Origin of the sequence: Candidatus Methanoperedens sp. BLZ2 (assembly GCF_002487355.1) — an archaeon.
Taxonomy (GTDB): Archaea; Halobacteriota; Methanosarcinia; order Methanosarcinales; family Methanoperedenaceae; genus Methanoperedens.
This window is the reverse complement of sequence record NZ_NTMG01000031.1, coordinates 1-57,671: the sequence shown is the minus strand read 5'-3', so window position 1 is coordinate 57,671 and position 57,671 is coordinate 1. Positions and strand designations below refer to the sequence as shown.

Genomic DNA, 57,671 nt, shown 5'->3' with positions numbered 1-57,671 from the left:
ACAGAAGATAAATATTATGCAAAATGGATGTAATGTCGACCTGTCCTATCTTCTCAGGCAGTTGCAACGAAAGTATGGCTAAATAGAAACCCTGCAGCAATATCAGGTAACTGAGCGGGTTTTTTATTGCATTTAAAACCAGGTCGTCAAATTCGGTTTTAGTTTTTTTCACAAGGATAGTAATTTTTTGGTCGAGAATATATAAAAAAATAGACCTAAATATAAAAGTAATTAATATTATAATGAAAAACATTATAATTTTTCCGAGAGGAACTCCAAATATATTTTGATTGAAGATCTCCAGAATCGCTATCGCCATATTTTAAGCAATAGGGATAACCATATATATATTTATCGCAAAAAGCATATGACATTTATAAAATTTAAAAATTATTCCTAAAAAAAAATTCTAATTTTATCATACAGCATCTCGATTCACGATTCAGCAAATTTTCCCTTTTCTGTATCATTATTTTCCAGGTCGGTTCAGTCTAAACAAGCCCAAAAAATTAAAACGTGGCCTGGGCGAGGGAAAAATACCTTGGTTTTTAACTATAAATTGGTGGAAAAACTCGGCGGTCTTTACATGAAATTAAAGTATAATGAGTTTTATTAGTATCTCGAGGTTGACAAATTAAACTTGAAAATTAATGAAATTTTAAAGGAATTTAATCTGAGACAGGTTCAAAGATGGGCGATATTCAGTATTGTGATAGGTATAGTTTCAGGTTTTGGAGCCATCCTGTTCTATCTGGGATTAAGGACAGTTTCATATTACGTTCTTGGGGGAATAGGCGGATACTACCCTCCCTCACCTGGCGGAGAACTTCCTATATTCAGTCAGCCTGCAACCAACATGAAATGGCTTCTTTACTTATTACCAGCCGCCGGAGGTTTAATTGCAGGAATTATGATCTATACTTATGCCCCGGAAGCTGAAGGGCACGGCACTGACGCCGTTATTGACTCTTATAACAATAAAAGGGGTTTAATCAGGAAAAGGGTTCCGCTCATTAAAGCTATTTCATCAATAATAACCATAGGTTCAGGCGGGAGTGCAGGCAGGGAAGGACCTATAGCTCAAATAGGTGCAGGCTTCGGTTCAACATTTGCCTCTTTCCTGAAATTGAGTGACAGAGACAGGAGGATCATGGTAATCTGCGGTACTGCGGCAGGCATAGGCAGCATATTTAAAGCTCCCCTCGGCGGTGCCATCTTTGCAATCGAAGTGCTCTATAAAAGCGACATGGAGACCGAAGGACTTGTGCCTGCATTTATTTCATCCACTGTAGCTTATTCCATTTTCTCGTCCTTTTTTGGGTGGGGACATATCTTTACAACGCCAGGTTTGAATTTCACAAACCCGGTGGAACTTGTATTTTACGGTATTCTCGGGATATTATGCGCCATAACCGCAATACTTTTTGTAATTATCTTCTACGGCTTACGTGATAAAGTATTCAGACCCCTGAAAATCAAGCCTCATTTTAAACCTGCAATAGGTGGGCTTTTAGTGGGGATTGTAGCGATAATTTTCCCCCAAGTTTTAGGAACCGGTTATGGCTGGACTCAAATAGCTATTAACGGCGATATTGTTAAGATGTCGATAATTCTTATGATGGTTCTTGTCCTGACAAAAATCCTGGCAACGTCGTTTACCATCAGTTCAGGTGGCAGCGGGGGTGTTTTCGCCCCATCCCTTGGTATCGGGGGTATGGTTGGGGGCGCTTTCGGGCAGATAATGGCCCTTACATTTCCGAATATCATATTCCAGCCAGGATCATATGCACTCGTAGGGATGGGCGCGTTACTTGCAGGCGTCGCAAAGGTTCCGATAGCAGCTATCGTAATGGTTTCCGAGATGGCAGGTAACTATAATTTACTTGCTCCCATGATGGTCGCTTCGACTATCTCTTATATGCTCGCTGGCAAATGGACGATATACGAAAAACAGGTGGAAAACCGCTCATCATCGCCTGCCCACAGGCGTGAGATGACCGTGGATATACTTGAGAGCGCACAGGTGAAGGATGCAATGACGACGAATATTGTTACAGTCAGTCCTTCTTTGACTGTTCAGGTTGTACTTGATTTAATTCATAAATATGGGTATACAGGGTTTCCCGTTGTAGATAATGAAAAACTGGTCGGGATAATAACTTTCGAGGATGCAGAGAAAGTTCCTTCCGATAAAAGAGAAACAACTGAGGCAAAAGATGCGATGACTAAGGAACTGATGGTGGCAGAACCTGAAGATTCACTCGAAGATGCTCTTATGGAACTTCTCGATAAGAAAATTGGGAGACTTCCGGTTGTGAAGAGCAGTGACCCGACAAAACTCGTTGGGATTTTAACTAAATTAGACATTATAAGAACCCATGCTAAATTGAGTTCCAGCAGATGAGCATTATTTGGCTTCAATGCAGATTTTGGGCAGTGCCTTATTCCAGGATCTAAGTTAATTTCACAGGCTTTTTAGTAACCATTACATGTTTTCGACTTTTCTCATATATCATCTCAATCCATGATTCTGCGCGCTGTTCCGGTTGTTTTACGATTAATACACTGCAGTTTGCCCCCTTAATGATTTTATCAGGCAGCGACCCGAACAGTACATCGTGCAGTATCCACTCTGTAGACGGTCCGATTATAATCAGGTCGTAATCTTTTGATCTCTTTACAATTGCATCTTCAACCGAATTTGCAACTTCTACCTCGCGATCGACCGCTTTATTTAATACTTTAACAGCTTCCTCCTGCTTTTTTTCTGCCAGCGGAACCGAATCCTTGTCCTCAACAACAGTAAAAATCGTTATTTCTGCATTGAAAAACGCCATGAGTTTTTCAGCGATTTTAACCCGGTATGCATGTTCCCCGAGTCCCAGCGGAACGAGTATCTTTTTGATATTCTTAAAATTTTTAGGGAAAAGTATGCCAACATCGCAGTCGGAGGATTCCATCACTATCTGGGGAATGCTTTGCTTTATTTTTCCACGGAGTGACCTCTCTGTTCCTCCTAAAAGTATGATCTCGCTTTTTCCGGACCTTGCAACATCGAGTATAGCTTCAGGGATATTATGCGAAGCCACTATTTTCTTCCCGACCCCGGCTCCAAGCTTCTTACCTGTTGAAATTGCCTTCTCAAAAATAGGTTGAGAATCCTGTATAAATTGATTTCCAGTCTCAAGAAACGTTTGATACGGGATCCCTATCACGTGCAAAGCGACAACTTCGCTCTCGTTGGATTTAGCCATTGCAGCACCTATAGTAATCAAAGGTTCAACACTTTCCAGTTTGGAAAGCGAGACTATAACATGGTAATCCCCGGGCGCAATCGAGCGGGCAATCTTGCCCTTCTCTATTTTTTCTTTTCCAAGAGAATAGCCAAAGTATATTAAAAATCCGATCCCAATCCAGATAATAGTAGCATACCAGGCTTTAGGGCTGTAATTGAACATATAAATGGCAAGGAAAAGCTGCGAGATAATTCCCAGAATTGGAATAACCGGGAAAAACGGCATCATATAGCCGTATTCAAGTTCTTTTCCGAATTTTTTCCGGATCATGATCACTGCTATATTGACCTGTAAGAACAGGAGCAGGAACATTATATCAGCAGCACTGGCAACATCTTCTATCGGAAGGCTTACAGCCATGAAAATTATCAGTGCACCTGAAATAAATAATGCAGAGTAAGGGGTTCTTCTTGACGGATGAACTTTTTTAAAGATTCCCGGAAGATTAAAATCCCTTCCCATGGCAAAAGAAACCCGCGTTGAGGAAAAGGTTGTGGCATTCAAAGCGGACATGGTTGAGACAAGCCCTCCGACCAGCAGCAAAAAGGTTCCAAACGGCATGAACTGTCGCGCAGCCTCAAGCAGCCCGAGCTCTTTGTGCATCCCCAGGAACTGCCATGCAGGAACATCGGTATCCAGGGCGCCGATGGAAACGAAAGCTACCAGCAGGTAGATCGGGATGACAATCAGCAGGGATAAAAAAATCGCCCTGGGTATGTTCTTCTTAGGATTTTTGACTTCTTCCGCTGTCTGGGCTATGACCTCGTAACCTTCAAAGGCTATGAACGTCAGACCCATTGCCATGAAAACGCCTCCGAACCCATTGGGCAGGAACGGGTTGAAATTTGAGAACCATTCAGGGCTGTTATATACCGCATAAAGACCCGATATGATAAAAATACCCAGAATTGCGATTTTCGTAAAACCCACGATGTTCGCTATTTTACCGGTCTCAGAGGCGCCCATGAAATTGATGATGATGAAGATAAGGGCAATACATACTGCTAAGAATTTACTGAGTTCATCTCCCGATAGACCGAGCAGAGATATTTGATAACTCTCCAGCAGGAGACCAAAATACGCGCCAAAACCCAGAGCGTAAAGACTTCCCGCTACTGCGTGTGCAAACCAGCTCATCCAGCCGCTTAAGAAGCCGTTAATGCTCGGAAGAGAATATTTAACCCAGAGGTACCCGCCGCCTGCTTCGGGGATCGCCGAGCCGAGCTCTGCGTACGTCAGGGCGGTGAACAGGGTAACTATACCGTTCAGGAAAAAAACCAGCAGAAGACCGGGTCCAGCCGTTCCAGCTGCTATTCCTGTGAGGACAAATATGCCGGCGCCTATCATTGCCCCTACTCCTATCATCGTGGCGCTGAGAAGACTCATCTCCCGGCTAAGTTCTATCTCTTTGTTCATTGAGAGATATCCTTTATTTCCTTGAGCTTTTCTTCTTTTCTTTCTTTTTCCGATCTTTCTTCGAACTCGGTTATTAACTTATTGATAATCTCGTTTAGCTCAGCGGTCACAACGCTTTTCTTCTCAGGGTCTTTCAAACTCAAAATCAAGGACAGCTCGTTTATTTTTTCATCGGTTTTTGAAGTAACAATGTTTGGCTCTTTTTTGAAATACTTCTTCAGTTCCTTAGTTGAATTTAATAATTCTTTTTCGAAATTAACAATATCTATTTCTTTATTGACTGCAACTGGTATCGTCATCTCATATCCAGCCGACAAAGAGCCGTGTTTTACCCATATTTCTTTCAAAAACTGCACATTGGGCACAGCTATCAATTTTCCCTCTTTGTCGAGTAAAACGGTGTTAAGATCGGTTATTTCTATAACTTTTCCGGTAAAATTCTTGATATAAATTATGTCGCCCACTCTATACTGCATGTGGATATCCAAAAATGAACGGGAAACAAGGTTCTGGAGAACGTAAAGCGCGGATGCAATAAAACCGATGCCTGCAAGCCCCATCAACAGCATCAGGATATCTGTTGAAATACCCATTTGCTTTATTCCAAGGATGATACCTATAGCCCAGATGAGTATGAATACATAATGCTTAATGTGCGCCGCAAGATAGGGATTAATCGAGTGCAGTGCCCTGTCTATCAATGTTCTTGAGATATTTGCAGCTAAGGCTGTTAATATAATAATCAGAATAAATATAAAAACATCGTAAGCAAAAAGATACAATTGTTCTTGACTAAGAAATTCCATATTTCTCCTTGTATTAAAAGATCAATTATTATGCTCTTCCATATTATTAAACATATAAAAACTTTCAGGAAAATCCGATTAACAACCTTAATCTATCATGCTACGCATTATCAAATCCTTTATGGAGGTTTATTAACATGGCAGATCTGCTGACATCACTTGCGGTTGTAACCTTTATAGGGATTTTAGCACATATGCTCGGAAAAATCCTGAAAATACCGAGCATAGTTTTTTTACTATCCGCCGGAGTCATTTTAGGTCCTGAGGTAACAGGGATAATCGAACCTGAGAGTTTTGGGAGCGGTATAGAGCTGCTGGTGGGTCTATCGGTAGCCATAATAGTTTTTGACGGAGGTCTGGATATCGATCTCAGGCGGCTTCGCAAAATTCAGCACAGCATATTAAATCTGATCACTATCGGGATGTTGATCACCGCAATACTCTCCTCTTTAGCTGCTTATTTTATCCTGAATATCCCGTATAACATCGCTTTGTTGTTGGGAGCGCTCATCTCAGCTACAGGTCCGACGGTGATCACGCCTATAATCAGGCAGGTGCAAGTCAATAATAAAGTTGCCAGCGTTTTACAGGCTGAGGCGGTATTGAACGATGGTATAAGCGTGATACTCGCTGCACTTGTCTTTGAGTGGATTGTGGCATCGCTGAGCGGTATTAAGGCAGTTGAATTTCTCTTAATGAGGCTATCAACCGGGGTTCTTTTTGGTGTGTTGAGCGGGATTATTATTATCCTGGTTTTACGCAATATTCCCCTGCTTACCGATCAGCTCGCCCGGCTGCTTACAGTATCTATTCTTCTGGCATCGTTTGTGAGTGCAGAAAATATCGGAAACCAGTCAGGCATAATGGCAATGGCGGTATTCGGGATATTCGTGGGGTCCTCTGATATCCCACATAAAGAGACCATAAAGAATTTTAAAGAAGATATATCGATAATAATGCTGTCTGTTATTTTTATTCTATTGTCTGCTCTCTTAGATTTTGATTATATTGCAGCCATTGGTTTTGAAGGATTTATCTTCGTGGGCATGTTGATGTTGATCATAAGACCGCTGGCAGTATTCATTTCCACCCGGACGTCCGATCTGAGAACAGGCGAGAAAATTTTTATTTCAGCAATGGGACCCAGAGGCGTTGTACCAGCCTCAATGGCTGTTTACTTTTCTTTCAGGCTGAAGGATTTAGGTTTCGTCACGGAATCGGAAAACCTTCTTGGATTGATGTTTATCACGGTAATAACAACTGTAATATTAACAGGGATTTCAGCAAGGTTTATAGCAAAAAGAACCGGAGTAGTACCTATGGAAATATTGATTGTCGGCGGCGGTGGAGTAGGACTTGCTCTTGCAGAACGGTTCATGAAGCGCGGAGAGAATGTTGTAATAATCGATAATAAAGAAGAGAACTGTAGAAGGGCAATATCAATGGGTATAAAAGCAGTTTATGGTGATGCGGAAAATATAGAGATACTGAAAAAAGCCGGGATCAAGAACAGCAAATATCTTGTTGCAACAACAGACCAGGATAACACAAATCTCTTAGTTTGCCAGATCGCCAAAACGAAATTCGGGTTCACCGAAGATGGCCTGGTAGCGAGAGTCAGTAAACCTGAGAACCTTCAGGCTTTCAGAGACCTCGGCATAAGGTCTATCAGCCCCACGATAGCCACGGCTGTTATGCTCGATGGCATGGTCGGGCATCCCGTCTTATTCGGCATGTGTGAGGTCAGCGATGAGGGGGATATAATTGAGATCAGAGTCTCCAATAAGAGGGTTATAGGAAAAGCCATTAAAGACATACGCCTGCCGGAGGATAGTCTGATCGTCATGGTCCGCAGAGGTAACAGGTCACTTATTGCACATCCTGAGACAGGGTTACTGGACGGGGATTATGTGACGATAATAGGGAAACTGGGGGCTGTGCAGGAAGCGGCTAATATGATAAGATGATACTTTAGAACAAATAATATACAGTAAAAATTATATCACAGATTGTATTACTTTCCGGGTCGATCCAGCCTAAATATACTTAAAAAACCAAAACGGGGCTTGGGCCAGGGAAAAATAACCGATTTAATCACTGATGTGATAAAAAGTATTCTATCGTGCTGACTATATTTATGGTCGGATGGTGGTTCAACTGGTTGTGGTTCTTCAGTTGGATAACTTTCAGTCCCTTCAAAACATGTTCCTATGAGTTCCATTTGTGTTTCGCAATATGGGCATATTAGAGGATCATATTTGAAAGTTTTCTTAATCTCCTCCCTCCAGCTTCTTTTAATGAATATTATCCCTCCTTCATGGAATTCAGTTTGCCTATGCTTGTATCCTCTTCTTGAATAGACACCGACATATCTTACAATTTTAAAATTATTTTGTGGTATATGACTGAGGAGTAATCGAATGAACTCAAATTTTTCCATAGTTACCGTTTTTCTCTGTTTTGTTTCTGAATCTTTGTACCAGAATGTTACCTGCTCTCCATCGAAGGCAATGATTCTTGATTCAGCAATGGGCGGATGCTTGACATATCTTCCAATGTATCTGGCCATATTCCAACCTTCTCCTTTTTCGAAACGATGTTCTCCATTTATTACGAATCCTTCTGGATTGTTCTTGAAAAGCAGGTTAATAAAAACATCGGTCTCCCTACATCTTGGCATTTCTTTCTTTAGCATTGTCAATAATTTATACTGCCATTTTCTTCTCCAAAATTTATATGGCATGTAATAGGTATGGATCCAATTCCATTTCCGGTCAAAACCACCTTCAGTGACAATACAATGTACATGAGGATTGTATTTCATGTCAGCCCCAAAGGTTTGCAATACTTGGATCATCCCAATCTTAAGCTTGGTTTTCTTTTCACTTTTCTTATTTGATGAGGCTACCATCTCTTCCATCGTGATTTTTGAAGCTACAAAAAGGACTTTCTGATATTTTGGATTCTTTAATAATTCTCTCATCTTATCTGAAACAGTAAAAACCACATGCCTGTGAGGGACTTTCAGTCGACATTTTCGATTTCAACTGAGCGTATTGAGTCTTTGTAACGGACTTTGTAGTCACCCCAAGCATTGCATGAGAAAAGTATAATTGCTATGGTTATTGTAATTGTTACTGATTTCTTGGCTTTTGTTTTGATGCACACACAAAAGAATGAAAACCAAGAATATCAACTTTTTGGCCGAAAATTCTGGCGCAAGATAGGGGTATGTGTTTATACTTTCCTATACGTCAAGAAGTTCATACAACTTCCGACCCTTTTCACCTATTGTATCGAGCTTCTCCTTAACATCAGATTTCTTAAGATATATTTCATGTCTTGTCCCGTGCTCATCTTCCGATTTAAGAGACAATTCTTCGCCTGAAGGACTGCGTTTTTTTATCTCTACTACAGTCGGTGCGAAAATTTCTGCAACTTTCTGCATAAGCATAAAAACAAGGTTCTCCTCAAAAACATCCTTGCCTTCCAATAATATAGTCTTTAATCTTTGTTTCTTAGGATAGAGATAATTTGTTTGCTCCACAATCTTTCTTCCCAGTTCCTGCAATCTTAATATATTTAATTCAATTTTCAATTCCGGAACAGCAATAATGTCCTTTTCCACACCATTCTCCTCTGCATGGGACACATCAACTGAGATTTCGTCATTAAATGTCATTTTCATTCTGAATTGCTCAGCTTTGATATCCTGTCTCCTCCTGAAAACAACTTCCAGCTCTTTATCAGAAAGAATGAGGTCGCAAAGCAAGAAATCATCCAGGCTTACAATATCAGGCACCAGTTCCTTTTTAAGAAACGGTTTCTTCATCCTGGCAGGGATCTCGACGCCTTTTTCAAAATCACGGACCCTGACATGGCCTTTCCAGAAAGGCGATTCGTTTGATGCAAGGTCAAAAAGGCAAGAAATGCCACCTTCGCAATTCACCTGTACTTTTGCCAAATAGCCTTTTTCTGTTACTTTGATGGTATATTTTTTCCCGATCACCGGTATGGGATCATATATAAAGAAGGATTCCAATAATTTCCTGTTCTCCTCATCTGCCTCCTCTATCTTTTTTTCAAATTGGGTGATTTCCTGGAATATCTCTTCCGTAAACTTTGTTTTACCATCTTCAATATACTTTTTTAAAAATTCTCTGCTCTTTTCTGCATATTTAACGATAGTGTCCTGCTCTTTGCTCCTGGCAACGGCTCCTCCAATAGCGTTCTCAACAGTCAGGATAAAATTATCCATCTCATCAGTGACCGAATTCTTAAGCCTCCTTCGGTCCATTATCGTTTCTTTAAGATCAAAAACAGCATTTTCAAGTTTTATTGTCTTAACACTTGTTTCTACAAAATTGTTCAGAAGGCTCAGGAAATCTATTTGCATCTGAAATTCTGTCGAATCCCCGAAAAGAAATCTCATATTATTACCCCCATTTTCTCAAAATACAGTTTCATATTTTTTTTTCCACTACTTGCATTCATAAAATATTTCGTATGCCCCATATATTTATTATTAGTTTAAGAACTCATAAGTTTTTCGTAGATACATAACAATTTATGTATTTTTATTGAAACATTAGAAAAATTTATATTTATGTGACTACGATTACTAAATCATGAGTGTTAACAGGTGGGTAATGACTATTTTTTTAATCTTGTCGATAAGTTCAATAGCATATATCAATTATCTCTTCCAATATCCGGATTTGATCAAGGTATTATATTCAGTTATTACATTATTGATAGCCTATATCGCAAATATCTTTACTGAAAACCTTATTAAAAGACAGATACACGAAACTAGAGAAAGATATACGATAAGAAAAGCGGTCTCTACCATTATCTCAATATTGTTTTTTGGTGCGATCTTAGCTATCTGGTTCCAGGAAACAACCACACTGGTCCTTGCTTTTGGCCTCCTCAGCGCAGGCATCGCTATTGCTCTTCAGGATGTATTGAAAAACCTGACTGGTGGAATTATAATTATTTTAACATCTCCATTTAAAGCCGGAGACAGGATACAGGTAGAAAACGATGCAGGAGATGTACTGGACATAAAACTTTTTTCCACAACTTTGATGGAAATTCGGGAATGGGTCGAAGCTGACCAGTACTCCGGAAGATTGCTCCTGATACCAAATAGCTTCATTTTAAATAAAACAGTTAAAAATTATTCCAAAGATTTCTCCTTCATATGGGATGAGATACATTTTATGTTAACATATGACAGCAACTGGAAAAAAGCTCAGGAAATTGCTATTAAAACTACTCACGAGATTACAAATGCTTTTGAAATTTCTGCAAAAAATGAACTCAGAAACATGGAAGAAAAATACCTTATCCATCCAAGTGATGTTGATGAAAATATCTATACAAAGATAACAGATAACTGGATCGATATGCGTTTGCGATATGTTGTAGATCCCCGTCAGAGAAGGAAGGTCAGTAATTCGTTATATGAAAAAATCCTTGAAGCTTTCAACCAGGAGAAAGACATAAAAATAGCTTCAGCGACCTTTGAAATAGTTGGTTTCCCGCCTGTGAGGATTGAGAAATAAAGAGGTGAAGCAAATAACGGAAAAAGACGAACATGGATCGATAAGGGAAATCCTGTGATACCTCGGTCTTATAGTGGCTCTTATCATTTTATTGTATTACTGGTGGAAATACTTCGAAATATCAACGATCATGGGAGATAATCTTATACAACTCCCTTTTTTGTATCTTCAATAAACTCACCGCGTTTTGTCCCGCATCTTTCACAAATCAGTGTATATTTTCCACTGGGAAGTTTCTTCCGTACCATGCTATTTTCACCGCATTTGGGACAAATTTTCTTTTCGAACATTTTAATCCTCTTCTGTCGCAGGTTTGCTACACCTTATGATTTCCGGAGGCTAATAATTAACCTGCGACAAGATCTTCGTTTGATCACTCTATATGAAGATGGATTTCATATTGCAAATATCTTTTGCTCAAACTTTCATTAATTTCCCGAAGAAGATGATATTGTGCAGGCAACGGCTATTCTGCTTGCGAAGAGAATCCTTTTGTTATTATCCACGATCGCCTTCACAAAATAATTCATGGCTCCCATCGTTTGGCAATCTTACCATAACCCTCTGCTTCCAGGATATTCACATTCGGCGCTTTGATACCGTTTTTAGAGAATTCATTCAATGCCCTTCTGGTCACATCGGATTCAAACTCGAACTGGTATCTCAGATCATTCACGTAAGCTTTAGCTTGGAGCCGCCTGTAAAACGGATAATCCTTTAAAAGGACGGTAAAAGGGCTTTCCTTAGAGACATATACATATTTTGAGGTAACTGCAGATTCTTTTAAGATTTTCATAGCCAAAAAAGCATCTGAGTCATGGTCTATAAACAACTCAATGACGACCATCATCTCTGGATTCCCGGAATTAGAGCTTGCTACAGCCTGGGAGAAGATCAAATAATTTGGTGCAGAAACGAGGTTAGCATCAGGTGTTATAAGTTTAGTGGCACGTAACCCTATATCAGTGACCTCGCCATAATAGTCCCCCATATATATTTTATCCCCTACTTGATAAGGTTTTTCAAGTGTAATTACTATTCCACCGATCATATCAGCAAATAAATCCTTAAGGCCAAAACCAATTGCAGCGCCCAGAAGACCTGAAAAAGCAAGACTTTGAGGGGAAGTAAGATTAAAGATATTCCCTAATATATAATATAGTGCAATTCCATAAATCGAAAATTTTAATAATGGTAGCACCATTTTTATGTTAATCCTGTATATACCTACCCTCTCTGAAAAACTTGTCAGGATAAAAGTAATAGCCCGAATTAACAGGTTTGCAATAATAAGTATTAATATAGCACTCAGAATATCAGCCATATCAATAGCCGGGGTTGCAGTTATTTTTTGAACGGTTTTATCAATTGTGCTATTGATTGTGTTATTAGTTGTGTTACTAATTGTATCATTAATAGTATTACTATCGGCCATCTACCATACCAGCCTTGATCTTTTCAAAAATTCTACTATACTTTGCAGAGCTTCAGGTTTGATGCTGCAATGATCTTCTTCTATCGAAATCAAGCCCTGTTCCAATAATCTGAAGAGTGTCTCATCTATACCGTAATCATAACCCACAATTTCTGACAGTTCTTTCTTTTTAATTGTTCCCATTGAAAGGATTACGCCCAGGATAAAAGATTCGTTATAATCAAGCTCGATATTGAAGGAAAACTCCTTTATTTTGCCTGGTTTGATTACCGGATATTCGAGGCTATTCTGCCATATAATTTTAGCCACCCCCGGATTTCCATTTGAGATCCGTGCGATCTTTTCAAAAACAACGTCTTCCACTGAGATATTTTTTTCTTTTTTGAATAATCTTAATTTAAGAGTATCATAATTTATTTTAAAAAAAGGAATATCGATGGGGTTTTTCAAAGGTTTTATGACAACAGGATGTCTTGTGATCTCGATTATTTTTTCTTTCTCATATTCATTCTCGATAAATTTTATCTCATTCGGTTTATACCTTGAAAGAATGCATTCCTTGATATCGCTGGTAGAAAATTTTGGAAGTTTGATCTGGACAGGAAAATATTTGCCGATGTTGACTACCTTTTCCAGATATTTCCATGAATAGAGGTTCCAGGCAGTAATGAAAATGTTATTGGAAGATGTCATCAATTCTAAGAAATCCTCAAGAATGTGAAAACCTCCGATCCTGCGCGTATAAAGAAACTGGCAATCGTCGATTAATACAATTCGTCTTAATTGCTCAGGTAATGAGATTTCGCCTTTGTTTTTAACTGTCGATGAAAAAGAGAGCCTTGTTACCTTTTGATAGTTTATTTTTTCTACCTCATTAATCAGCATTGTTCTGCCAGCTAAAGGTTCAGCCGTGATTGCTATATTCAATTTATGCCCGGATTCAAAACCAGCTATTGCAGCCTGGATATTTATGATTTCTTCATTAAACCCCGTTATTTCAGCTTCTTCTTTCTCCATATGATTATATTCCTGATGTATTTTATTAAGCATTAGATTATTGCTGTACTCAAGATACAGGAAGATTGGTGGGCTTAACACGTCACAGATAAGGATTTCAAACAGGCAATCACAGGAAACTCCTTTTTTAGTGGCGTGATATCCATTGGCAAGTACCGGCGTAAAGACTCATCTTTATAGGTACTGATTACGCCTTCTCGAAAAGCCCATCTGCCCCGCAGGCAAAATAGAGCTCTTTCAGTCCTTTTTCAGAGCACAGAGGGAGTGAATTTCATCCCGCAGTGCGGCCACTTCCCGGCGGAGCTCTTCGATTGTTCCGGCACTGGCATGCCCTTCTTCTCTACTTTTATCAAGCTCTATGAAGAAAGTGGCAAGAGTTGCGGTCACGTACCCAAATACTGTAAAAGCATACACAGCCAGGATGAAGCTGAGCATTCGCCCTTCAGGGGTCACGGGCCAGTACGTCCCCATTGTCGTAATGATCATTGCAGTCCACCACAGGCTTGAGCCGTAGCTTTCAAAACCCCCCGTGGATGCCTCTCTCTCAAAAGCATACATTCCGGCGGCACCTGACAGTGTAACTATCAGAGTAAGCATGAGGACATAGCCGAACCTGCGGCGGCCCATTGCAGTGCCCAGTGCCCTCATGCTGCGGTTGAGCGAACCCATCAATCGCATCAGCCTTGTTCCGCGGGCAATGCTTGTAGCCCGCATTGCACGTACAATGCGGACAGCCCTTAGTACCCGGATCGCAGGTACCAGTAGAGAGATTGCAGTTATCCAGTTAACCTTCAAATAATTGATTTTTTGCGGTGCAAGGATGAATTCAACAATAAAATCCACGATAAATATTGCCCAGATTACGTCACTTAAAATTAAAAGAAAAGGGTTCAGTCCCCATATCAAGTCTACTATCAGGAGCAACATCCAGACAAATCCCAGGACAACCATAGGGGTCTCAAGCCAGTCCTCAAGCTGTTCCAGTACCTCTGTGCGTTCATCATCCAGCTTCTTTCTTTCAGATTCGTTCAGATCTATCGCTCCATCCATAAAAGCAAAAGCAGCACCGCCGCATATATTAATGCGCCGGCTATGAAAAACTTCGGTTCTCCACTCTCTGCTCCTGGAACTTCGTCCTTGATAACGTTGAACAGCACGGCTCCTGCTATGAATGCCAGAAAAACCGCTGCCTCAGATTGCCTTTCCGGGAAAAGAACAGATAGACTCCAGCCTGTGAGAGGCATTATACTGAGGAAATACCTGCCGTACCTGTTGAACAGATATCGATGGTGTACCTCCATGGTCCTATCTGCACCGAAGAAATGAAGGATAAGGGCAAAAGAGAACAGCACCGCCTGCAGCAGGCCAGTTTGAACTTCAAAGCGAAGATTATAGGCTATTAACAGGCTTAAGAGGGAAAGGATGCTAAAGTGGATGACGAATATACCATTTGAGGCAGCCACCGAATCTATGTGCTGTCCAGTCTCAGTAGCAGTTCGGCGGCGTGAATGTAAAGCGGCATGCTCTGATATGAAGAATATGAGGAAGCCTGTGAACGCAACTCCAAATATTGCGACCTCTGAGAGCGGTATTTCATCCAGACTGCCGCGCAAAAGGAACCTCAGATGCACTGCCGCCTCCTGTATCGCAGGCAGCAGATCAAAAAACACATAAGCTACAGCAACACCGCCTGAGAAAGAAACTACCGCTTTCTTATACTTCTCAGAGAGCCCGTATAATCTGGGGGCGGTAAGGTGCACCGCTGAGAAGATTAAAGCTATTATGAATGTAATTAATAATGTTTGCTCCGGCATGTTCTCCTGGCTGGTAATAGAATATAGGACTTCTATATATTTAATTCCGTCTATAAGATGAAATGAACTGGATTGAAGCTGCCGGTGACGTGCTTTATTCATTAACTTTTAATATTCTCATACCTCGCGAGCCGCGCCTCAAGCTCTGCATTTTGCGTCTCAGGCATCGCATTCTATCCCCACAAGCTCAAGAACAAGACGAGAGAACACAATAGTTATACGTCAGCCAGACACATACTAATAATAATGGATACAGTGATATCGAAAGATGGAACTCCGATTGCCTATCAACGAAGCGGCAGGGGCTCTGCGTTAGTTCTCATTCACGGAACCACTTCGGATCATAGTACAACTTGGAAATTTATTCTCGCTTCCCTGGAAGAGCATTTTATAGTCTATGCGATGGATCGCAGAGGACGTGGTGAGAGTGGTGACGGCCCTGCGTATTCTCTAGACCGTGAAGCAGAGGATGTGGCTGCACTTGTCGATTCAATTGGGCAACCTGTGAATGTTCTAGGGCATTCCTATGGGGCGCTATGTGCCATCAAAGCCGCACTTCTTACAAATAATATCCGACGATTAATCCTTTATGAAGGAGTACCGGCAATCACCATACCTACTCTTCTTCTCGTTGGAGGTGAGAGTCCGTCCTGGGAATTGGCAAATGCTCAAGTAGTAGCATCTGCGTTGACGAAAAGCCGAATCCAAATTCTAGCTGGCCAGTAGCACGCTGCCATGTATACTTCCCCCGACCTTTTTGTGAAAAAGCTCAGAAATCCCTATGCCAGGAGCACAGATATTATGCCAGTTAGAAATATTGCATCAAATGTCCCGGCTCCCCCGATAGAAACTACGGGCACTCCCAGATCAGGTATTTTTTTCAAGTTAAGTAAATCAATTCCGATAAGGCATCCAAGCGTTCCTGAAATATAAGCGATTAAAGGAGCATTATGAGGAGAGATTATGAGAGCTGTCGCAGCAGCCAGAAATGGAGGAAGCAAGGCATGTATTGCTATTCCTCTCCCTATCACCGGTCTTGCTATACTATGGATGAGGAAAGTCATGATCGGAATCGCTATTATCACATCGACAGGGCTTACCATCGTGAACAGAAATCCTGACATAACTATAGGAATAACAGCACCTCCCAGGTTAATGGCTATGGTGATTTTCTCTACTTTAACAGGAAGGTTCACGTTACCTCCAAGTAGCGATAAAAAAAGGAAATAGACCGAATACTCAGGAGGAAATCCCAGTTTTCTGAAAGCAGTGCCGAATATATTTAAGCTTGCAAATATTAAAATCAATACGAGGATAAGGAATAAAAAAACAATAAATGACGCTCTGATCCTTGGATGTATTTGATATGACATTCAACCAACTTTATCCCATTCTTGTACATTATATTTGTTTAACATAGCTAAACTTCCAGTTGTTTAAAATCATTCCCAAAAGCTATGCTTACAATAACAAAAATGACATATATTCCCAAAAAAATAGCTCCTTCTCTTCTGTCGATCATATATCCTGATTTTTTAAAAATGATTAGTAATACAGATAGCAGCAGCATGATTAGGACTTGAGTAAGAATAAGTTCAGGAGCTATGATGATGGGCCTTATAACAGCAGCAGCTCCAAGAACCCACAATATATTTGCAACATTGCTTCCGATGATATTCCCAAGCGCCATTGTCATATATCCTTTCCGTGCAGCTGACACTGAAACAAACAGTTCGGGCAAAGAAGTCCCGATAGACATAAGCAGAAGGGCAATAAGATATTCTGGTACATCATAAGCCATGGACAGTCCGATTATTGAATTTACGAGAATCCTTGCTCCTATGAGTATGCCGGTCAGTCCTATAATCACTTCTAAAATATTTTTAATGGAACCATTTTTTCCGAGAGATTCAACACCCAATTCCCTGGATGTAATAATTGAATGCCTCAAATAAAAAATGTACAAAATTATAAGAACAGCCCCACCACTCCGTCCTATTCCACCGGTGAAGAGTAAGAGTGAAGATGCAAGGGTCAGTATTATAAGATGTACCTTCCCGCTGTAAATTTCAGTGTGTTTTATAGCAAGTGGTTTAATAATGCATGTCAGACCCAGGATCAGGCCAATGTTAGTGATATTGCTCCCGATTATATCTCCGACAACTATTTGGCCATGGTCGATGTACGATGCATATATATCAGAAGCCAGTTCGGGAAGTGAGGTTCCCAGCGCTACAACAGTAATCCCGATGACAAAATCGGAAACCCCGAGAGTCTTGGCTAATTTTGAGGCTCCCTCAGTGAAAATATCGCTGGATTTTATAATAATAGGGATTGAAATAATAAAAAATATTAGAAACTTAACCGATTCAGTTGGCATTATTACACCCCATATATTCTTATCATTAGATCAGTCATAATTATAGAAGTTTCAATGTCACAAATAATGTTATAATCGCTATGCAAAATAAATTCATCCAGAACCCAGCCTTTGCCATTTGTGGTATAGTCACATATCCTGTGCCGAACACTATGGCATTAGGGGGCGTAGCCACCGGCAGCATGAAAGCAAGCGAAGAGGATATGGCTGCGGCGATCATTAATCCCAGAGGCTCAATACCCAGCGCCGCAGCAAGGGAAGCTGTCACTGGCAGTATAATTGTAGCAGTAGCGGTATTTGAGGTTATTTCAGTCAGTAAGAGTGTGAGTGTAACAACAGCCAGGATTATAACGACCGAAGGCATATTTTTCAGAAAAAGAAGCTGCTGCGCTATCCCCGCATCTAAACCAGTTTCTATAAAGCCTTTGGCTATGGCTAATCCTCCCCCAAGCAAAAGCACTACATCCCACGGAAGCTTCACCGCATCTTTCCATATCAGAAGCCCCTCTCCTTTCCTTCCCGGGATCAGAAAAAGCAAAAACGCACAAAAAATTGCGATGCTTGAATCCATTATCATTGGAATATACGTGCCCCACAGAACTCTTGTGATCCAGAGTGCAGCAGCTAATAAAAATATTGCCAATACCCGTCTCTCCTGAATGGTAATTTCTCCAAGCCTTGTAATCTCATCCGTTATCCCATCTCCGAGAGTTTTAATTCTCGGAGGATATGTGATATATACCAAATATATCCAACATATAATTAATATAAAAAACGCCAGCGGAAAACCAAAAGAAACCCACTGGAGGAAAGTTATTTCAGATGAGTAAAATGTGCGATATATACCGGCAAAAATAAGATTTGGTGTCGTACCGATGATGGTGGCTATCCCGCCTATTGAGGCTGCATAAGCTACCGAGAGAATGATAGCTGTGTTAAAATTTTTATCCTCTCCTGCCTTTGAAGCCTGATATATGATCGCTGTGGCTATTGGCACCATCATCATGGCAGTCGCAGTATTGCTGATCCATGCGGAAATGAAAGCTGTGGCAGCCATGAACCCTGCTATTGTCTTTCTGGGACTTGTTCCGATAGTTCTGATGATGTGAAGCGCGATCCTGACATGAAGTCCCCATTTCTCCATGGCAATAGCAATGAAAAATCCCCCGATCAGGAGGAATATTATCTGGTTTCCATACTCTGCCGTAACCTTTCCAACCTCAAGAGCCCCAAGCAAAGGAAAAAGAATTATTGGAAGGAGCGAAGTTGCAGGTATTGGAATCGCTTCGGTCAGCCACCAGCATGCTATCCATGCAGTGCTTGCTGCTATTGATTTAGCTTCCCAGGATATTCCTTCTATGTCTGAGAGTAGAATGAATAAAAAAAGTACAGGGCCAAGCACCAGACCTGCTTTTCGTCTCGAGATCATTGGAAGTTTAAAATGTGCTTTTTCAGGATTTGCACGTCTGAATTTTGGTCACCAAATCTGTTACTTCGCTCTCACTACCAGAACAGGTCTGTTTGCCCTTCTTACCACTGCACAGGTTGTACTTCCTACCAATAATTCCCTGAGCCAGCCTTTCCCGTGCGGGCTCATCGCTATTAGTGATACATTTTCATCCTCTGCTGTTGAGATTATTTCCTCCGGAACATTCCCAACTCGAACGTGATCCTTCACCATAAAACCTGCCCGTCCAAGCTCATCTCTGATGTCGCCAAGCCTTTTTTTGGCCTCATTAACATTTTCTTCTATTTCTTCCTCAGTTTCACCTTTGCTAACCACATTCAGAAGATCAATGTCTTTAATCTCTTTTATATTTTTTATAAAAGATATCGTCTCCCCTGCAAATTCGGAAAAATCAGTCGGTAAAAGCACTTTTGAAAAAATCATCGGGCAGAATTTTTCATGTTTTACTCCTTCCAGGTCTTTCACCAATTTATAGCGCATGATCAGAAGGTTTGTCTTTGCATGGTGTACTACCTTTGTAGATACGCTTCCAAGAAGAAGATCTTTTATCTGGCTTTTTCCTCTGGCACCCATTACAATCAATGAAACTTTTTCTTTTTCTGCAGTTTCCAGGATCGCCCTGTAGACTTCACCTTCTGTTATCACATCCACTTTTGTTTGCACTTTCAAACCGAGGCTATTTAGGTATTCTTTTTTCTCTCCCATGAGAATTTTTGTATTCTCGATATGCGGTCCATGTGTCCATCCTCGCTTTGAAGGATGCGTCGCGTCAACTACATGCAAAAGCATCAATTCTTTTATCCCGGGAATCTCACCAATGCACTCAAGGGTCTTCTGTGAATACTCTGAAAAATCTGTTGGAAATAAAACTTTTTCGAACATTTTATCCTCACTTATTTTATTATTTCTAATTTCTTATGTTACAAGCTACAGGTTTTAAAACCTGCACAACTTTAATGTCAGGAAATATCTTTATTAAAATTCCGGTTAGGCACCAGTTGTTATAGGAGTTTTTCAATTTTTCAATTGAAAAAATTTTATGATGCCTAACCTTTAGAAGAAATAAAAATATTATAAATTAACCATCCTATCATCAAAAGAATAAAGAATACGCCTATAGCTATAATATACGCTCCTATTCCCAATTCCTTTATTTTCTCAATAAATTCTATTTTCATGTCTTTTCTCCAGTTTGATTCTCATCTTGTTCCGGAAACTGTTCCGGAAACCCGCAGCCACATATCTTGCAGATTTGCGAGAGACCATTCTCTGTATGAAAGCACATACCTCCTGCCATCGTAATAGTGTGTCTACAGTGTTTGCATATCATTATTTTCTCATATTGTTTAATTAATTGTCAGATATAGTTCGGCGCATAAAGTATTATGAAATATACCAGCATTGCTACAAGACCCAGTGGAAGCCCAAGCCTTGCCCATTCCTTGCTTGTAATTCCAAGCTTATTCGCAGCTATAATATTAGGTATATTACCTGGTATAAGCATACCGCCCGATACAAGCAATCCCATCAAGACACTTTTGATCTTGATAGCCGGGTCAGGTGCACCAGGGATGATCATGGAAGGATCGACTTCGGCAGCCGCAAGAGTCGCATTATCAAGGATTGCTGAAACCATGTTCACCCAGTATAGGGATTCGCCCGAAATTTTGATAATATACCACTCAATGATCGGTGTAAAACCGGTTCCAAGCAGCACAAGGGCCATTACGAACACATACACCTTCGCTGCCCTGATCAGTACATCGTTTACTCTTTCGTGAACATCATCTTTTACAACAGCGTCATCCTTTGGTGCTTCCTTTTCTTTTTTAGATGCAAAGAAAACGCCTATTATACCGAACGCCAGAACTCCTGGTATTATATATGTTCCAAGCAAATCGAAAAGATAGAAGAAGCTCTCCTTCATCTTTGTCTTTATAACTATTGTAGAGAGAGGCTCACCGATAGGAGTAAGTGCAGCTCCCAGGCCAATTGCAAAGCAGGCGATTATTGTCAAATTGACCATCGTTTTTCGATTGAGCTTCAATGCACTGACTATTTCAACAAGAAGGAGCGCAGCAATGATGGCAGTGATTACGCTTGAGAGCAGACCCAAAATCACGATGACCGCGAAGACCACTATCTTAAGCGGTATTCTTGCCAGTATTTTCTGAATTATGGTCTGGATGTGCCCGCGGCCATAGTGGAAAATAAGTCCTGCGAATAATACAGCAAGCGAAATTTCGATAGGGTCAACAAGTGCTTTTTCGATCAGGTGGAAGTTCCAGTTAGGTAATGTCGCCTCAACCCCTGATTCAGTGCTTGTTGATACCTTCAGGAAGAGAGAGTTCACCGTCACTGCCAACACTCCCATGGAGAAAAGGAAAACCTCAAGGTTGTGTTCGATTTTTTTGATCAGAAATGGGCCCAGCAGGACGATAAGGAAAATTACTAATAATCCTCCAGCCACCGTTGAACTGAACTCAAGAACCATGTTACATTCCCATCGCAATAACTATTGCCACGACACCAAGGACAAGGCTCACAATAAAGCTTGTGAAGGCATCTTTTGGAAGGACGCGCCTGAATTTGGGGTCGTGGAAGCCTTCTATTGTTCCGCCTACGCCATAGGATGGGACAACAGCATTAACATAGAAAACGCCCAGGGTAAATACGCCCGCAACTGCGGCGGCGCTTGTTGCACTGATCAATTGTCCGTATATCCCAACCAGGACATAATAGATAAGAGCCCCTCCAATACCTCCAAGCGCAGCCCCGATTACTCCACTGACAAAACATACTGTAGGAACTCCCTGCCCCTGCGTTCCTTTAGACATATATATGTCCTGGCTATCTCGTGTTATCGGGTCTTTTTTTACCTGTGCCGAAGCAAAAGGAACACCTACGCCATATGCATAAATTAAACTGGCAGCTATCATTGCACTCGATATCATTATCATGGAGCCGACTGCTCCCGCAGCCAGTACTAAAGCCATTGGTGCGTTTTCAACATTTGCATACATGTAAGCCGCTGTTATAAGGCCCACAAGCCCTGAACCTGCTGCAAGTTCCACAGTACCTGTTCCTATTCCAGTAGCCTGTGCCATTGCCGCCGGAGCGCCTCCTACAGGCACAAAGTGCACACCTATGCAAATAAGGGTGCCGCTGATGGCTATTAAAAGAATATTTATAAGTGTTGTTTGATCAAGTAATAAAATATCCACCATTTCAATTCACTCCTTTTTTCCTTATCTTTAAAGTATCCCCGTCATTCCTGGTTTCAGTCGCAATGGATAAAATTTCAATTTGCATGTATTTTTTCCTCCAATTTTATACAGTTATCACCACTCAGATCCAACGTGAATGATAGGCCTGTTTGAGGAACAATAATTATCAAATGTTATAAATCTTTCGAATTTGTTACAACTTGTTATTGATCATAGATAACATAATACGCATGTAAAATAATCCAATGCAAGAATATGAAGGGCAACGAAAGATTCCATAAAGACCTGAGAATACCGCTAATCCTGTTGTTAATAATAGTTTCTATTGCAGCAATAATGCCTCTTCCCCCAAAAAGTGAATTTAGAATTAATAAACCCTGTGTGGATATCAAAACTAATTCATTACAACAACAGCAATCAGAGGAGGAAAAAATCTGGGATCAATTAGGATGCTCATCCGATTCTAATAAACAACTGCTCAAATTATTTATTCTGGGAATAATCAATATTGATGAATTGACAATGTGGGTGCTGGGAGTGGAAAGAAGAGTAGTTGTTTTAAAAATGATGCACGAAAAAAAGATGATACAGGCATCCGACATAGCAGATTCGACCGATAGATCATTACAGAACATCAGTTATGCAATGCGGGAACTGGAAGAGAAGGGACTGATCCAGTCTCTGACTCCTGGAAAAAAAACATGGAAGCGATTTATTCTAACAGAAAAAGGAACAGAAGTATTTGAAAAACTCAAAAAAAATAATCTCATTGGCAAATGATTGATAATCAACCTCTGCACTTAAGCATTTTAATTCTTAATTCCTTCGGATTTCAATTCCTTCTTTTGTAAACTGTTCATTTATAGCCAGGTTTATTACATGCCGAATATCCATATGTTTATCGTAATTACGAGTTTTCACATAATAAACTATTTCAAAAACCAGACTGAAATCTCCGAATTTAACAAAATGAACCCTGTCAAATTTTGCCATCTTGATATTATCCATTATCTTCTTAATTATCACAGGGATTTTTTCAAGTTTTTCATTGGGTGTTCCGTATCCAATACCAAGATTGAAAACAACTCTTCGCATTTCCATTCGTTTATAGTTGTGTACCTTTGATTCTATTAGTTGCTTGTTTGATACTATGAGTTCTTCGCCATGCAGTGTCTGGATACGTGTGGATTTTAATCCTATCCTTTTCACCGTTCCGCTCTCATCTGCGAATGTAATGAAATCCCCTTCCTGGAAGGGTTTATCAAAGTATATAGAAAAAGAGGCAAATATATCACTTAAAATGTTTTGTAAAGCTATGGCAATTGCCAGACCTCCGATCCCAAGCCCGGCTACTAAGGTTGAAACATTGTATCCCAGGTTCGAAAGGATAAGGATCACTGCCATGATCCACAAAAAAATTTTCAGGAGCCTGCCCAGAAGATCTATTACAGATGTGTCGGTTCCGCCCTCTTCATCACTATCTTCCTCCTGTTTTTTTACTATCATTTTATGCGTGCCGTAATCGATAAGAGTTTGAACACCTTTGATTGCATAATAGGTACCAAGAACTATTATCAGGTAAAGCAGGAATGTTCGTAAACTATCTGGTATTACAATAAAATGAAAAGCGATATATACGGATATCAATATATAGAACGTCCAGCCAAACGCATCGATAACTTTTACCAGAAGATCATCATATTCAGTTATGGTTCTGGCAAATATTTCTTTAAGTTTCTTCAAGATAATATATTTGAAAATCCTTAAAACAACGATAGATGCTATAAAAATAATTAAAGAGATTAAATAGTCCTTCACCGAATTATTTGCAATAGTGTAAGTCAAAATTCCGGATATATCAAAAACCATAATGTGAGTTATTCAGTGTTTTCGTATTAAGGTTTTGTTTACCTGATTTCTGAAAATTATCGGCTGTGGCTGTAGACATCTAATGCAGGTCACGGAAACCTGGCAGGATTTGACAAGCACAACCCTACCATATACAGTGAACTACCCCACCCTTTCGGGCTGGGGCTTCCTACGAGTCCTCGCAACCCGTGAGGGGAACTTACGTTTTACGTTTGGCTGTTTGTCGTAGATTACCGCTTTACCGATAGCCAGTCCACTTGGCATTTTGTAATATATCACAGTATTACATTATATGCACAATTGTTAGCAGGTTTTACGCTGTGCTGCAACCGTTTACCCACATCGGTCTTGAACAATATCAAGACTTCACTTATTTGACAACATCAACTTTGATACCACATGGGTGTGATGTTCGTCATCAGAAGATTGGTATGATACCATATATACATGACCCAAGCGGGATGAAAGTAATAACAATTGCAAAGGGTACAATTCATCCCCTCCCTCACGGAAGGGGAATCTTTACCCTTTGAACCCACGTGGTTAAATAACTGGAATGACACATACTGTTCATAAGGTGTGGTATAATCATGACTGAAATAATCACAGAAAGTCAAATCCGCAAAAATTTTCATACGGCAGCCGGGAATTTCAAGAGATGTCTCCGAAGTATAGGTTATAAAGATGTCAAAGTAACTTATCCCCTTGATGTGCTCGAAAACGAGGAACTCAAAACAACTTTTGTTATTGACTACGGAGAATATAATCCGTCATCCATAAATATCCGTATGAAGGCAAAAGGTGTGTGGACGTATATCTATGCACCGCAACTTCCGGAAGGGCATCCTGAAAGAATACCAATTCCAGAGGATGCAGAGAGGCTGTATGGTGAAACCGGGGAAGTAATAGCATGCGAACAATGCGGGTGCATCGATTTTACGAATGAAGGAGGGGAACACAGCTGCGCAATTTGCTGCCAGAGTAAAAGTTAAGCTTAAATTCTTTATGTTTATCTCCCAAGCGCCGCATGCGCCCTGGCAAGATGCCTGGCTGCAAGTGCGCCAACGAGTGATATCTCACCTGCAAGAACTGCGGCGGCTATTATTTCGGCTAATTTCCTGGAATTCGTACCTGGCGGCTCTCCCGCTCCTGCCACACCCAGCATATTCAGGCATTCCTGTTGCGTGGCTATCCGCGTTCCCCCACCCACTGTTCCGACATTGAGAGACGGGAGTGTTACAGAGCAGTATAAACCATCATCTGTAAGTTCCATTGTAGTGATGGCATTACTTGCTTCCACAACATGCGCCGCATCCTGGCCGCATGCAATGAACATGGCAGCTGCGATATTTGCTGCATGGGCATTAAAGCCGATCGAACCTGCGAGGGCTGAGCCCAGCAAACTTTTCCTGTAATTTACCTCTGCCATTTTTTCAGGTGTGGTTTTTAGTTTTTCAGATATTATCTCTTTATCGAGAAACACATCTGAAGAAACAGATTTTCCCCTTCCCATGATTGCATTTATTGCAGCAGGTTTCTTATCTGAACACATATTACCTGATAAAGCAACAAGTTCAGCATCATTTTCGGATAATATGAGATCAACGGCGGCATCCGTGGCAATAGTTACCATATTCATTCCCATTGCATCCTTGGTATCATAGGAAAATCGTAAAAATACATTTCTCCCTGCTGTAAACGCATTTATGGAAAGCAGTTCCCCGAAACGTGTAGTCTCCTGCGCTTTTTGTTTCAGTCTCCCGAAATTTTCATTGACCCAATCCGCAAGGTTTTTTGCACCTATTATATCTTTTGTCCGGAAAACCGGGGCTCTTGTCATCTCGTCCTTGAATATCCTCACATTTGCACCGCCCGAGGCAGTGATAACAGAGCTACCCCTGTCTGCGCTTGCGACAAGTGCGCCTTCTGTCGTTGCAAGGGGGATGTAGTATTCGCCTTTTGCATATTCACCATTGATGCGAAGCGGCCCGGCTACCCCCAGGGGAACTTGTATTGCGCCTATCATATTCTCTATATTGCGCTTCGTGACATTTTCAATATCCATCGAATAATTGGAAATATGATTTAGTTGTGTTCCGGTCAGTTCGGAGACAGCAGTCCGTCTCAACTCGATCGAAGCATTTACATCAAGTGTTTTATCAATTTCATGAAAACTAACCTCACGTCTTTTAACTTTTTCAAGGAGTTCTCTGTCCATAGTGGCGCTAATTGATTTTATTTAATAAAAAGACTTGCCTGGAGATTTACAGATTTATTACAAGCTGCCCCTTTTCGCAATATTCAAGCATCAGGTCAGCCACTTCAAATGAATGGATCATTTCTATCCCCTCAATAAGTTCGTCCTTGTTAAAACCTATCATCGATGAAGCAAGTTCACAGCACTTGATCTTTATTCCCATGTCCAGGCATTCCCGAACACGCTCATCATAGGGAGGAGTTCCGGTTTTGCCTTTTTTTCCCAGGATAACGCCCATCGGGCCCCAGAGGACAATGACTACGTCCAGTCCTTTTTTGCGGTAATATTTCGCAAATCGCAGAATCTCCATGGGACTTGTACTCTCATATACCATATTTTTAAGGAACAGGAGTACTTTTGTAACCTTTCTTTCAGGCATTATTCATATATTTTGAATACGGAATAATGAAGTTATCTGAACGAGTTTTAAGGATACTGAAATGTTTGGGTGAAGTCCGGGTAAAAGATTATAACAAATAAATGTTAAAATAGTCATTAATAGGAAAAGGGAAAAGTGGGTAGATGCATATGTTTAAAACTCGTGAAGATAGAGTGAAATTATTGAAATCGGGTGTTGATGGCAGGACGATAGAAAAGTTATATATCAAGTATAATAATTTTAAAATTATTGATCGTCCAATACTCTTTAAAATAAACAATTTTTGAATTTCGGAAGAATTCCGGGTAAAAATGATCTATCAATTTATTGTCTATTTATTAAAATTTACATGATCATGCGCCATGATTTGGTAAAAAAAAGTAAAAAGATTGGTGAACTATAAGTGTGTGTAAAATAGAAGATGCCATAGAAGGAACTTTATATTATGTCTATAAATAAAAACGTAAAATTAAAGGCCCTCTTAGATGTTGCTTCAATAGATATCACCTCAGGATTTGATGAAATCCTTCAAAAAATCCTGAGTATTACATGTGAATCCATGAATGCAAATTCTGGCACAATAATACTGGTCGATGAAGAGACAGGTGAACTCAGGATAGCCTCATCGTTTGGTCTTCGGGAAGATTATATTGAGCAGGTTCACAGGGAAGCAAGAGAAGCAGGCGTACCATTATCCTCAAGCCCTTCGGGAGCCGTATTGAAAACGGGTCGTTATTATGTTGTTCCAGATATATATAAAGAACCCCTCGCAGGACCCTGGTGTAAATTGGCAAAAATATACAATATCAGATCCCAGCTATTTACTCCCATGAAAAAGGGATTGAAAGTTATTGGTCTCTTAAATGTCTATATGTCAAAAGTGCATGACTTTACTGAAGAAGAGATTGATTTCGTAACTATCGCCGCCTCACAGACATCATCCATTATCCAGAACGCCAGGTGTACTGAAGATAAAATAAAAGAAATATATGATAAATTATATAAGTCAGAAAAATATCTTAAAACGATAATTGATTCATCCCTTGATGGGATCGCTGTTGTTAATATGCAGGGTGAAATAGAATTTGGAAATGACTCTTTTTTCAATATCGTGGGCTGGCCGAAAGATGAGCTATTAGGACAATCTTTCATTAAAATGTTGCCTCAGGATGTAAAGGAAGACTACATCAAAATTTGGCACGAAGCTCAAAACAGTTTAAATAGTGGAAATAGCGGAAAAATTGCAGACGCAAAAATAATCACTAAAAAAGGTGAGATACGATATTTGTTAAATTCTCGTGCTGAAATGATTTTTGATGGAGTAAAAAAATTTTTATTCATAGCTAAAGATATTACAAAACAAAAGAAAACTGAATTAGAATTGGAGGAATCGGAGGCAAAATTTCGGGACCTCTTTGAGAATGCTAATGATTTTATATATACACACGATTTGAAGGGAAATATCCTGAGTATTAATAAAATCGGATTGAAATTACTCGACGTTACTGAAGAAGAAATAATAGGATCAAATATAAAACAGTGGGTGACGCCTGAAAGTTATAAAAAATTTGAAGACCGTGTCAGGAAGATTTTCTCAAACCAGCCTTTGGAGCCGACTGTCGTCATAGAAGCGATAAACAAGAAAGGAGAACATAAATGGGGCGAAGCAAGAACACGGCTTATTAAAGATGGAAATAAAATCATTGGAACACATGGTATAATCAGGGATATAACCGAGAAAATGAAGCTGGAGAAAGACCTCAAAGAATCCGAGGAAAAATACCGCGACCTCTTTGAAAATGCCCAGGATGCTATGTACGTGCTCGATTCCAGAGGCAACTTTTTGAAGATGAATAAGGTTGGACTTCAAACACTTGGAGGTAAAAAAGAGGAAGTTATTGGTACTAATATTAATAAATGGGTCACACCTGAGAGTCTGGTAATAATCGAAGAACGCCGGAAAAAACGTCTTTCCGGGGAAAAGGTGAACCAAACAGATATACTTGAGGTCGTGTGCAAGAATGGTGAGCACCGATGGGCTGAGATAAGAACGAGGGAAATAAAATACGGAGACGGGACAATAGAAATTCATGGGATAGCCAGGGATATTACTGAAAATAGATTATTGAAACAGGAACTCAGGAAATCCAATAAACAACATAAACTTCTATGTTATCTGATTAAAGGTACGCGTGGAGGAAAGACCAGGGCATTGATCCTGAAACATCTTTCGGATAAATCTTATAATGCAAATCAATTAGCAACAGCTTTGAATATGGATTATAAGACTATCAGGCATCATCTGAGTGTTCTAATTAAGAATGGAATAATCGCAAAAAGTAACGATGGATACTCCGATTTATATTTCATTCCAGCTAATATAGACGTGGATGTAATTGAGCCTTAGATAAAAAGGTTTATGGCAGCTTCTTCCCCGTCTTTTCAAGATAATCCTTGATCGCTGCGTGTAATCCATCTGCTGCAAGGTTGGAGCAATGCAATTTAACCTGGGGAAGACCATCAAGCGCCTCTGCCACATTCCCGCGTGATATTTTAAGTCCCTCCTCAAGCGTCTTGCCCTTTGCAAGTTCTGTGATCATGCTGCTTGTTGCGATCGCAGCCCCGCAGCCGAATGTCTTGAACTTGACATCTTCAAGTATGTTATCTTTAACCTTGATGTAAATCCACATCACGTCGCCACACACTGGATTTCCAACTTTTCCTATTCCATCAGCATCTTTTATTTCGCCAACATTTCGCGGATTGGCAAAATGATCCATTACTTTTTCGCTATATCCTTCAGTCATTTTTTACCTCGAAAGCGGAGATATCATCCGCAATTTCTTAACAATATCAGGAAGCACCGAAATCACATAATCGACATCTTCCTGTGTATTTTTCCGTCCAAGTGTTAATCTCAGCGAGCCATGAGCTTCCTCGGGCCGAAGACCGATAGCCATTAGCACATGTGAAGGTTCAAGGGAGGTGGATGAACACGCAGAACCGGTTGAAGCTGCCACTCCTTTCATATCAAGATTCAATATCATGGATTCACCTTCAATAAAGCTGAACCTGAAATTTGCATTATTGGGAAGGCGTTTTACTGGATGACCATTAAGATATGAATCCTCTATCTCAAGAACACCTTTAATTAGTGAATCCCTTAAAGCTGTTAAATTTGACTCATGGGGGAGTCGTTCTTTTGCAAGTTCGCTTGCTTTTCCGAAACCAACGATTCCCGGTACGTTTTCTGTGCTTGAACGGATGTTTCTTTCATGCCCGCCCCCGTGCAATTGGGGTTCGATAGCTGTGCCTTTTCTCAAGTAAAGCGCGCCAACGCCTTTTGGTCCGTAAATTTTATGGGCGCTGACAGATAACATTGAAACACCAAGAGCATCAACATTCACAGGGATCTTTCCTGCGGTCTGTACCGCATCAGTATGGAACGTGATCTGTTTTTCTTTTGCGATCTTTCCTATTTCCTCAATGGGCTGGATCGTTCCAATTTCATTATTTGCATGCATTATCGTGATCAGAATAGTTTGCGGAGTTATGGCTTTTTCAACATCAGCCGGATTTACAATCCCCTCTTTGCTTACAGGAAGATATGTAACTTTGAAACCATTTTTTTCAAGGTATTTACAGGTGTGAAGGACCGCATGATGTTCGATCGAACTTGTTATGATATGGTCGCCTTTTCCCCGGTTCTTGAGCACGCTTCCTTTTATTGCAAGGTTATCGGATTCTGTTCCGCTGCCTGTGAATATGATCTCTTCTTTCTTTGCGCCGATAAGGTCGGAGACATGTTGTCTTGCTTCCTCAATAGCTCTTCTTGCCTGCCGGCCTATCGTGTATAAGCTTGAGGGATTCCCGTATTTTTCAGAAAAATAAGGAAGCATAGCTTCCGTGACCGCAGGGTCGGTAGCGGTCGTGGCGCTGTGATCCATATAAACTTGTTTCATAATGTTTTATTTATGACTTAAATTGGAATATACTTAACGATGCAGACTCAAAAAGGCTCTTAGCCTTTTTGATGTTTGAAGAACTCTACCTGGCGTAGTCTTTTCCTGGCTTCATCCTCAGTCTTGTAAGGTCCTCCCAAGTTACGCCTGGTTTTTTCGGAAAGGACGTAATAGCCGTCTTCTTTCTTGACAATCATATTTCCAACCTCCTTTCTTTCTATTTTCTAATTTCCTACGGACTGAACAACCCGATCGTCTTTCCCAGCGTATCCACAAATTTCTTCGCTTCATCCTCGGTATTATACAAATATAGCGAAGCCCGCACAGCAGCCTCACATTTCCTGTAATTGAACCAGGAATGCACGCAGAATGCTCCTGAGCGCACTTCTATGTTCTCGGTCTCATCAAGAATAAGGGCGATATCATGGGCATCACCGCCTTTTGGAAGCTCGACCGTGAATGAAATAATACCTCCCCTCAGGTTCGGATCCTCGGGGCCTATGATCTTTAATCCTGGCATGTCTTTTATTCCTTTTGTGATAATGGTATTGAGCCGCTTTTCATGCTCCTCGATATTCGACAACCCCACACCGCTGATATAATCCACTGCTGCACCTGAACCTATGATGCCAGCATAATTCTGGAGACCTGCCTCGAATTTCTCAGGAGTGGGCAGGAATTTCGCACTTTCATACGTTGTGTCGCTTACCGTATCCCCACCAACGATGAAAGGTGCGATCTCTTCAAGCAGGTGATGTTTACCATAGAGCACACCCATGCCTGTCGGTCCTACCATCTTATGCACGGAAAGAGCGAAAAAATCAACATCAAGCGCCTTTACATCCACATGCTTGTGAGGTGCGCTCTGGGCTCCGTCAAGCATCATGAGCGCGCCATTGTCATGGGCGATCTTTATGATTTCTTTTACCGGGATCGTATAGCCGTCAAGGTTCGCGGTATGTGCCATACTTACAAGCCGCACATTCTTATTTTTATCAAATAGTCCGGAAAATGCATCAAGGTCGAAGGTATTGTCAGGATTTGAATAGACAATAATATGTTTTACTCCTCTTTTATGCGCCTGCACCTGCCAGGGAACGAGATTTGAATTATGTTCCCTGTCGGTTGTGAGTACAATATCGCCATTTTTGAAATCCAGTGAATTGGCAACAAGATTCAATCCTTCGGTTGTGTTTCGCGTGAAAATTATCTCTTCAGGACAGGATGCTCCAAGGAATTTCTGGAATTTCTCCCTGCTCAGTGTGACTTTTTCATCCACTTTTTTTGCCATCTTGTGAATAGAACGACCGCCGCATACTGGATATTCGGTATAATATTCATTCATCGCATCTATTACAGGCTCTGGCTTCAGGGTCATGCATGCATTATCTAAATAGACGGGGTATTTACCATTCCATTTTTTCCCCAATGCCGGGAAATCACGGCGGATTTTCTGGATGTCCATTATAGATACTCCAATGCTAAAATCAAATATATAGTTTAACGTTCACCAGTTTTGTGCAAGTACCTCATAATATGATTGCGCATGCTTGCACGCAGGGCATACTTCAGGAGCTTCTGTGCCTTCATGGATATAACCGCAGTTCCTGCAGTGCCATTTTACAGTTTTATTTTTCTTAAAGACAGAACCTTCCTTTAAGTTATTTATCAGCTGCCTGTACCGCATTTCATGGAACTGCTCCACCTCGGAAATTTCCGTAAAAGACTCAGCTACTTCCGGGAATCCTTCTTTTTCTGCGATCTTTGCAAATCCGGGATAAAGGGTTCCCCATTCAAGTTTTTCCCCTTCTGCTGCTGCAAACAGGTTTTCTGATGTTTTTCCGATAACTCCTGCAGGATACATTGCAGTTATCTCCACATCCCCTCCCTGAAGGTGCTTGAAGAATACCTTGGCATGTTCTTTTTCATTATCCGCAGTTTCAAGAAAAATCGCAGATATTTGTTCATATCCTTCATTTTTTGCGGCACTGGCAAAGTACGTATAACGGTTCCTCGCCTGGGATTCTCCTGCAAAAGCTGCAAGAAGGTTCTTTTCAGTCTGGCTTCCTTTAAATTTTTTTTCTGATATCATGATTTTGACTTCCCGTCTTTAATATGTTTTTTAAACTTATAAAGCATCCAGAAAAACCTCCTTGCTCCATTCCTGATAGCGATACCTGCTATAAGGGCATCAAGATCGTATCAATGACCATCATTTCCTGTGCCTCGCAACATCTCTTATTTTCCTGCAATCATCTTCTATTTCATCCAGTGTTTTGCTATCTTTCAGAGCCCCAAAATACTCACCAATTTGAGACCTTTTCATTTTCGTAAGTTTACCTATCACGTCACTGAAGCTCTCATTCATATTATTATTCTTTACTTTGTGACAGAAAATTCTTCACTATCTTCAATCCCTGCGGTGTAAGTACAGACTCAGGATGGAACTGCAAGCCATATATCGGCCTTTCCTTATGCTTGATTCCCATGATTATACCGTCTTCCGTTCGTGCTGTCACATCAATTTTCTGCGGCAATCTTGTAATAGCAAGTGAATGATACCTTCCTCCGACAAGCGGAACGGGTAATCCCTGGAATATTCCTTTGCAGTTATGGTTTATAGGACTTGTTTTCCCGTGCAGCGGCCCCGAAGGGGAATGAGCTACCTCGCCGCCAAAAGCTACAGCTATCGCCTGGTGGCCAAGGCATACGCCAAGTACAGGTACGGTTGATTCCCTGATAATATCAAGGCAATTCCCTATATCCCCGGGGTTTGCAGGATGACCGGGGCCGGGTGAGATCACAATAGCATCAGGGTTTATGTCCCTGACTTCTTTTAGCGAAATTGTGTTGGGAACAACAACCGTATCAGGCTCGAAAATGGAGACATAATCTACAAGGTTCCAGACAAATGAATCTTTGTTGTTTACGAATAATACTTTCATGTTCCTCCAATCGCCTTTATCATCGCAGCCATCTTGCGCTCCGTCTCGTTATACTCATATTCGGGATCAGAATCTGCAACTATGCCGGCGCCAGCCTGGACAATTACCTTCGGCCCATTCTTTATTATCGTCCTTATTACGATGGCAAAGTCGGCATCCCCGTTCCATGAATAATAACCCACGCCTCCGCCGTATATCCCGCGGGCATCCTTTTCAAGGTCATGTATTATCTCCATCGCGCGGATCTTTGGCGCGCCTGATAGCGTTCCTGCCGGGAATATGGCGCGTGTGGCATCGAACTGGTCGCATTCATCACGAAGTTCCCCGGATACCGTGCTTTCAATATGCTGGACATGGGAATATTTGATAACTGACATGAAATCATCGACTTTCACGGTCCCGCCTTTTGAAACCATCCGTACATCGTTTCGCCCCAGGTCAACAAGCATCACATGTTCAGCCCTCTCTTTCTCGCTGCCAAGCATTTCTTTTGCAAATTCTTCATCTTCTGTCCGGGTTTTGCCGCGCGGGCAGGTGCCTGCAATGGGGTTGATTATGACTTTTCCATTGTGAACAGACATTAAGGTCTCAGGGCTTGCGCCTATGATCGCAGTACCGTCAAACTCAAACAGATACATGTATGGGCTTGGATTAACGCTTCGCAGGGAAGTATATAATTCGAGCGGGGTCTGGTCAGTGATCACTTCATACCTTCGCGAAAGTACCACCTGGAAGATATCCCCGTCAATAATATGCTGTTTTGCTTTCCTGACAATTTCTTCGTATTCGCTCTTTTCCATATTGCTGTTGATCTTTAAAGGTTTATTTTTTTTAAGAACAGAAGGCCGGGCAGATCCAATTGTTGAAGCAAGTTTATCCGCATCTTCAAGCGCCTTATTGTAAATCTCTCCTGCATCACCCCTGGCAGGGATAAACGGTGTAATGACAATAAATGTCTCATTGGTAAGATGGTCAAATACAATGGTTTTGGTAGTAAGCGCAAACTGGGCATCAGGTGTGGGGCTTTTCCCTGAAGAGATATCCAGCCAGCAGTCATACACCATATCATAAGCGCAAAAACCGATAGCACCTCCAAGAAATGTCTGCCTGTCAAAACCCGCACCTTTGAATCTAACATCCTTTGCCGAAAAAGCAGCTCTTAGAACATCCATTGTATCAAAACCGTCTTTAATCCTGCCTTTTTTTCCTTTGTAAAATTCACAGACTTTCAAAAGTGAGAATTCTATTAATCCTATAAAATCAGTCTTGTGCGGATAATCAAGTGATATTATGCGGTTCTTTACCGTAACTATGGCATCGGGTTGTGAACCCACAAATGAGAACCTGGCATGCTTTTTTTCTTTCTCGACTGATTCAAGAAGATACGCGCATTTTTTATCAAGCGAGGCATAAAGTTCAAGCGGCGAACAATCTGCGTTCACTTTTGCTTTAAGCTGGATTATCGCTGGTCTATCTTCTGCGAGGCGGATGAATTCCTCTTCACCAATATCAAATTTCATGTCATTCTCGCGTTATTTATAAAATCTATCACTTTCATTTCATCTTTTCTTCCATCGGTCTCAACGCCTGATGCAGTATCGACAGCATGTGGCCGGACACATTGAACCGCAGCTTTTATATTCTCCGGGTTCAGGCCGCCGGCTAATATCACAGGCAGACCAGCGTTCAGAACGACTTTCGAACTTAATTCCCAGTTGTGCGTAACACCGGTTCCCCCGGTCTTCCCATCAAGAACAGTATCAAGCAGTACTGCATCAGCTATTCCCGAAAGGTCTTTTACAAGATCAATTAGCATATCAGCATCAGCATGTATTGAAACTGGAATTGTTTTAATTAGTTTCACGCCTGTTTCTCTTATCCTCTTAAGTTCTTCAAAGGGAAGTGAATTATGGATCTGGACAGCAGTGGGCTTTGCTGCATGGATCATATTGATAGCTTCATCCGCACTTTCTGGCATGATGACGAGTACAGAGGTCACAAAAAGCGGCACATGGGCTATTAATCCTGATGCTTCGGAAAGGGTGATCTTCCTTGGAGAATCAACAGGTACTTCGGTAATAAATCCTACTGCATCCGCACCTGCATTAATTGCCACGGCAAGGTCGCGTTCACTCTTTATACCGCAAATCTTTACTTTCATCATTCAACCCTTTTTATAATTTATAAGAACCGTGCAAGTTTTTCAGGTTCGCCTGCCATGTTTACGAGTTCTTTCAGCTTGTTTAGCGCTGCGCCGCTGTCTATTACCTTGTTTGCCAGGTTTATTCCGGCAACAAGATTTTCCGCATTTGCGCTAACAAAGAGTGCTGCGCCTGCATTTACAGCAATGATATCCCGTTTCGCTCCTTTTTTGCCTTTTAGAACATCCACGATATCCCTTGCATTTTCTTCTGGTGTGCCCCCGGCGATATCGCCCATTGAAGCGCGCTTAACACCAAGTTTTTCAGGTGTTGTAGTGTATTTTGTAAGCTTTCCGCCGTTTAATTCCACAATTTGTGTTTCACCGGTTGTCGAGATCTCATCCATGCCGCTGCCGTGGACGACAAGCGCTCTTTTTGTTCCAAGGATATTAAGTACATTTGCCATTGGCTCACATAAGGAACTGTCAAATACACCTATCACCTGCGCCTTTGCATTCGCAGGATTCGTTAGAGGTCCGAGGATATTGAAAACAGTCCGGAAACCCAGGTCGCGCCTTATCTGTCCCACACGCTTCATCGAAGGATGAAATACCGGGGCAAGCATGAACCCGATGCCAACCGTCTCAATTGTCTTTTCCACCTGTCCGGGAGGCGCATCTATCTTTACACCGAGTTCACGTAGAACATCAGCACTTCCCGATCTTGAAGTGATAGAATAATTCCCGTGCTTTGCAACAGGAACGCCTGCTCCTGCAACTACAAGTGCTGCGCCGGTGCTTACATTAATTGTTCCTGTCGAGTCGCCGCCTGTCCCGCAAGTGTCGATAAGTGTCCCGTTGACTTTCGGATTTATGATATTGGCAGCTTTCTTCATTCCCAGTGCAAGTCCTGCGATCTCAGCAGGTGTTTCGCCTTTCATTTTCATGGCAGTCAAAAACGTTGCTATCTGGACGTCAGTCGCATCGGTAAATATTTTATATATCGCAAGCTGTGCCTCTTCTGTTGTGAGGTGTTGTTTCTGGATAAGTTTATTGATATAGTCTTTCATAAAGATCATTGTACATTCATGTACATTAATGTATAATTACGTACATCGTATATAAAAGTTATCCTTTAATATGAGAAAAGTAATTATGGGTAGCATGAATCAGCAGTTGGCATATAAATTACTGGCAGCCTTTCTTGTATTTACAATGTTAGGCTCGGTATTCGCCTATTTTTTCACAGGGCCAAGAGACGACACCACACAGGAAACCAATACTCCGGATACGGATCTGGGTAAATACGACCCGGGTTTATGGACGGTCAACGAGCCGTTCTATTCTATTTCTGATTCTCTCAAAATGACGCCCCCCGGGGCTGAAGTAGCATATTATGTGGATCTTGAAAGCATGACCCCGCAAATGATACAATGGACAAGATCGGAAAGTACAATGATCGGCGGATTAATTCAGGAAGTAGATACAAAGCTCTATAAATCAAATGCTACAAAATTATATTACGCAGGGATCCGGGAAGGAAATAACAATTCACTTCTTCTTTTAAGTACAATGGCGACTCCGAATAATGATTTTGATTATATAGTTTTACCTGATACCAACATTTTGGTGCGTCAGGAACAGGATCTTTTTGGGATGTATAACATAATGGGAACACCTGCTATTTTTGCTCAACCCCAGACTGCTGTAAATGTTCTGGAAATTATTTACGGGCAAAATAAAACAAATACATCATATGATCAGTACGAAGGACTTATAAGTAAAGTAGAACCAGCGCCATTCCAGATTGTTAATTCGAATATAACATTTGCCAGGCAGTTCTATTTTGGTATCGGAATTGTAAATGGAAGTTATGAAAGGACCACAGCCTACCTTGATGCAAACTCAACTGTTTTGAGAAAACTTGACCAGTCAAAAGTCAACAGCACACAAAAAGGTTTCGAACAATATCAAGTCAATCAGAGTGGAAATTATACCATTGTTAAGATAATATCACCAGAACTGTTCACAGTTTTGAATGAGGAGACATCATAGGCGCAAAATATATAGCATATCATGCTGTAGAAAGCGCCGATACTTTTATTCAAATGAATGATGAAGGATAAAATCCTGAAGGAAGTAATTAAAATGGCACAACCAACCTATATAAAATTTGAAGTTCCCGCTGAACTGTCCAATAAAGCATTAGAAGCTCTTGAGATGGCACGGGATACTGGAAAGATCAAGAAGGGAACAAACGAAGCCACAAAAGCGATAGAACGCGGTATCGCAAAACTTGTAATAATAGGCGAAGACGTAAATCCGCCTGAAATTGTCATGCATCTTCCCGCACTTTGCGAGGAAAAGAATACACCTTATATATATGTGAAAAAACAGGTGGAACTTGGTGCAGCAAGCGGGTTAAGTGTGGGCAGCGGCGCGGCTGCGATTGTTGAACCTGGAAAAGGTAAAGAACTTGTAGAAGAAGTGGCACAGAAAGTCCAGGCATTAAAGAAGTGAGATCATGGCTGATGAAGATGCAGGATATCCTGCAGAAATAGTTGAGATTGTAGGCAAGACCGGCATGCATGGCGAAGCCATGCAGATACAGTGCCGTGTACTGGATGGCAGGGATAAAGGCAGGATCATTACCCGGAATGTCGTAGGACCGGTAAAACTTGGTGATACCCTGATACTGCTTGAGACCTCACGAGAAGCAAAGAAATTAATGTCAAGGTGAGATCATGGAAAAAAGGAAATGCTCATTCTGCGGAGGTGCAATTGAACCCGGTACAGGCAAGCTTTATGCCAGGAAAGATGGAACTGTGTTCTATTTTTGCTCCTCTAAATGCCAGGGTAATTTAAACCTTGGCAGGATCCCAAGAAAGGTCACATGGACCGAAGCGGGAAGGAAAGCCAGGGGAAAAACAACAACGTAAGGTGAGATATTGGAGCGTACATACGTGATGGTAAAACCCGATGGAGTGCAGCGTGGCATTATCGGTGAAGTTATAAGCAGGATCGAGCGGCGTGGACTCAAAGTAGTCGCTATGCGTATGAATACGATGTCACTTGATTCTGCAAAGAAACACTATGCGGAACATGCGCAAAAACCATTTTTCAATTCCCTGATAAGTTTCATAACATCAGGGCCATCGGTTTCGATGGTAGTTGAAGGAAAAAACGCTATATCAGTGATGCGCGCAGTTAACGGCGCTACCAATCCCGTTAATGCTGCTACGGGAAGCATACGCGGCGATCTGGCACTGGATACAGGACGCAATATCGTCCATGCAAGTGACTCTCCTGAATCTGCAACCAGGGAAATAACCATCCATTTTAAGGAATCCGAAATAACAGGATATACAAGGGCTGACGAGGCCTGTATATACGAAAATTAAGATTTCCTTTTTAAAACGCTCCTTATTATATACTTTTAACATAATCTATAGAATATGGGCGAAAATCTGCGCACCCCCATTGTATGCGTTATGGGACATGTGGACCACGGTAAGACGTCACTTCTTGATAAGATAAGAGGAACCACAATAGCAGAGCGTGAAGCAGGGCTTATAACCCAGCATATCGGAGCGACAGAAGTGCCGCTTGAAATTATAAAACGTGTATGTGGCCCGATATTCAAGGGAGATACAAAGGTCCCGGGGCTTCTTTTTATCGATACTCCCGGCCACAGGGCATTTACTACCCTGAGGGCTCGCGGCGGGGCGCTTGCTGATCTTGCAGTTCTTGTTGTTGATGTAAATGAAGGATTCCAGCCCCAGACGCTTGAAGCTGTGGAAATCCTCAAGAGATTCAAAACACCATTTATTGTAGCAGGAAATAAGATCGATAAAATACCCGGATGGAATCCGCAGCCAGGAAAGCCGTTCATATTATCTTTTCCTCAGCAAACCGGGTTTGCACAAACCGGACTTGATGAAAAAATATATGTGATCATAGGCAAACTCTATGAAATGGGCTTAAGCTCTGACAGGTATGACAGGGTACGGGATTTCCAGCGAAACATCGGTATTTTGCCCGTAAGTGCGAAAACAGGAGAGGGCATACCGGATCTTCTTATGATATTGATGGGACTTGCCCAGAAATTCCTTGAAAAAGACCTTGAGTACAGGGCTGTTGGCCCGGGCGTCGGGACTGTTCTTGAAGTAAAAGAAGAGACAGGCCTTGGAACAACGCTTGATGTGATATTATATGATGGGGAATTAAACGTAGGCGACACGATCGTTGTAGGAAGTAGAGGTGACCCTATTTCAACAAAAATACGAGCCCTGTTAAAGCCAAGACCGCTTTCCGAGATGCGCTCGGAAGAAAAATTCAAACAGGTAAAGAGAGTCGTGGCAGCTTCAGGTATCAAGATCGCAGCTCCATCGCTTGAAGGAGCGCTTGCAGGCTCCCAGATCCGCGTAGCTACGGGCAATATTGATGAAGTGGGAGCTGCCATCAGATCCGAAATAGACTCGGTACGGATTGAAACCGAATCTAACGGCGTACTGATCAAATCAGATACTATCGGCTCACTTGAAGCCCTTGTGAACGAGTTGAAAAAGGAAAATATTCCAATCCGAAAGGCCGATATAGGAGACATTTCAAAACGTGATGTGGCTGAAGTAAAAACAATCAAGGACCCGCTATTTGCAGTAATTCTGGGATTTGAAGTAGATGTTTTGCCGGACGCAAAAGAAGAATTATCAGATTCAGATATAAAATTATTTACAAATAATGTCATTTATCGCATCATAGAAGATTATAAGAAATGGGTAGCGGAACAAAAGCAACTTCTTGAGAAAAAGCGTTATGAAACAATTATCAAACCAGGACGATTTATTATCATGCCAGACTGTACGTTCAGGCAAAGCAAGCCAGCAGTTGTTGGTGTGCGTGTCCTGGGCGGTATCATTAAAACAAATCTTGAAGTAATGAAAGAGGACGGCACCATTGTTGGAATAATAAAAGGAATACAGGAGAACAACGAAAATATAAGCGAGGCTAAGACTGGAAAAGAAGTGGCTATGGCTATCGATGGGCCGATCGTTGGTCGCCAGATAAAAGAAGGGGATACGCTTTATATTGATATTCCCGAAAAGCATGCGAAAATCGCAGAACAGGAATTGTTCGAAGCCATGAAAATTGAAGACAAAGAAACCCTCATTGCGTTCATGGAGATCAAACGCAGAGGTACTCCTTTCTGGGGAAAGTGACCGATGGTTTGAGAAAAATCAGATGGTAATGAGATTTTTTCACACATGGTACACAATAACAATTATATAACTGTATAACATAATAAATGCATAAGAGGGTACAAAATGTCGATACTTGACGTAACGGAAGACCAGATCTTCCAGACTTTAGGCAAAGGGAGAGATCCCAATTTCAAGCCTATAGAAAAGGTCAGGCCCGCAATAGTAAAACCTAAAAAAACATGTTCTATCAATCAGAATGTAAGGGCTACACCTGTAGAAAAAGTTACACAACCCCTGGAACAGGTTGTTAAACCTGAAATAATGGTTGCTTCACCGCAAAACGATGATTCGGTTAAGAAACTTACAGAGGATTTGAATGAACTGAACAACCGCGTTAATGGGATACAGAAAATGGTAAAATGGTATGTAATACCCCAATCCGTAGTCGTTATGGTTCTGATCATTGCTATTGTGGTAAAAAGCTAATTCTTGAACCAACCGATATTTTATTGTATTATCAATTCTTCTTGGAGGACATGAAATATATTGTCCTCGTCGGCGATGGGATGGCCGATTATCCTATTCCGGAACTTGGTGGTTTGACCCCACTTCAGGCAGCAGATACCCCTAATATGGATTTTATTGCAAAGCATGGAAAATGCGGGGTTGCAAAAACCGTACCCGATGATAAGCCGCCAGGCAGCGATGTTGCAAATCTTTCCATAATGGGATATGATCCTGATAAATATTATTCAGGCCGCGGTCCGCTTGAAGCCGCAAGTATAGGAATAAATCTTGAAAAAGACGATATCGCTTTTCGGTGCAATCTTATTACAGAGAAAAACGGGTTGATCGCAGATTACAGTTCAGGTCATATTTCAAGTGAGGAAGCAGGTATCCTGATAAAAGCTGTAGATAAGGAACTTGGCAAATCATGCAGGTTCCATGCAGGCGTAAGTTACAGGCATCTGCTCGTAATGAAGCGTGCAGAGTTTGCACAATGTACCCCGCCTCATGATGTAGTAGGTCAATCTGTTGAAGATGTATTGCCGCGCTGTGAAGATTCGCAACATCTGATTTCACTCATAAAAGCATCAAAACCTATTCTTGAAAACCACGAAGTCAATAAAAAGAGAAAAAAAGCAGGGAAGAACATAGCCAACCTTATCTGGCCATGGGGACAGGGAAAGGCGCCTGAAATGCCTCTTTTTAAGGATATGTTCGGGGTTTCGGGTTCGATAATCTCGGCTGTTGATCTTTTAAAAGGGATCGGGAAATATGCAGGTCTGAATGTCATCGATGTTCCGGGAGCCACAGGATATCTTGATACTAATTTCTCCGGAAAAGCACAATATGCACTTGATTCACTAAAAGAACGGGATTTTGTCCTTGTGCATGTCGAAGCGCCTGATGAGGCAGGACATATGGGAAATATAGAAGCAAAATTAAAAGCTATTTCTGATTTTGATGAGAAAGTGGTAGGGGGTATGCTTAATGAACTTGGCGGGTTCGGGGATTATAAAATACTCGTTTTACCTGATCATCCAACCCCCATTTCCATAAAAACGCATACAAGAGAACCAGTTCCCTTTGCAATTTATTCTTCTGTGGAAAGTGCTGATTATGTGGACAGGTATGATGAATTTGCGGCAAAAGAAGGGATTTTCGGGCTTGTGGAGGGACACAGGCTGATGAGTTTATTGATCGGGAGAAGCGGAAAATGAGGCTGTTTTGAAGGAAATGTACTGGTATTTAATAGGGATTGTTGCTGCATTGCTGACTACATTTGGTTTTGTTCCCCAGATAATCAAAATGCATAAGACCAGATCCTCAAAGGATATAAGCCTTGTAACTTTATGCCAGTTCGGCGCAGGTGTTTTCTTGTGGACGTTGTACGGGATCCATCTTGGGGATACCATTATCATTATGGCGAATGCTATCAGTTTTTTAATTCTTATAGTAGCGATCTGCGTGTATTATTATTATAAAAAATAGTTACTTTTCCCTGATCGTAAATTTTAGTATTTCATAGGCTTTTTGTTTTAACGATATCGCCTTCAATATCCTCAATTTCACGGACAAAATTATCTGCGATATCTTTTGCGACTGCTTTCCAGTCTTTTATCCCTATATCAGTTAGTGCGGCAGTCCTGATATCATGAGGCGTTCCCTGTGTCGTGATATTGATACCGCAATGGATTTTTTCACTTGTAACGCCAGCGCTTGCAATGCTTACAGTAAGTTTTCCGTTATCCACAAAAAGATCGTCGCCATTGCGGGTTGTTTTTATGCCGTGTTTTCCAAGCACATCTCTTATGTTTACGATAAGAAGGCGCTGCATGTAATAAGCAAGCCGCATACTTGCAGGTGAATCAAATCTCTCTACAATAAAATGGATCAGGTCATTGCCCTTAATGGTTTTCCCTGCTGTTTCATCTTCAAAGTCCTTCATGTTTTCAAACGTCACATCCATGGGGCCGTGGAAAATCACTATGGAGTCGCCTTTGATTCCCATGCTGTAAGCCCATAATGGCGCGATCTGGGAGCCGTCGTATTTTATTGCATTCGGAAGGATTATTGAGTTCATGATTGGTGGATATTTATTGTTTTTGTAGGACATATAATTTATTTAGTAGATCAAATTGTAGAATCAAATCGAAAGCATAATATACATTGCCCAACACGATTCATACAAAAACGGTTATTGGTTGATGATTTGATATGAATATTGGAAGATTTATTATTTTATTATTTTTCATGTCTGTCGTATTTTCGACAGCAGCATACGCAGCAGAAGCAAACTTTACAGCATCTTTACTTACGGCAAATGATGTCAATTGTAAAAAATGCCATACTGATACCCCACACGTTATCCATGCCAATAAGCCGGTGGAATGCGTGAACTGTCATGGCGACAAGCTAACGGTATCAATACCCCAATGCACAAAATGCCATGATGGGCCTATCCACCAGGTACATGCAGGGAAAGTGGCAACACAGACTTGCGCATATTGCCATAAAACTATAACTGACGTACATAATAATCTTCTAAAAGATGCAGTATGCTCCCATTGTCACCAGGATCTGATACAGGTACATGGAAACAATGAAGCATGTGTAAAATGTCACAAATCCCCTCCGGCAATTGTTAAACCTCTTAAATCACCGGAAATGACCCTCATTTGCCAGAACTGTCATTCGGCTTCCAGCGTTGCAAATATCCACGGGGAAGCAGATGATAAGGCCGGGTGTTACGGATGCCACAAAGGTACTTCTAAAGCCAACGGCAGCGAGATACCACACGCAATCCATGCTTCAAAGGTGGACTGTCAAAAGTGCCACCAGGAAAGTGGGCAGGTTGTGGTACCAAAATGCACAAGATGCCATGATATTGACACACTGCATGCATTCGGTAAAATAGGAACATTAACATCGCAAAACGGATTGACATGCTCTGCCTGCCATACGGACGAGACCAAGTTGTCAGCACAGCAGGCAGCTCCGCCTCAGCCGGCAAATACAGTTGTATCACCTGTGGAAACAGCCATACCTGGAAACACCCCGGATAATGCCAATCCTCAGGCTTCACCAGCGAAATCTCCAGGATTTGCCGGGATATTCGCAATAGGACTTCTAATTGTGGGATATATTATCAGGAAACGGGGCTTGAATTAAGAAAATAGAATAAAATAAAATAATCCAAACCAAAGGCAGCTTCAGGCTGCCTTTAGCGTTATCATGGGTTTATACTTGCTCCGATATTGCACGAATCAGAACATATCATACCCATATTGCATGATATTTAGAAACTGGTTATCTAATAGTGATTATACAAAAATGTTCTTTTTTAGGTAAAATGCAATCGGGCATTATATTCCCTTCTTTTAAACATTCATATACTATTGTTGGTTGTTATCACATTTATTTCACAACTTTGTTTAAATATATCACATCATAAACACGTACCAGTGATTCAAATTGACAGACGAAGAACTTGCACAATATAATCAATGTTCAGATGATTTGCGATATTATGATAATACAATTTGGCAAATACCATCTATTACGATGGCTATAGCTTCTGCAGTTTTTGCAATTTCTTACCAATATACTGATAAATTGTTTCCAAGAGCGATAATCCTTTTAATCGGTGGGATATTTTCGTTTAGCCTGACTGTAGCTTTGGTAAAACATAGGTTGTTCCAAGAACAGAGAATTGAATTTTTATCTCAAACTGAGGAGCGTTGGTTGATTTCGAATATTATAAAGAGCCCAATTAAAAGAAGAACAGACGAAATCCAAGATGTTTCATGGTATGAGGAAACGAAAGCATACCATTGGTTGCGAAGTTCTATGGTTATAATATCTTCTTTTCTGATTGTTTTTGGCATTTATTATCTAGTCTTGTCTCTGTGGGAATACCTTATTCTGCAATGTACTAAATAAGTTAAAAATCATTGGGTAGCTAAAGTGTAAGGCTACCTATTCAGGTGTAATTGTGTTACAAACTAAAATAAATAGCACAGAGTATAAAAAAATATTAGAAAACATGCCAATCTGTTGCGTAGATGTGGTGATTTGCCATTGTAATAAAATTCTGTTGGTGTACAGGAACAATGAACCTGCCAAAAATGAATGGTGGTTCCCTGGTGGAAGAGTTTATAAAAATGAGAGGTTAGAAGAAGCTGCTGTTAGAAAAACCTCTGAAGAAGTTGGCATAAAAGTTCAGATTATAAAAATGATAGGCATTTATGAAACAATGTTTGATAAAGGACCATTTGATGACTTGAAGAGCGGTGTCCATACTATTAATATATACTTTCTTGTTAAACCTACATTGGAGAATTTCAAAATAAAAATTGATGATACTAGTTCCGATTATAGATGGATTGATAAGATTGAGGAAAATTTACACCCTTATGTGAAAAAAGTTTTAAAAAATTTGAGATTTTTTGTTTGAGGGGGTCACGACTAAGGAAGACCGGGAAAAAAGGTTATATTGGGACATTATTGAATTGTTCTATTCTGAATAATAAACAAACCCGACCAAGCAGTGTGGGGTTGTTTGGAGACATAATTGGTGTTGGTAGTTATGTCAAAGTGCCAAACACTTAAAATTATAACAATATTAAAATTCAATAACTTCAGTATATTTCTGAATTTCATCTAAGAACATACTTTCATTATCTTTTTGTGTGTAGATGATAACTTCTTCTTTTGACCTTGTGATTGCTACATAAAAAAGTCGTCTCTCCTCTTCTTCCTTAATATTTAATTTTCTATCCATCGCAGGTTCAAAGATAAATGGGTCTTCAATTTCACTTGGGAAACCATACAATCCTGCGTCAACGCATAGGAGAAATACGACTTTTGCCTGTAAACCTTTACTCTTATGGACTGTCATTAATGGACTATAACGAGGACTTTTCGAATCTACTTGTATTTTCACATTATTGATACCAGCATATTCAATGATTAGATTTAACAATTGAATTTTTCTTGATCTATATAAAATCATAATATCCTGAGGACTATATTTCATTTGGTATTCTTTGACCAAATTTACACAATGCTCTGCAGTTTGTTGTTGATATGTCGAAGGATTTTTATGTGAATATGAAATAACACGGATTTTCTTTTCGTGATTATTGTTTGCGATCGTTAGTTTCTTAAGCTGCCCATCGCCATTATATTTGATAAGTTCTGCTCCAGTTTCTACAATAGATTTTATACTTCGATAATTTATAGATAGATCAGTTCTTGCAGGATGATCAAAATAGTCTTGAAATTTTATAAAAAACTCTAAATTCGAGCCTGTAAAGCCCATAATACTTTGCCAATCATCTCCCACACAGAATAGTTTACAATTACGATTCTTAGCCATCAGTGCTTTTATAAGAAGGTATCTTTGTCGACTAATATCTTGATACTCATCTATCAATATATGATCAAACGAATTTTCATAAAGTGATTTATTCATCTCCAATTTAACTATTGCTTGATTAATCATATCGGAAAAATCTATCTCGTTAGTTAGCCTGAGCTCCTTTTCGTACTGCATATAAATTACCAGTGCCAACTCTGCAAAAGCCTTTTGTTTCGGAGACCACTTTTCATTTTCCAGTCTTTCAAGTATCTTTTCAGGAGTTAAGCCATTTGTTTTTGCTTTTGTGATAAAAGTTGCAATATCTTTAGGATTTCTTTCCATCGATTCCTTGCAATTTTTCCATACCCTTTCAACAATATCAGAATAGCCCATTTCAGTAAAAATAAAATCTTTGTTTGGATATCTTCTTCTAATCTCTTTGACTAATTTGTCTTCAAAATGGCCTAAAAAATTATTAGTTTTAAGTTCTCCATAGCTTGTTTCTATTAGAGAATACTTTTTACGGTTTTTGAATTTATCTCTCTTTGCCTTCATTCCTTCCTTGTAGCCTGATTCAAACCATTCAGGAACATTGCCCCTCTCATCAATTGCCCAGTTCTCGATATAGATATTATATTCTGGTAAAAAGAAATCTGGTTTTGGAGTTTTTATTTCACCTTTTTCATCCGTATAATTCATCCATTCTGCAGGATGTTCATAGAGAAAATTTATGTATTTCTTATTTATTTTATGAGTAAATAGGAAATTAAATATTGTTCTTTCTCCTTCGCTTTTTACCTTTTTCCCATCAAGAGTGGTATAGGTTAGATTTTGCATATAAAGAAATCATTCATTCTTCGTCTTAAAGTCGGATTGCTGTTTGATTGCCTCATCATCTCCAAAATACAGCATGTAGGCCAGAAGTTTATTCTGGAATCCTGGTTCTTTTTCCGCTTTTTTATATAGCTCATCTATAAATTCATCAGTATCAAACTTTAATTTTGGTTTGGAAAGAATTTCATATCCAAAAGAATGAAATGTTTTTATTTTAACTCCAATTCCAAACATCTTGCTGAGCCTGTCTTCAATTTCTTTTCCAGCTTTTTTCTGAAAAGCTAAGGCAAGTATTCTTTTAGGTGCTATTTTTTCTTGTTTTCTTTCCACAAGGTAAGCAATTCTTGTGATTAAAACCTCTGTTTTTCCTGATCCTGCACCTGCCACTACCAAATTATGTTTATCATCTGTAATAATTGCGTTTTTTTGTTCATTATTTAAACTAGCGGTTGATTTTTGAAAAAGGAAATCATACTCTTTCTTGCGCCTTTCAATCAAATTTTTGTTGAAGTTCTCTATTGTAATTCGTGATGCATTTACTTCATTTATTGAAGATTCAACTATATCATTGAAATATTTATCAAAAATTTCCTTTTCTTGTTTTAAACTAAAAAGAATAATCTTATATTCTTCGAGTTTACTTAAAATGCCTGTTCTATCAGAGTAAACAAGATATGCATCTGCATATATTAAATGGTTTAAAATATTTTTAATTTGATTGTTTGAAGTTTCAAGCTCATTAATAAATCTTTTTGTTAACTCATTCTTATTGTTTGTCAAGATGATTATTCGATCATTCAATTTCTTCAAAATATAAAAACCGATGATTATAGGGATTAAAATATATCCAAAAATTCGAAATGATTTTTGCTTTTCGATATCGGATAATATTTCCTCTAATCTTTGAGATTCTATATTAGGCAGTAAGAAATCTTTATAGACATCCTGTTTCTCATAATGCTGCATTTCATGAATCATTGCTTGTTAAACAAATCCTGACCAGTTGGAGAAATATCTGTTCAATCCCTTTGAACAATCCAATTAGATCATTTCATGTTGGATGATGTAACTCTATAAAAACACTCCTAAATATAATTTAATGAGCATATAAATTTTTTAGTATAGTAGCAATCTTCTATCGATATATTGAGTATTTTATTCTTCGCGAGAAGTGATTGGGCGTATCCAACCGGACAGAAACTACATCATGTCCTTGGCATGTAAATGATACCCAGAGGTATAGAAATCAAGAGCGTGGTCGCGATACACATGAATATAATGAAATCTCTGATCGAAGCAAGCTCATCATCTGATGTCAGCAGCGGATTTTTATCAAGAAGTACCATAATAAACATTATTGCCAGTATTGAAGCAATGAACAATTTGAATGCTTTTGACCTCAGGAAATGTGGTATCCTGGACTTGTTCGATATTTTTTCAATAAAATATTCCAGGAATGTGCCACGGGGGCATAGCCACCCGCACCAGAACCTTCCCAGTATAGGCGCCAGGAGAATTCCTCCGACAATTATGAATCCGATCATGAGAAGTCCTATCTCGAAATAGAGGTCGTTGTGGATTACCAGGCCGTACAATGCTATTGTAAATATTATCGAACTTATTGCCAGTGATGTGAATTGGGTCGTTTTTCTTATTTTTTGAAATTTATCCATATATTTCTCCTTTTTGAAAATCGCGTTACCAACTTTCAGAATATTATCTTACTTATGCACAATTGTATTTATGGGTTTTGTCAAAACCATACACAACGTAAAGCCAATAAACCTGATTTATTACTACGCTATCTGAAATTGAAACTATCACTTGTAAGCGCAAACTATTTATCTAATTAAGAGCTTACATGACAATAAATAGACAAGTTATACTAAATATAGTAAATTATAGTGACAAAAGCATAATCTTGTTCATTAACGGAGAAGAAATAAAAGTCTGGTAACGAAATGAAAACTGACAGCCTAAATAGCAATTCAGTGTTCTATTAAATGGAGGGTAATGGGAATGTATTTCAAGGAGATGTATGACAGATGTGGCGGTAATATCTTTATTTGTAGGTATAATTTTTATTTAAAACCATACTTAAAAGTCCGAGATGCAGGGGGATTTTCCTGAAAAGGTGTTATGGTAAATGCATCAATGAGCACTGATAAGAGTGCAATGACGAAAGTAAATATTGGGGTGACGAATGGTAAAATACCCTAATAATAAAATGGAGGAAAACTATGGTTCTTAGAAACAAAACAAAACTTGTGCTGTTATCTATAGCTGCAATAACTTCATTGCTTATGGGCAATGTTTTTCAAGTTTATGCAGCTCCAGATCAACAAAAAGTTCCCACTCTGGCAGTATTCGTACATGTGATCAATGATGATGGCGGTGCAATGAGTGCATCTGATTTTGCAGTAACCGTTACAGCCAAAGATCCATCGCCAGCCATATTCAGTGGTACAGAAAAAGGAACAACCGTTACTATGAAAAATAGTGAATATAAAGTAACTGAACTGGCAGTCAAAGGTTACAATGTATCATATTCACCTGGATGTTCCGGACGGATAAATAATAACGAAGCCAAAACCTGTGTAATAACCAATGATGACAAAGCATCGTATTTAAAAGTAATCAAACATGTAATTAATGATAACGGAAGTACGGCGATTGCTTCTGATTTTGGAATAAATGTTTATGGTAATAATCCCAACCCGGGTTTTTTTATGGGTTCAGAAACTGGTACTGATGTAAAAATTGGCATGGGATACTATAGTGTTAATGAAAATGGGCTTCCCGGTTATAATCCATCTTATTCGCCTGATTGTTATGGGGAAATAAACTTGGGTGAAAACAAAACATGTACCATAACCAACGACGATATACCCACGGCTCAATTGGTCGTCATAAAACATGTAATCAATAATGATGGGGGTACAGCAAGCTCATCTGACTTCACAATGTTAGTAAATGGTAATAACCCATCACCAGGTGCATTTCAAGGGTCTGAGACCGGAACAGATGTGAATATCTATCCAGGATGGTATGATGTATATGAGAGCTACAACAATTCACAATACGGCGGATCATTATCTGGTGACTGCTCTGGTTATATAAACCCAGGCGAAACAAAGACATGTACCATAACCAACGACGACATCCCAAATATCCCACTACCGCCTCCACCAACACCATAATAAATAGAAAATAAACTTAGTCTATATATGAAGAGGGAGAAATAAAAACTCTCCTTTTCCTCATTTATTTTTTTATATTTTCCTTCTCATGAATACCGGAATTACTGTATAGCCGCTTTCACAAATGCCAAAAAAGGAGGCGACGGCTTTCCTGGGCGCGACTTGAATTCGGGGTGGAACTGGGAGCTAAAGAAGAACTTGTGATCAGGTATTTCTGCTATCTCCATCCTGTGGTCGTTCCTGCCTGTGAATTTCATACCCTTTGACTCGATCTGTTTTATGTATTTCGGGTTTACCTCATACCTGTGGCGGTGGCGTTCGATTAGAGTGTTACCACCATACAATTTGCTGGCAAGAGAACCTTCCACAAGGACAGCTTCGCAATTACCCAGGCGCATTGTACCGCCCATATTCCTGATGTTCTCCTGTTCAGGTAAAATATCGATAACAGGATGCTGTGTTTCTGCAAGCTCAGAGCTGTTCGCATCCGTTAATCCCAGTACATTCCTGGCAAATTCAATCACAGCAAGCTGCATGCCAAGACAAAGGCCGAGATAAGGGATATTATTCTCGCGTGCAAATCTTATGGCAAGGATTTTCCCTTCAGTCCCGCGCACGCCGAAACCACCCGGGACAAGTATTCCGTTATATTTCCGGAGAATGTCAATGTCGGATGGATTTCTCTCAAATTCCTCAGCATCAAGCCAGTCTGCCTTTACACGGCAGCCGCATTCTATTCCTGCATGTTTTAGAGCTTCATTGATACTGATATATGAGTCGCCAAGATGCGCATATTTCCCCACCACTGCTACACGTATCTCCTTATCAATGGAAGCCATCTTTTTTATTAATGTTTCCCAGAAATGTGAAATTTCTTTTTCTGTAATATTAAGTTTCTTCATTAAATAATCGGAAAGACCCTCTTTTTCCATAAGGGTAGGGACATAATAGATATCGCTTGCATCATGGGCGCTTACGACCGCACTTACGGGAACGTCGCAAAAGAGCGCTATTTTTGATTTTGTGTCAGGGAGGACGGGTTCTTTGCATCGAGCCACTATTGCATCAGGCTGGAGGCCAAGGCTCCTGAGTTCTTTTACAGAATGCTGGGTTGGTTTTGTTTTCTGTTCACCCTGCGTGTCAAGAGGAACAAGCGTCACATGCACAAAAATAATATCCTCTTCCTTTTCTTCACTGTGCATTTGCCTTACAGCTTCCAGGAAAGGCATGCTCTCGATGTCGCCGACCGTGCCGCCCACTTCAATTATACAAATTTCTGCGCCACTTTTTTTTGAAACTTTCCTGATCCGTTCCTTTATCTCATTTGTCACATGAGGAATGATCTGTACGGTTTTCCCAAGATAATCCCCGCGTCTTTCTTTTTCTATGACTGTCTGGTACACCTGCCCTGTGGTTATATTGTGCTGCCGTGTTAGTTCAATATCAAGAAAACGTTCATAATTACCAAGATCAAGGTCGACTTCTCCCCCGTCTTTAAGGACAAAGACCTCACCATGCTGGTATGGACTCATGGTCCCGGCATCGATATTGATGTAAGGGTCGATCTTGATGGCCGTAACATTGAATCCTTTGTTTTTCAAAATCCGCCCGATAGATGCGGCTGTTATTCCTTTTCCAAGTCCGCTCATCACACCGCCGGTGACTATGATGTACTTCATGACCGCTTTTTATGATAGCATAGGGGATATAATTAATGGATTGTTATGGTAGAGTTATTTCCTGATATTTTTTTTATATAATCTTCTTGCGATAAACAATAGCAATATCGATACAGCCATAACTGCTTCAAAACCCGGCACTTCTATTTTTGTTTTTGACCTTTTAACGGTAACATTGGGTGCTGGTGCCGAGGGCTCAAATGGCATTGACACATAAGGAGTAATGACAGGTTTAACAGGTGTTTGATTGGAGGCAATGGAATGGGATTTGAGTACGATTGAGGTCTTTGCGATCGTCCTGGCATAAGAATACTGGGAAATTTGTTCATAGGGATTGGTCATCGTTTCCCCGTATTCATAAGCGCTCACTGCAAGTGTGGGTTCGATCCCTGCAAGACGGGCCTCGTTTATCGCAACTTTTGCAGCTTCGTAACTCTCCTCGACTTTCTTTTGTGCATCTGTTTTGCCCAATAATCCTATCATAGTACTGGCTTTTGTTGTGGCCTGGAGTGAATCAAAAATCGCACCTGCATAGTAGCCGCGCTCCATTTCCTTTTGCGCGTGGTCTAAGTCCTCGCCTGCACCGCCTATTATCTCAGGATGCGATCCGGTTTCTGAGACCAATGCGAACATATAGGTATTGATGGATTGTGCCTGGCTCAGGTACCATCCTGCGCGGTCTTTCAAGACATTTTCAGGTACAATTTTTCCATCAGGCGTTGCAAGCGTCAGCCACCACTGAGCTGTACGCGCTCTCTCATGAGCAAATGCAAGTGAAGTAATCTTCTCCTGCGTATCAGTGAGTTTTTTCGCCTCATCAAGTTTCACCTTTGCCGCAGTAATCCTTGATTCAGCAGCACCTACTGCTTCCGCATCGCTTATTCCGTATAATGTGAAGTTGCGAAGATCATTCTCGGAGAAATTAATCTGATTTTCAACTCTATTTATAATTTCAGTAAGATATTGTTCCTTATCCGCCGCTTTATCGTATCCATCATTCCATTGTGCAAACCGCATCGTGTACATCGAATTGAAATATAAGGAAGTCGCAGCATAGTATTTATTGTCATCATACATCTTATCTGCCCTGTCCAGGATATCCTTTGCAGTCCCAAGGAACTGGGTGTCGGGTAATGTTGATTCCATTTCTTTATACATATCTCCCGATTCGTTCTTCAGGTTTTGGGCAAGAGGTTTTAGAAGATCCATGTATTGAGTGGTCAGTATAGTCCCTTTATATGTTGGCTTTGTTATCTCATAACCTGTAAATTCCCTTACAACATCCTGGATCGTACTTACTTCTTTTACAGTGACATTCAATTTCTTGCCGAGTTCAACTACATCCACCGTTTCCTCAGTATCTATGGTAATAATAGAACCACTTGAGTCTGTGTTTGTTTTTTTCACAGTTACAGTACTCTGGCCTTCGGGTATCAGGAAAAGCGTAGCATTTTTTGCTGCCGCAGCCTCAAGCTTGAAGGGTATTCCGCCAACAGGTCCTATTGATTCATCAGGGTTGATCATTCCTGTCATTACAACACCACTTTTCAGAGGCCATTTATTTATAGCAGCAATTGTTGCTACAGTAAGCGCCCCGCCTGCCGAAGGTCCTCCAATGATAGGTGAACTTATATCGATAATATAATAGAAATCATATGCTTTTTCATCAACACCCAGGACATCAGATGCAACCATCGCTGCGATTCTCGCCGATCCCTGGAGATCCACCTGGGTGTAAGGGTTCGTATCAACGAATACATGGCCTGTGCCGTTGGTTACTATTACCTCGGCTCCCAGAAGGAGCCCTTCTTCCCCGTCCCCTGTGCTTTTATCAGCAACAAGAGGGACAGAAACCCCTTCTTCAAGCGCATAAACACTATTTATTGTCAACAGCAGTAAAAAGATACAAAGGATTCTATATGTCATTTAATTATACCCATAACTCATATATCAGATAAAATACTTAAAACCAGTGTTTATGAATCTACAAGATCCTTATACTATACCTTATAAAGGCATTTACGCAGTAGCTGACCGCAGGAATGAATTTGCGGAAATTATGGAGCATTCAAATTGTTATGGCGGCTCAGCATGGGCGCTGTATCATTATTCTAAAAGCCCGCTTGTCATAAAAAGCCGTTCTGTCGGGGACATGATGCGCTACCTGGTACGTGTGGGAAGATCAAACCTGGAGCTGCAATCATCAACTGCTGCCGCAGGTATTGAATCCGTCCTCGTGAATGACGATGAAATAGAGATAACCTATAGCGGCCTGGGTGGCGGAGGCGTTGGAGCGACCACATGCAGGGCATGCGCAAAGGGCGTTATCCGCTCTAATATCTCAGAATCAGGAGGGGGAAAACGCGCAAGCGGTACGATCGTAGTTCCTCGAAGGGAACGAGTCCTCGTAGGAATGGACAATACTGATTCAAAAGAAGTGGGAGCGACATGGGCTCTTGCCCATAATATCGGGGCAGCCGTTGATTCCCTGGAACATAAATATATATCACATACGCTTGTCCAGCTTTATCCTGTACCGGACAAGACCCAGAACTGTGTGGCGACAGTTCTTGAATTTGCGTGCACGCAGGGAGCTAAGGAAGAGTTACTCGCTAAAATAAAAGAAGGACTTCTTAAGTACAGCGTTTCATCTGAAACAGGTTTGGTCGCTTTATCTGATTTTGACGCTTCTTCTCTTATGGAATACAGCAGGCTTTGCAGAAGCAGGATGATTTCCAAAGAATTAACAATTGAAACAGCCGCAAATAATGATGTTGAAATCTGCATAGATGGAAAAGGCATCATAGGAGCGCTTGCTGCTCTTCCCTGGTTTTCAAGAAATGATGAAGCGGTATTTTTATGAATGGTCTTGAAGCAATAGTTAGCGGGATTATTGATAGCAGTGTGAAAAAAGCCACAGGCGTCCCTGGTTATCCGATAACGGATCTCATGGAAGCACTCGGCGATAATAATATCAGGCACGAATGGTCTATTAATGAAAAAGTTGCGCTTGAAATGGCACTGGGCTCATCAGTATGCGGGAAACGTTGTGCTGTCATTACAAAACATGTTGGCATGAATATACTTTCAGATCCGCTTGTAACCTCGGCAATACATACGATCGGTGCAGGCGTTGTGATTTTCGCGGGAGATGATCCCGGGATCGAAAAATCGCAGAATGAGCAGGACTCGCGTTTTTACGGATCGATCGCAGAAGTGCCGGTATTTGACCCGGGAACAACTGAAAACGCTTATCTTTGTGTGAAAGAAGCTTTCATATTATCTGAAAAAGTAAGAACTCCTGTGATAATCAGGCTTACTGACAGGTTATTGAAAAGCAATGGCAACTTTGTACGTAAAAACGAACCATACCAATCAAAAAAAATCGATAAAAATATATGGCATCTTACCATGCTTGGAAAACACCAGCGATTCCATGCTGAATCCTATCCACAGATGTGTAAATACGCTGAAACCTCAAAATTGAACACATATAAGGAAAACAAGAAAAAAAGCGATATTGGAATAATTTCATCGGGTTTTCCCTCATCGCTCGTTGATTCCATAATATCCGACGATATTTCCCACTTATCACTCACGGTCGTAAATCCTCTGCCTATTGACCTTATCGACCGTTTCATAAAAGAGCATTCAAGAGTACTTATAATTGAAGAGACCGAACCGGTAATTGAAAAGCAGTTTTCAAAAAGAGTATTTGGGAAGCTCACAGGACACATGCGGTATGGCATCGCAGAAGTTGAGGATATCCAGAGAGCCATTGAAAATATTAATAATGATGCGGTAAAGCGCGATATTGTATCCCAGACAATAGAAAAAAGAGGGCCTCGCCCTATGTGCGAAGACTGTCCGTATATGCCTCTTTATTTTGCAATAAAAGAGCTGGATGTTCCGGTCGCAGGCGACCTGGGGTGCTCCATAATGACATCCTCACCACCCCTTTCACTTATTGATGCTGCGTTCTCACTTGGCTCATCAATAAGTACAGCATGCGGTTTTAACAGGAAAGGCATTGCCATCATCGGTGATTTTGGCCTAGCACATTCAGGTATTCCTGCACTGATCAATGCGGTCCACAATGAACATGAAGTCGTTGTGGTTATTCTCCAGAACGAAGTGGCTGCGATGACCGGAGGGCAAAAAGTTCCGGACCTGACAGGGCTTTTGAGTTATTATATCAAGGATACGGTAACTGTGAATCCTGATGAAAAAAATATCAGAAAAATCTTAAATGAAAAACTTGAAAAGAATGGAGTTTCTGTGATTCTGGCACCAGCAAAGTGTCCAAGGTATTGAGAATGCATCTAAAAAACAACACCAGGACCGCGAAAACCCGTTTCCTCCGCGATGACTCGGCCCGCGTTCCCTTCGTTGTTATCGGCATATTCCTCGTAATCCTGTCCACCATCATCTCACTCAATCTCACACGCATGGATATAAAAATGGCAAAGACCATGTCATCAAATATTGAAATATCAGCGCCTGACCAGGCGCTGGCATACGCAAAGGCAGACCTGAAACGTGCTTTAAACTATGCGGCTATGGAAGCACTCAAGAAACTTGGAGAAACACCTGTTATCAACCCTGATAATACAAGCCAGTACTACAACGGAACAAACGGTGACCCTTATAAATTCAACATTAATTGGGCGCGAGCCATGACAAATCAAACATTTGATGAGTATATGGTATCAAACTACATGTACGATACTTTCACATACGGCGGATACTCGGTGAACGTGGAACATCCTGATTCATGGGAAAAAATAACCATTACCCTGATAAGAACAAAACTCAACAGGACTATACGTCCGCCGCTATTTGAACCTGGACAAAACGGTTATGAAACATACTGGAAAGTATCCATACCCGTAAGGATTCATCTTAATGAT

59 protein-coding genes (1 of these 59 running past the window's edge) are annotated in these 57,671 nt (G+C 40.6%); 23 read left to right on the top strand and 36 right to left on the bottom strand.

Going from position 1 to position 57,671, the window contains the following annotated elements; translation table 11 throughout:
- Positions 1–172, bottom strand: partial view of a mechanosensitive ion channel family protein gene (locus CL181_RS05050; protein ID WP_176505068.1) — the beginning only. It extends 797 nt beyond the left edge of the window; the window shows 172 of its 969 coding nt (coding positions 1–172); the start codon lies at positions 170–172; its stop codon lies off the left edge, out of view.
- Between the two features lie 468 nt (positions 173–640).
- Here CL181_RS05050 and CL181_RS05045 point away from each other — a divergent pair, with 468 nt between their 5' ends.
- On the top strand, positions 641–2,404 hold the full coding sequence (locus tag CL181_RS05045) for a chloride channel protein (protein WP_217993090.1): 1,764 nt from the start codon (positions 641–643) through the stop codon (positions 2,402–2,404).
- Positions 2,405–2,453: 49 nt separating this feature from the next.
- Here CL181_RS05045 and CL181_RS05040 read toward each other — a convergent pair whose 3' ends face one another.
- Together CL181_RS05040 and CL181_RS05035 are read right to left on the bottom strand one after the other, a co-directional pair.
- Positions 2,454–4,712, bottom strand: coding sequence for an amino acid permease (locus CL181_RS05040; protein WP_097298151.1), 2,259 nt, complete (start codon positions 4,710–4,712; stop codon positions 2,454–2,456).
- Positions 4,709–5,518, bottom strand: coding sequence for a mechanosensitive ion channel domain-containing protein (locus CL181_RS05035; protein WP_097298150.1), 810 nt, complete (start codon positions 5,516–5,518; stop codon positions 4,709–4,711). The genes CL181_RS05040 and CL181_RS05035 overlap by 4 nt, the downstream gene beginning before the upstream one ends.
- A gap of 137 nt (positions 5,519–5,655) precedes the next feature.
- On the opposite strand from CL181_RS05035, the gene CL181_RS05030 reads away from it, so the two are divergent.
- Positions 5,656–7,485 (top strand): cation:proton antiporter, encoded by a 1,830-nt coding sequence (locus tag CL181_RS05030; RefSeq protein WP_097298149.1) that lies wholly within the window; start codon positions 5,656–5,658, stop codon positions 7,483–7,485.
- Between the two features lie 47 nt (positions 7,486–7,532).
- Here CL181_RS05030 and CL181_RS05025 read toward each other — a convergent pair whose 3' ends face one another.
- Entirely contained in the window at positions 7,533–8,525 is a 993-nt protein-coding gene (locus CL181_RS05025; protein WP_141398800.1) for a transposase, read from the bottom strand.
- Between the two features lie 240 nt (positions 8,526–8,765).
- On the bottom strand, positions 8,766–9,950 hold the full coding sequence (locus CL181_RS05020) for a hypothetical protein (RefSeq protein ID WP_097298147.1): 1,185 nt from the start codon (positions 9,948–9,950) through the stop codon (positions 8,766–8,768).
- A 196-nt stretch (positions 9,951–10,146) separates the two neighbouring features.
- Between CL181_RS05020 and CL181_RS05015 the strand changes: the two genes are divergently transcribed.
- On the top strand, positions 10,147–11,088 hold the full coding sequence (locus CL181_RS05015) for a mechanosensitive ion channel family protein (protein ID WP_097298146.1): 942 nt from the start codon (positions 10,147–10,149) through the stop codon (positions 11,086–11,088).
- A 143-nt stretch (positions 11,089–11,231) separates the two neighbouring features.
- Here the strand turns inward: CL181_RS05015 and CL181_RS20120 are convergent, their stop codons facing one another.
- The 5 genes from CL181_RS20120 to CL181_RS04995 all read right to left on the bottom strand — a co-directional run bounded on the left by CL181_RS20120 (position 11,232) and on the right by CL181_RS04995 (position 15,456).
- Positions 11,232–11,378, bottom strand: a complete 147-nt coding sequence (locus tag CL181_RS20120) for a hypothetical protein (protein WP_176505067.1) — start codon at positions 11,376–11,378, stop codon at positions 11,232–11,234.
- A 236-nt stretch (positions 11,379–11,614) separates the two neighbouring features.
- On the bottom strand, positions 11,615–12,523 hold the full coding sequence (locus tag CL181_RS05010) for a mechanosensitive ion channel family protein (protein WP_255251426.1): 909 nt from the start codon (positions 12,521–12,523) through the stop codon (positions 11,615–11,617).
- Entirely contained in the window at positions 12,524–13,540 is a 1,017-nt protein-coding gene (locus CL181_RS05005; protein ID WP_141398799.1) for a hypothetical protein, read from the bottom strand.
- A gap of 237 nt (positions 13,541–13,777) precedes the next feature.
- Positions 13,778–14,590, bottom strand: a complete 813-nt coding sequence (locus tag CL181_RS05000) for an ion transporter (protein ID WP_097298144.1) — start codon at positions 14,588–14,590, stop codon at positions 13,778–13,780.
- Entirely contained in the window at positions 14,575–15,456 is an 882-nt protein-coding gene (locus CL181_RS04995) for a hypothetical protein (RefSeq protein WP_097298143.1), read from the bottom strand. The genes CL181_RS05000 and CL181_RS04995 overlap by 16 nt, the downstream gene beginning before the upstream one ends.
- A gap of 144 nt (positions 15,457–15,600) precedes the next feature.
- On the opposite strand from CL181_RS04995, the gene CL181_RS21465 reads away from it, so the two are divergent.
- Positions 15,601–16,080 carry an alpha/beta fold hydrolase gene (locus CL181_RS21465; protein ID WP_097298142.1) on the top strand — a complete coding sequence of 160 codons (480 nt, stop codon included), beginning with the start codon at positions 15,601–15,603 and terminating at the stop codon, positions 16,078–16,080.
- Positions 16,081–16,133: 53 nt separating this feature from the next.
- Here CL181_RS21465 and CL181_RS04985 read toward each other — a convergent pair whose 3' ends face one another.
- From CL181_RS04985 to mtrD, 7 genes are all read right to left on the bottom strand, one after another.
- Complete coding sequence (locus tag CL181_RS04985; protein ID WP_097298141.1) at positions 16,134–16,727, bottom strand: DUF1614 domain-containing protein; 594 nt, start codon at positions 16,725–16,727, stop codon at positions 16,134–16,136.
- A gap of 47 nt (positions 16,728–16,774) precedes the next feature.
- The gene (locus tag CL181_RS04980) at positions 16,775–17,734 is read right to left on the bottom strand and encodes a calcium/sodium antiporter (RefSeq protein WP_097298140.1); all 960 of its coding nucleotides are present in this window, start codon (positions 17,732–17,734) and stop codon (positions 16,775–16,777) included.
- 40 nt (positions 17,735–17,774) lie between these two features.
- The gene (locus tag CL181_RS04975; protein WP_097298139.1) at positions 17,775–19,163 is read right to left on the bottom strand and encodes a DASS family sodium-coupled anion symporter; all 1,389 of its coding nucleotides are present in this window, start codon (positions 19,161–19,163) and stop codon (positions 17,775–17,777) included.
- Positions 19,164–19,223: 60 nt separating this feature from the next.
- Positions 19,224–20,084 (bottom strand): universal stress protein, encoded by an 861-nt coding sequence (locus CL181_RS04970; RefSeq protein ID WP_097298138.1) that lies wholly within the window; start codon positions 20,082–20,084, stop codon positions 19,224–19,226.
- Between the two features lie 164 nt (positions 20,085–20,248).
- Positions 20,249–20,380, bottom strand: coding sequence for a hypothetical protein (locus tag CL181_RS21060; RefSeq protein WP_255251424.1), 132 nt, complete (start codon positions 20,378–20,380; stop codon positions 20,249–20,251).
- 179 nt (positions 20,381–20,559) lie between these two features.
- On the bottom strand, positions 20,560–21,696 hold the full coding sequence (locus tag CL181_RS04965; RefSeq protein ID WP_097298137.1) for an SLC13 family permease: 1,137 nt from the start codon (positions 21,694–21,696) through the stop codon (positions 20,560–20,562).
- Between the two features lies 1 nt (position 21,697).
- The gene (mtrD, locus tag CL181_RS04960; RefSeq protein WP_097298136.1) at positions 21,698–22,429 is read right to left on the bottom strand and encodes a tetrahydromethanopterin S-methyltransferase subunit D; all 732 of its coding nucleotides are present in this window, start codon (positions 22,427–22,429) and stop codon (positions 21,698–21,700) included.
- A 255-nt stretch (positions 22,430–22,684) separates the two neighbouring features.
- Between mtrD and CL181_RS21055 the strand changes: the two genes are divergently transcribed.
- Positions 22,685–23,209, top strand: a complete 525-nt coding sequence (locus CL181_RS21055; protein ID WP_255251423.1) for a winged helix DNA-binding protein — start codon at positions 22,685–22,687, stop codon at positions 23,207–23,209.
- Positions 23,210–23,245: 36 nt separating this feature from the next.
- Here the strand turns inward: CL181_RS21055 and CL181_RS04950 are convergent, their stop codons facing one another.
- A complete protein-coding gene (locus CL181_RS04950) occupies positions 23,246–24,298 on the bottom strand; it encodes a mechanosensitive ion channel family protein (RefSeq protein ID WP_097298135.1) in 1,053 nt (350 codons plus the stop codon).
- Positions 24,299–24,888: 590 nt separating this feature from the next.
- Between CL181_RS04950 and CL181_RS04945 the strand changes: the two genes are divergently transcribed.
- Positions 24,889–25,290, top strand: coding sequence for a hypothetical protein (locus tag CL181_RS04945; RefSeq protein WP_097298134.1), 402 nt, complete (start codon positions 24,889–24,891; stop codon positions 25,288–25,290).
- A 17-nt stretch (positions 25,291–25,307) separates the two neighbouring features.
- On the opposite strand, the gene hmgA is transcribed toward CL181_RS04945, so the two are convergent.
- Positions 25,308–26,516, bottom strand: coding sequence for a hydroxymethylglutaryl-CoA reductase (NADPH) (gene hmgA, locus CL181_RS04940; protein ID WP_097298133.1), 1,209 nt, complete (start codon positions 26,514–26,516; stop codon positions 25,308–25,310).
- A gap of 46 nt (positions 26,517–26,562) precedes the next feature.
- Entirely contained in the window at positions 26,563–26,934 is a 372-nt protein-coding gene (locus tag CL181_RS04935) for a DsrE family protein (RefSeq protein WP_097298132.1), read from the bottom strand.
- Between the two features lie 445 nt (positions 26,935–27,379).
- Here CL181_RS04935 and CL181_RS04930 point away from each other — a divergent pair, with 445 nt between their 5' ends.
- Positions 27,380–29,341, top strand: a complete 1,962-nt coding sequence (locus CL181_RS04930; protein ID WP_097298131.1) for a PAS domain S-box protein — start codon at positions 27,380–27,382, stop codon at positions 29,339–29,341.
- Between the two features lie 10 nt (positions 29,342–29,351).
- Here the strand turns inward: CL181_RS04930 and nifU are convergent, their stop codons facing one another.
- From nifU to trpD, 10 genes are all read right to left on the bottom strand, one after another.
- Entirely contained in the window at positions 29,352–29,741 is a 390-nt protein-coding gene (gene nifU, locus CL181_RS04925; RefSeq protein ID WP_097298130.1) for a Fe-S cluster assembly scaffold protein NifU, read from the bottom strand.
- Positions 29,742–29,744: 3 nt separating this feature from the next.
- Entirely contained in the window at positions 29,745–30,896 is a 1,152-nt protein-coding gene (gene nifS / locus CL181_RS04920; protein ID WP_097298129.1) for a cysteine desulfurase NifS, read from the bottom strand.
- A gap of 59 nt (positions 30,897–30,955) precedes the next feature.
- Positions 30,956–31,093 (bottom strand): hypothetical protein, encoded by a 138-nt coding sequence (locus CL181_RS20115; protein WP_176505066.1) that lies wholly within the window; start codon positions 31,091–31,093, stop codon positions 30,956–30,958.
- A gap of 35 nt (positions 31,094–31,128) precedes the next feature.
- The gene (locus CL181_RS04915; protein ID WP_097298128.1) at positions 31,129–32,361 is read right to left on the bottom strand and encodes an aminotransferase class V-fold PLP-dependent enzyme; all 1,233 of its coding nucleotides are present in this window, start codon (positions 32,359–32,361) and stop codon (positions 31,129–31,131) included.
- A gap of 42 nt (positions 32,362–32,403) precedes the next feature.
- A complete protein-coding gene (rbr, locus tag CL181_RS04910) occupies positions 32,404–32,988 on the bottom strand; it encodes a rubrerythrin (protein WP_097298127.1) in 585 nt (194 codons plus the stop codon).
- Positions 32,989–33,108: 120 nt separating this feature from the next.
- Positions 33,109–33,264 (bottom strand): antitoxin VapB family protein, encoded by a 156-nt coding sequence (locus CL181_RS04905; RefSeq protein WP_097298126.1) that lies wholly within the window; start codon positions 33,262–33,264, stop codon positions 33,109–33,111.
- A gap of 4 nt (positions 33,265–33,268) precedes the next feature.
- On the bottom strand, positions 33,269–33,841 hold the full coding sequence (locus tag CL181_RS04900; protein WP_097298125.1) for an aminodeoxychorismate/anthranilate synthase component II: 573 nt from the start codon (positions 33,839–33,841) through the stop codon (positions 33,269–33,271).
- Positions 33,838–35,361: an anthranilate synthase component I gene (trpE, locus tag CL181_RS04895; protein ID WP_097298124.1), complete on the bottom strand. Its 1,524-nt coding sequence runs from the start codon at positions 35,359–35,361 to the stop codon at positions 33,838–33,840. The genes CL181_RS04900 and trpE overlap by 4 nt, the downstream gene beginning before the upstream one ends.
- Positions 35,358–36,005, bottom strand: a complete 648-nt coding sequence (locus tag CL181_RS04890) for a phosphoribosylanthranilate isomerase (protein WP_097298123.1) — start codon at positions 36,003–36,005, stop codon at positions 35,358–35,360. Before CL181_RS04890 ends, trpE begins: the two co-directional genes overlap by 4 nt.
- A 17-nt stretch (positions 36,006–36,022) precedes the next feature.
- Positions 36,023–37,051: an anthranilate phosphoribosyltransferase gene (gene trpD, locus CL181_RS04885; protein WP_255251421.1), complete on the bottom strand. Its 1,029-nt coding sequence runs from the start codon at positions 37,049–37,051 to the stop codon at positions 36,023–36,025.
- A 70-nt stretch (positions 37,052–37,121) separates the two neighbouring features.
- On the opposite strand from trpD, the gene CL181_RS04880 reads away from it, so the two are divergent.
- The 9 genes from CL181_RS04880 (at position 37,122) to CL181_RS04840 (ending at position 43,177) form a co-directional block, all read left to right on the top strand.
- Positions 37,122–38,036: a hypothetical protein gene (locus tag CL181_RS04880; protein ID WP_217993089.1), complete on the top strand. Its 915-nt coding sequence runs from the start codon at positions 37,122–37,124 to the stop codon at positions 38,034–38,036.
- Between the two features lie 93 nt (positions 38,037–38,129).
- Entirely contained in the window at positions 38,130–38,501 is a 372-nt protein-coding gene (gene rpl7ae / locus CL181_RS04875) for a 50S ribosomal protein L7Ae (RefSeq protein ID WP_097298167.1), read from the top strand.
- 4 nt (positions 38,502–38,505) lie between these two features.
- Complete coding sequence (locus tag CL181_RS04870) at positions 38,506–38,721, top strand: 30S ribosomal protein S28e (RefSeq protein ID WP_097298120.1); 216 nt, start codon at positions 38,506–38,508, stop codon at positions 38,719–38,721.
- Positions 38,722–38,725: 4 nt separating this feature from the next.
- The gene (locus CL181_RS04865) at positions 38,726–38,920 is read left to right on the top strand and encodes a 50S ribosomal protein L24e (protein ID WP_217993088.1); all 195 of its coding nucleotides are present in this window, start codon (positions 38,726–38,728) and stop codon (positions 38,918–38,920) included.
- A 9-nt stretch (positions 38,921–38,929) separates the two neighbouring features.
- A complete protein-coding gene (gene ndk / locus CL181_RS04860) occupies positions 38,930–39,382 on the top strand; it encodes a nucleoside-diphosphate kinase (protein ID WP_097298118.1) in 453 nt (150 codons plus the stop codon).
- 54 nt (positions 39,383–39,436) lie between these two features.
- Entirely contained in the window at positions 39,437–41,200 is a 1,764-nt protein-coding gene (infB, locus tag CL181_RS04855) for a translation initiation factor IF-2 (RefSeq protein WP_097298117.1), read from the top strand.
- A 105-nt stretch (positions 41,201–41,305) separates the two neighbouring features.
- A complete protein-coding gene (locus CL181_RS04850; RefSeq protein ID WP_097298116.1) occupies positions 41,306–41,668 on the top strand; it encodes a hypothetical protein in 363 nt (120 codons plus the stop codon).
- Positions 41,669–41,718: 50 nt separating this feature from the next.
- Positions 41,719–42,906 (top strand): cofactor-independent phosphoglycerate mutase, encoded by a 1,188-nt coding sequence (locus CL181_RS04845; RefSeq protein WP_097298115.1) that lies wholly within the window; start codon positions 41,719–41,721, stop codon positions 42,904–42,906.
- 16 nt (positions 42,907–42,922) lie between these two features.
- Complete coding sequence (locus tag CL181_RS04840) at positions 42,923–43,177, top strand: SemiSWEET family sugar transporter (protein WP_097298114.1); 255 nt, start codon at positions 42,923–42,925, stop codon at positions 43,175–43,177.
- Between the two features lie 31 nt (positions 43,178–43,208).
- On the opposite strand, the gene CL181_RS04835 is transcribed toward CL181_RS04840, so the two are convergent.
- The gene (locus tag CL181_RS04835) at positions 43,209–43,769 is read right to left on the bottom strand and encodes a DUF366 family protein (protein WP_097298166.1); all 561 of its coding nucleotides are present in this window, start codon (positions 43,767–43,769) and stop codon (positions 43,209–43,211) included.
- A 134-nt stretch (positions 43,770–43,903) separates the two neighbouring features.
- On the opposite strand from CL181_RS04835, the gene CL181_RS04830 reads away from it, so the two are divergent.
- The 3 genes from CL181_RS04830 to CL181_RS04820 all read left to right on the top strand — a co-directional run bounded on the left by CL181_RS04830 (position 43,904) and on the right by CL181_RS04820 (position 46,142).
- On the top strand, positions 43,904–44,857 hold the full coding sequence (locus tag CL181_RS04830) for a cytochrome c3 family protein (protein WP_097298113.1): 954 nt from the start codon (positions 43,904–43,906) through the stop codon (positions 44,855–44,857).
- Positions 44,858–45,160: 303 nt separating this feature from the next.
- Positions 45,161–45,628: a hypothetical protein gene (locus CL181_RS04825; protein WP_097298112.1), complete on the top strand. Its 468-nt coding sequence runs from the start codon at positions 45,161–45,163 to the stop codon at positions 45,626–45,628.
- Positions 45,629–45,680: 52 nt separating this feature from the next.
- Positions 45,681–46,142, top strand: a complete 462-nt coding sequence (locus CL181_RS04820) for an NUDIX domain-containing protein (RefSeq protein WP_097298111.1) — start codon at positions 45,681–45,683, stop codon at positions 46,140–46,142.
- Between the two features lie 168 nt (positions 46,143–46,310).
- Here CL181_RS04820 and CL181_RS04815 read toward each other — a convergent pair whose 3' ends face one another.
- The 3 genes from CL181_RS04815 to CL181_RS04805 form a co-directional block, all read right to left on the bottom strand.
- Positions 46,311–47,885 (bottom strand): UvrD-helicase domain-containing protein, encoded by a 1,575-nt coding sequence (locus CL181_RS04815; protein ID WP_097298110.1) that lies wholly within the window; start codon positions 47,883–47,885, stop codon positions 46,311–46,313.
- A 9-nt stretch (positions 47,886–47,894) separates the two neighbouring features.
- Positions 47,895–48,662, bottom strand: coding sequence for a UvrD-helicase domain-containing protein (locus CL181_RS04810; protein WP_217993087.1), 768 nt, complete (start codon positions 48,660–48,662; stop codon positions 47,895–47,897).
- Between the two features lie 425 nt (positions 48,663–49,087).
- Positions 49,088–49,555: a 4Fe-4S binding protein gene (locus tag CL181_RS04805; protein ID WP_097298108.1), complete on the bottom strand. Its 468-nt coding sequence runs from the start codon at positions 49,553–49,555 to the stop codon at positions 49,088–49,090.
- A gap of 567 nt (positions 49,556–50,122) precedes the next feature.
- Here CL181_RS04805 and CL181_RS04800 point away from each other — a divergent pair.
- The gene (locus CL181_RS04800) at positions 50,123–51,082 is read left to right on the top strand and encodes a hypothetical protein (RefSeq protein WP_097298107.1); all 960 of its coding nucleotides are present in this window, start codon (positions 50,123–50,125) and stop codon (positions 51,080–51,082) included.
- Between the two features lie 101 nt (positions 51,083–51,183).
- On the opposite strand, the gene pyrG is transcribed toward CL181_RS04800, so the two are convergent.
- Together pyrG and CL181_RS04790 are read right to left on the bottom strand one after the other, a co-directional pair.
- Positions 51,184–52,761 carry a glutamine hydrolyzing CTP synthase gene (gene pyrG, locus CL181_RS04795; protein WP_097298106.1) on the bottom strand — a complete coding sequence of 526 codons (1,578 nt, stop codon included), beginning with the start codon at positions 52,759–52,761 and terminating at the stop codon, positions 51,184–51,186.
- 54 nt (positions 52,762–52,815) lie between these two features.
- Complete coding sequence (locus tag CL181_RS04790) at positions 52,816–54,651, bottom strand: S16 family serine protease (protein WP_176505063.1); 1,836 nt, start codon at positions 54,649–54,651, stop codon at positions 52,816–52,818.
- Between the two features lie 88 nt (positions 54,652–54,739).
- On the opposite strand from CL181_RS04790, the gene mmp11 reads away from it, so the two are divergent.
- The 3 genes from mmp11 to CL181_RS04775 form a co-directional block, all read left to right on the top strand.
- Positions 54,740–55,624, top strand: a complete 885-nt coding sequence (gene mmp11 / locus CL181_RS04785) for a methanogenesis marker protein 11 (RefSeq protein ID WP_097298104.1) — start codon at positions 54,740–54,742, stop codon at positions 55,622–55,624.
- Positions 55,621–57,075, top strand: coding sequence for a thiamine pyrophosphate-dependent enzyme (locus tag CL181_RS04780; protein WP_097298103.1), 1,455 nt, complete (start codon positions 55,621–55,623; stop codon positions 57,073–57,075). The genes mmp11 and CL181_RS04780 overlap by 4 nt, the downstream gene beginning before the upstream one ends.
- 2 nt (positions 57,076–57,077) lie before the next feature.
- Positions 57,078–57,671 (top strand): hypothetical protein (locus tag CL181_RS04775; RefSeq protein WP_141398797.1); only part of this gene is annotated, 594 nt, incomplete at its 3' end.

What these genes read in the sequence shown, in the direction of transcription:
- CL181_RS05040 (WP_097298151.1), bottom strand. Translation starts at nt 4,712, where the DNA reads ATGAACAAAGAGATAGAACTTAGCCGGGAGATGAGTCTTCTCAGCGCC.
- CL181_RS05035 (WP_097298150.1), bottom strand. Translation starts at nt 5,518, where the DNA reads ATGGAATTTCTTAGTCAAGAACAATTGTATCTTTTTGCTTACGATGTT.
- CL181_RS05030 (WP_097298149.1), top strand. Translation starts at nt 5,656, where the DNA reads ATGGCAGATCTGCTGACATCACTTGCGGTTGTAACCTTTATAGGGATT.
- CL181_RS05020 (WP_097298147.1), bottom strand. Translation starts at nt 9,950, where the DNA reads ATGAGATTTCTTTTCGGGGATTCGACAGAATTTCAGATGCAAATAGAT.
- CL181_RS05015 (WP_097298146.1), top strand. Translation starts at nt 10,147, where the DNA reads ATGAGTGTTAACAGGTGGGTAATGACTATTTTTTTAATCTTGTCGATA.
- CL181_RS20120 (WP_176505067.1), bottom strand. Translation starts at nt 11,378, where the DNA reads ATGTTCGAAAAGAAAATTTGTCCCAAATGCGGTGAAAATAGCATGGTA.
- CL181_RS05010 (WP_255251426.1), bottom strand. Translation starts at nt 12,523, where the DNA reads ATGGCCGATAGTAATACTATTAATGATACAATTAGTAACACAACTAAT.
- CL181_RS05005 (WP_141398799.1), bottom strand. Translation starts at nt 13,540, where the DNA reads ATGGAGAAAGAAGAAGCTGAAATAACGGGGTTTAATGAAGAAATCATA.
- CL181_RS05000 (WP_097298144.1), bottom strand. Translation starts at nt 14,590, where the DNA reads ATGGATGGAGCGATAGATCTGAACGAATCTGAAAGAAAGAAGCTGGAT.
- CL181_RS04995 (WP_097298143.1), bottom strand. Translation starts at nt 15,456, where the DNA reads ATGAATAAAGCACGTCACCGGCAGCTTCAATCCAGTTCATTTCATCTT.
- CL181_RS21465 (WP_097298142.1), top strand. Translation starts at nt 15,601, where the DNA reads ATGGATACAGTGATATCGAAAGATGGAACTCCGATTGCCTATCAACGA.
- CL181_RS04985 (WP_097298141.1), bottom strand. Translation starts at nt 16,727, where the DNA reads ATGTCATATCAAATACATCCAAGGATCAGAGCGTCATTTATTGTTTTT.
- CL181_RS04980 (WP_097298140.1), bottom strand. Translation starts at nt 17,734, where the DNA reads ATGCCAACTGAATCGGTTAAGTTTCTAATATTTTTTATTATTTCAATC.
- CL181_RS04975 (WP_097298139.1), bottom strand. Translation starts at nt 19,163, where the DNA reads ATGATCTCGAGACGAAAAGCAGGTCTGGTGCTTGGCCCTGTACTTTTT.
- CL181_RS04970 (WP_097298138.1), bottom strand. Translation starts at nt 20,084, where the DNA reads ATGTTCGAAAAAGTTTTATTTCCAACAGATTTTTCAGAGTATTCACAG.
- CL181_RS21060 (WP_255251424.1), bottom strand. Translation starts at nt 20,380, where the DNA reads ATGAAAATAGAATTTATTGAGAAAATAAAGGAATTGGGAATAGGAGCG.
- CL181_RS04965 (WP_097298137.1), bottom strand. Translation starts at nt 21,696, where the DNA reads ATGGTTCTTGAGTTCAGTTCAACGGTGGCTGGAGGATTATTAGTAATT.
- mtrD (WP_097298136.1), bottom strand. Translation starts at nt 22,429, where the DNA reads ATGGTGGATATTTTATTACTTGATCAAACAACACTTATAAATATTCTT.
- CL181_RS21055 (WP_255251423.1), top strand. Translation starts at nt 22,685, where the DNA reads ATGAAGGGCAACGAAAGATTCCATAAAGACCTGAGAATACCGCTAATC.
- CL181_RS04950 (WP_097298135.1), bottom strand. Translation starts at nt 24,298, where the DNA reads ATGGTTTTTGATATATCCGGAATTTTGACTTACACTATTGCAAATAAT.
- CL181_RS04945 (WP_097298134.1), top strand. Translation starts at nt 24,889, where the DNA reads ATGACTGAAATAATCACAGAAAGTCAAATCCGCAAAAATTTTCATACG.
- hmgA (WP_097298133.1), bottom strand. Translation starts at nt 26,516, where the DNA reads ATGGACAGAGAACTCCTTGAAAAAGTTAAAAGACGTGAGGTTAGTTTT.
- CL181_RS04935 (WP_097298132.1), bottom strand. Translation starts at nt 26,934, where the DNA reads ATGCCTGAAAGAAAGGTTACAAAAGTACTCCTGTTCCTTAAAAATATG.
- CL181_RS04930 (WP_097298131.1), top strand. Translation starts at nt 27,380, where the DNA reads ATGTCTATAAATAAAAACGTAAAATTAAAGGCCCTCTTAGATGTTGCT.
- nifU (WP_097298130.1), bottom strand. Translation starts at nt 29,741, where the DNA reads ATGACTGAAGGATATAGCGAAAAAGTAATGGATCATTTTGCCAATCCG.
- nifS (WP_097298129.1), bottom strand. Translation starts at nt 30,896, where the DNA reads ATGAAACAAGTTTATATGGATCACAGCGCCACGACCGCTACCGACCCT.
- CL181_RS20115 (WP_176505066.1), bottom strand. Translation starts at nt 31,093, where the DNA reads ATGATTGTCAAGAAAGAAGACGGCTATTACGTCCTTTCCGAAAAAACC.
- CL181_RS04915 (WP_097298128.1), bottom strand. Translation starts at nt 32,361, where the DNA reads ATGGACATCCAGAAAATCCGCCGTGATTTCCCGGCATTGGGGAAAAAA.
- rbr (WP_097298127.1), bottom strand. Translation starts at nt 32,988, where the DNA reads ATGATATCAGAAAAAAAATTTAAAGGAAGCCAGACTGAAAAGAACCTT.
- CL181_RS04905 (WP_097298126.1), bottom strand. Translation starts at nt 33,264, where the DNA reads ATGAATGAGAGCTTCAGTGACGTGATAGGTAAACTTACGAAAATGAAA.
- CL181_RS04900 (WP_097298125.1), bottom strand. Translation starts at nt 33,841, where the DNA reads ATGAAAGTATTATTCGTAAACAACAAAGATTCATTTGTCTGGAACCTT.
- trpE (WP_097298124.1), bottom strand. Translation starts at nt 35,361, where the DNA reads ATGAAATTTGATATTGGTGAAGAGGAATTCATCCGCCTCGCAGAAGAT.
- CL181_RS04890 (WP_097298123.1), bottom strand. Translation starts at nt 36,005, where the DNA reads ATGATGAAAGTAAAGATTTGCGGTATAAAGAGTGAACGCGACCTTGCC.
- trpD (WP_255251421.1), bottom strand. Translation starts at nt 37,051, where the DNA reads ATGAAAGACTATATCAATAAACTTATCCAGAAACAACACCTCACAACA.
- CL181_RS04880 (WP_217993089.1), top strand. Translation starts at nt 37,122, where the DNA reads ATGAGAAAAGTAATTATGGGTAGCATGAATCAGCAGTTGGCATATAAA.
- rpl7ae (WP_097298167.1), top strand. Translation starts at nt 38,130, where the DNA reads ATGGCACAACCAACCTATATAAAATTTGAAGTTCCCGCTGAACTGTCC.
- CL181_RS04870 (WP_097298120.1), top strand. Translation starts at nt 38,506, where the DNA reads ATGGCTGATGAAGATGCAGGATATCCTGCAGAAATAGTTGAGATTGTA.
- CL181_RS04865 (WP_217993088.1), top strand. Translation starts at nt 38,726, where the DNA reads ATGGAAAAAAGGAAATGCTCATTCTGCGGAGGTGCAATTGAACCCGGT.
- infB (WP_097298117.1), top strand. Translation starts at nt 39,437, where the DNA reads ATGGGCGAAAATCTGCGCACCCCCATTGTATGCGTTATGGGACATGTG.
- CL181_RS04850 (WP_097298116.1), top strand. Translation starts at nt 41,306, where the DNA reads ATGTCGATACTTGACGTAACGGAAGACCAGATCTTCCAGACTTTAGGC.
- CL181_RS04845 (WP_097298115.1), top strand. Translation starts at nt 41,719, where the DNA reads ATGAAATATATTGTCCTCGTCGGCGATGGGATGGCCGATTATCCTATT.
- CL181_RS04840 (WP_097298114.1), top strand. Translation starts at nt 42,923, where the DNA reads ATGTACTGGTATTTAATAGGGATTGTTGCTGCATTGCTGACTACATTT.
- CL181_RS04835 (WP_097298166.1), bottom strand. Translation starts at nt 43,769, where the DNA reads ATGAACTCAATAATCCTTCCGAATGCAATAAAATACGACGGCTCCCAG.
- CL181_RS04830 (WP_097298113.1), top strand. Translation starts at nt 43,904, where the DNA reads ATGAATATTGGAAGATTTATTATTTTATTATTTTTCATGTCTGTCGTA.
- CL181_RS04815 (WP_097298110.1), bottom strand. Translation starts at nt 47,885, where the DNA reads ATGCAAAATCTAACCTATACCACTCTTGATGGGAAAAAGGTAAAAAGC.
- CL181_RS04805 (WP_097298108.1), bottom strand. Translation starts at nt 49,555, where the DNA reads ATGGATAAATTTCAAAAAATAAGAAAAACGACCCAATTCACATCACTG.
- CL181_RS04800 (WP_097298107.1), top strand. Translation starts at nt 50,123, where the DNA reads ATGGTTCTTAGAAACAAAACAAAACTTGTGCTGTTATCTATAGCTGCA.
- pyrG (WP_097298106.1), bottom strand. Translation starts at nt 52,761, where the DNA reads ATGAAGTACATCATAGTCACCGGCGGTGTGATGAGCGGACTTGGAAAA.
- mmp11 (WP_097298104.1), top strand. Translation starts at nt 54,740, where the DNA reads ATGAATCTACAAGATCCTTATACTATACCTTATAAAGGCATTTACGCA.
- CL181_RS04780 (WP_097298103.1), top strand. Translation starts at nt 55,621, where the DNA reads ATGAATGGTCTTGAAGCAATAGTTAGCGGGATTATTGATAGCAGTGTG.